The organism is Mycetocola reblochoni REB411 (assembly GCF_900163835.1).
In the GTDB taxonomy this organism is placed as follows: domain Bacteria; phylum Actinomycetota; class Actinomycetes; order Actinomycetales; family Microbacteriaceae; genus Mycetocola_B; species Mycetocola_B reblochoni.
Map to the genome: position 1 here is coordinate 1 of NZ_FUKR01000057.1, position 50,440 is coordinate 50,440.

43 protein-coding genes, 7 tRNA genes and 1 pseudogene are annotated in these 50,440 nt (G+C 66.6%); 23 read left to right on the forward strand and 28 right to left on the reverse strand.

Features of this window, described 5'->3' with window-relative positions; translation table 11 throughout:
• The 4 genes from FM119_RS10220 to FM119_RS10235 form a co-directional block, all read left to right on the forward strand.
• The coding region (locus tag FM119_RS10220) for an alpha/beta hydrolase family protein (protein WP_143822682.1) at positions 1 to 1,007 on the forward strand (1,007 nt) is incomplete at its 5' end.
• Between the two features lie 51 nt (positions 1,008 to 1,058).
• Positions 1,059 to 2,108 carry a cell division protein ZapE gene (gene zapE / locus FM119_RS10225; protein ID WP_087137791.1) on the forward strand — a complete coding sequence of 350 codons (1,050 nt, stop codon included), beginning with the start codon at positions 1,059 to 1,061 and terminating at the stop codon, positions 2,106 to 2,108.
• A 208-nt stretch (positions 2,109 to 2,316) separates the two neighbouring features.
• Positions 2,317 to 3,549 carry an ammonium transporter gene (locus FM119_RS10230; RefSeq protein ID WP_087137793.1) on the forward strand — a complete coding sequence of 411 codons (1,233 nt, stop codon included), beginning with the start codon at positions 2,317 to 2,319 and terminating at the stop codon, positions 3,547 to 3,549.
• Positions 3,550 to 3,770: 221 nt separating this feature from the next.
• A complete protein-coding gene (locus FM119_RS10235) occupies positions 3,771 to 4,535 on the forward strand; it encodes an SDR family NAD(P)-dependent oxidoreductase (RefSeq protein WP_087137795.1) in 765 nt (254 codons plus the stop codon).
• Positions 4,536 to 4,575: 40 nt separating this feature from the next.
• Here the strand turns inward: FM119_RS10235 and FM119_RS10240 are convergent, their stop codons facing one another.
• From FM119_RS10240 to FM119_RS10250, 3 genes are read right to left on the reverse strand one after another with little or no spacing between them, the layout of a single operon-like run.
• Positions 4,576 to 5,370 (reverse strand): GntR family transcriptional regulator, encoded by a 795-nt coding sequence (locus FM119_RS10240; protein WP_087137797.1) that lies wholly within the window; start codon positions 5,368 to 5,370, stop codon positions 4,576 to 4,578.
• Between the two features lie 11 nt (positions 5,371 to 5,381).
• The gene (locus tag FM119_RS10245) at positions 5,382 to 6,422 is read right to left on the reverse strand and encodes a phosphotransferase enzyme family protein (protein WP_087137799.1); all 1,041 of its coding nucleotides are present in this window, start codon (positions 6,420 to 6,422) and stop codon (positions 5,382 to 5,384) included.
• On the reverse strand, positions 6,419 to 7,687 hold the full coding sequence (locus tag FM119_RS10250; protein WP_087137801.1) for a class-III pyridoxal-phosphate-dependent aminotransferase: 1,269 nt from the start codon (positions 7,685 to 7,687) through the stop codon (positions 6,419 to 6,421). The genes FM119_RS10245 and FM119_RS10250 overlap by 4 nt, the downstream gene beginning before the upstream one ends.
• Before the next feature lie 299 nt (positions 7,688 to 7,986).
• Between FM119_RS10250 and FM119_RS10255 the strand changes: the two genes are divergently transcribed.
• Positions 7,987 to 9,465: an APC family permease gene (locus FM119_RS10255; RefSeq protein ID WP_087137804.1), complete on the forward strand. Its 1,479-nt coding sequence runs from the start codon at positions 7,987 to 7,989 to the stop codon at positions 9,463 to 9,465.
• A 335-nt stretch (positions 9,466 to 9,800) separates the two neighbouring features.
• Here the strand turns inward: FM119_RS10255 and FM119_RS10260 are convergent.
• Positions 9,801 to 9,873, reverse strand: a tRNA-Val gene (locus tag FM119_RS10260).
• Positions 9,874 to 10,119: 246 nt separating this feature from the next.
• Between FM119_RS10260 and FM119_RS10265 the strand changes: the two genes are divergently transcribed.
• From FM119_RS10265 to FM119_RS10295, 7 genes are all read left to right on the forward strand, one after another.
• A tRNA-Gly gene (locus FM119_RS10265) sits at positions 10,120 to 10,191 on the forward strand.
• Positions 10,192 to 10,244: 53 nt separating this feature from the next.
• A tRNA-Cys gene (locus tag FM119_RS10270) sits at positions 10,245 to 10,315 on the forward strand.
• A 37-nt stretch (positions 10,316 to 10,352) separates the two neighbouring features.
• A tRNA-Val gene (locus tag FM119_RS10275) sits at positions 10,353 to 10,424 on the forward strand.
• Between the two features lie 402 nt (positions 10,425 to 10,826).
• Positions 10,827 to 11,159 carry a hypothetical protein gene (locus FM119_RS10280; RefSeq protein ID WP_087137806.1) on the forward strand — a complete coding sequence of 111 codons (333 nt, stop codon included), beginning with the start codon at positions 10,827 to 10,829 and terminating at the stop codon, positions 11,157 to 11,159.
• A gap of 198 nt (positions 11,160 to 11,357) precedes the next feature.
• A tRNA-Gly gene (locus tag FM119_RS10285) sits at positions 11,358 to 11,429 on the forward strand.
• A 53-nt stretch (positions 11,430 to 11,482) separates the two neighbouring features.
• A tRNA-Cys gene (locus FM119_RS10290) sits at positions 11,483 to 11,553 on the forward strand.
• Positions 11,554 to 11,590: 37 nt separating this feature from the next.
• Positions 11,591 to 11,662 (forward strand) — tRNA-Val (locus FM119_RS10295).
• A 613-nt stretch (positions 11,663 to 12,275) separates the two neighbouring features.
• Here FM119_RS10295 and FM119_RS14260 read toward each other — a convergent pair.
• The 8 genes and pseudogenes from FM119_RS14260 to dprA form a co-directional block, all read right to left on the reverse strand.
• Positions 12,276 to 13,322: pseudogene (locus FM119_RS14260) on the reverse strand (recombinase family protein); the annotation flags it as partial.
• Positions 13,323 to 13,485: 163 nt separating this feature from the next.
• A complete protein-coding gene (locus FM119_RS13680; protein ID WP_133617383.1) occupies positions 13,486 to 13,677 on the reverse strand; it encodes a hypothetical protein in 192 nt (63 codons plus the stop codon).
• A complete protein-coding gene (locus tag FM119_RS10305; RefSeq protein WP_087137808.1) occupies positions 13,674 to 14,279 on the reverse strand; it encodes a hypothetical protein in 606 nt (201 codons plus the stop codon). Before FM119_RS10305 ends, FM119_RS13680 begins: the two co-directional genes overlap by 4 nt.
• A 9-nt stretch (positions 14,280 to 14,288) precedes the next feature.
• Positions 14,289 to 14,753 (reverse strand): single-stranded DNA-binding protein, encoded by a 465-nt coding sequence (locus tag FM119_RS10310; protein ID WP_087137810.1) that lies wholly within the window; start codon positions 14,751 to 14,753, stop codon positions 14,289 to 14,291.
• Between the two features lie 46 nt (positions 14,754 to 14,799).
• Positions 14,800 to 16,617 carry a type IV secretory system conjugative DNA transfer family protein gene (locus FM119_RS10315; RefSeq protein WP_087137812.1) on the reverse strand — a complete coding sequence of 606 codons (1,818 nt, stop codon included), beginning with the start codon at positions 16,615 to 16,617 and terminating at the stop codon, positions 14,800 to 14,802.
• Complete coding sequence (locus tag FM119_RS10320; protein ID WP_243736111.1) at positions 16,614 to 17,204, reverse strand: hypothetical protein; 591 nt, start codon at positions 17,202 to 17,204, stop codon at positions 16,614 to 16,616. The genes FM119_RS10315 and FM119_RS10320 overlap by 4 nt, the downstream gene beginning before the upstream one ends.
• 151 nt (positions 17,205 to 17,355) lie before the next feature.
• On the reverse strand, positions 17,356 to 20,292 hold the full coding sequence (locus tag FM119_RS10325; protein ID WP_087137816.1) for a hypothetical protein: 2,937 nt from the start codon (positions 20,290 to 20,292) through the stop codon (positions 17,356 to 17,358).
• Positions 20,293 to 20,448: 156 nt separating this feature from the next.
• The gene (dprA, locus tag FM119_RS10330; protein WP_087137818.1) at positions 20,449 to 21,462 is read right to left on the reverse strand and encodes a DNA-processing protein DprA; all 1,014 of its coding nucleotides are present in this window, start codon (positions 21,460 to 21,462) and stop codon (positions 20,449 to 20,451) included.
• Between the two features lie 295 nt (positions 21,463 to 21,757).
• On the opposite strand from dprA, the gene FM119_RS10335 reads away from it, so the two are divergent.
• The 3 genes from FM119_RS10335 to nhaA all read left to right on the forward strand — a co-directional run bounded on the left by FM119_RS10335 (position 21,758) and on the right by nhaA (position 24,922).
• Positions 21,758 to 22,996, forward strand: coding sequence for a glycosyltransferase (locus FM119_RS10335; RefSeq protein ID WP_166644344.1), 1,239 nt, complete (start codon positions 21,758 to 21,760; stop codon positions 22,994 to 22,996).
• Complete coding sequence (locus tag FM119_RS10340) at positions 22,993 to 23,475, forward strand: hypothetical protein (RefSeq protein WP_087137822.1); 483 nt, start codon at positions 22,993 to 22,995, stop codon at positions 23,473 to 23,475. Before FM119_RS10335 ends, FM119_RS10340 begins: the two co-directional genes overlap by 4 nt.
• A 109-nt stretch (positions 23,476 to 23,584) precedes the next feature.
• Positions 23,585 to 24,922, forward strand: a complete 1,338-nt coding sequence (gene nhaA / locus FM119_RS10345; RefSeq protein WP_087137824.1) for a Na+/H+ antiporter NhaA — start codon at positions 23,585 to 23,587, stop codon at positions 24,920 to 24,922.
• Between the two features lie 37 nt (positions 24,923 to 24,959).
• Here nhaA and FM119_RS10350 read toward each other — a convergent pair whose 3' ends face one another.
• From FM119_RS10350 to FM119_RS10380, 7 genes are read right to left on the reverse strand one after another with little or no spacing between them, the layout of a single operon-like run.
• Positions 24,960 to 25,355 carry a hypothetical protein gene (locus tag FM119_RS10350; RefSeq protein ID WP_087137827.1) on the reverse strand — a complete coding sequence of 132 codons (396 nt, stop codon included), beginning with the start codon at positions 25,353 to 25,355 and terminating at the stop codon, positions 24,960 to 24,962.
• A 28-nt stretch (positions 25,356 to 25,383) separates the two neighbouring features.
• Positions 25,384 to 26,076 (reverse strand): response regulator, encoded by a 693-nt coding sequence (locus FM119_RS10355; protein ID WP_087137830.1) that lies wholly within the window; start codon positions 26,074 to 26,076, stop codon positions 25,384 to 25,386.
• On the reverse strand, positions 26,073 to 28,568 hold the full coding sequence (locus FM119_RS10360) for an ATP-binding protein (RefSeq protein ID WP_087137832.1): 2,496 nt from the start codon (positions 28,566 to 28,568) through the stop codon (positions 26,073 to 26,075). The genes FM119_RS10355 and FM119_RS10360 overlap by 4 nt, the downstream gene beginning before the upstream one ends.
• Before the next feature lie 2 nt (positions 28,569 to 28,570).
• Positions 28,571 to 29,185 (reverse strand): potassium-transporting ATPase subunit KdpC, encoded by a 615-nt coding sequence (gene kdpC, locus FM119_RS10365; protein ID WP_087137835.1) that lies wholly within the window; start codon positions 29,183 to 29,185, stop codon positions 28,571 to 28,573.
• 23 nt (positions 29,186 to 29,208) lie between these two features.
• Positions 29,209 to 31,356, reverse strand: a complete 2,148-nt coding sequence (gene kdpB / locus FM119_RS10370) for a potassium-transporting ATPase subunit KdpB (RefSeq protein ID WP_087137837.1) — start codon at positions 31,354 to 31,356, stop codon at positions 29,209 to 29,211.
• 3 nt (positions 31,357 to 31,359) lie between these two features.
• Entirely contained in the window at positions 31,360 to 33,024 is a 1,665-nt protein-coding gene (gene kdpA, locus FM119_RS10375; RefSeq protein ID WP_420845588.1) for a potassium-transporting ATPase subunit KdpA, read from the reverse strand.
• Positions 33,025 to 33,032: 8 nt separating this feature from the next.
• On the reverse strand, positions 33,033 to 33,122 hold the full coding sequence (locus FM119_RS10380; RefSeq protein WP_087137842.1) for a potassium-transporting ATPase subunit F: 90 nt from the start codon (positions 33,120 to 33,122) through the stop codon (positions 33,033 to 33,035).
• A 379-nt stretch (positions 33,123 to 33,501) separates the two neighbouring features.
• Between FM119_RS10380 and FM119_RS10385 the strand changes: the two genes are divergently transcribed.
• Positions 33,502 to 34,062, forward strand: coding sequence for a hypothetical protein (locus tag FM119_RS10385; protein WP_087137845.1), 561 nt, complete (start codon positions 33,502 to 33,504; stop codon positions 34,060 to 34,062).
• A gap of 747 nt (positions 34,063 to 34,809) precedes the next feature.
• Here FM119_RS10385 and FM119_RS10390 read toward each other — a convergent pair.
• Positions 34,810 to 35,496: a cation diffusion facilitator family transporter gene (locus tag FM119_RS10390; RefSeq protein ID WP_087137847.1), complete on the reverse strand. Its 687-nt coding sequence runs from the start codon at positions 35,494 to 35,496 to the stop codon at positions 34,810 to 34,812.
• Positions 35,493 to 35,852: a Cd(II)/Pb(II)-sensing metalloregulatory transcriptional regulator CmtR gene (cmtR, locus tag FM119_RS10395; RefSeq protein WP_087137849.1), complete on the reverse strand. Its 360-nt coding sequence runs from the start codon at positions 35,850 to 35,852 to the stop codon at positions 35,493 to 35,495. Before cmtR (FM119_RS10395) ends, FM119_RS10390 begins: the two co-directional genes overlap by 4 nt.
• Before the next feature lie 52 nt (positions 35,853 to 35,904).
• On the opposite strand from cmtR (FM119_RS10395), the gene FM119_RS10400 reads away from it, so the two are divergent.
• The 6 genes from FM119_RS10400 to FM119_RS10425 all read left to right on the forward strand — a co-directional run bounded on the left by FM119_RS10400 (position 35,905) and on the right by FM119_RS10425 (position 42,561).
• Entirely contained in the window at positions 35,905 to 36,900 is a 996-nt protein-coding gene (locus FM119_RS10400) for an arsenic resistance protein (protein WP_087137851.1), read from the forward strand.
• Between the two features lie 198 nt (positions 36,901 to 37,098).
• A complete protein-coding gene (locus FM119_RS10405) occupies positions 37,099 to 38,181 on the forward strand; it encodes a tyrosine-type recombinase/integrase (protein WP_087137853.1) in 1,083 nt (360 codons plus the stop codon).
• Positions 38,182 to 38,185: 4 nt separating this feature from the next.
• The gene (locus tag FM119_RS10410) at positions 38,186 to 38,515 is read left to right on the forward strand and encodes a helix-turn-helix domain-containing protein (RefSeq protein ID WP_087137855.1); all 330 of its coding nucleotides are present in this window, start codon (positions 38,186 to 38,188) and stop codon (positions 38,513 to 38,515) included.
• Positions 38,512 to 40,308: a hypothetical protein gene (locus FM119_RS10415; RefSeq protein ID WP_143822683.1), complete on the forward strand. Its 1,797-nt coding sequence runs from the start codon at positions 38,512 to 38,514 to the stop codon at positions 40,306 to 40,308. The genes FM119_RS10410 and FM119_RS10415 overlap by 4 nt, the downstream gene beginning before the upstream one ends.
• Positions 40,309 to 40,315: 7 nt before the next feature.
• A complete protein-coding gene (gene cmtR / locus FM119_RS10420) occupies positions 40,316 to 40,669 on the forward strand; it encodes a Cd(II)/Pb(II)-sensing metalloregulatory transcriptional regulator CmtR (protein WP_087137859.1) in 354 nt (117 codons plus the stop codon).
• Positions 40,666 to 42,561: a heavy metal translocating P-type ATPase gene (locus tag FM119_RS10425; protein WP_087137874.1), complete on the forward strand. Its 1,896-nt coding sequence runs from the start codon at positions 40,666 to 40,668 to the stop codon at positions 42,559 to 42,561. The genes cmtR (FM119_RS10420) and FM119_RS10425 overlap by 4 nt, the downstream gene beginning before the upstream one ends.
• A gap of 129 nt (positions 42,562 to 42,690) precedes the next feature.
• Here the strand turns inward: FM119_RS10425 and FM119_RS10430 are convergent, their stop codons facing one another.
• From FM119_RS10430 to FM119_RS10450, 5 genes are read right to left on the reverse strand one after another with little or no spacing between them, the layout of a single operon-like run.
• Positions 42,691 to 44,199: an ATP-binding protein gene (locus FM119_RS10430; protein WP_087137861.1), complete on the reverse strand. Its 1,509-nt coding sequence runs from the start codon at positions 44,197 to 44,199 to the stop codon at positions 42,691 to 42,693.
• Positions 44,196 to 44,963 carry a hypothetical protein gene (locus tag FM119_RS10435; protein ID WP_087137863.1) on the reverse strand — a complete coding sequence of 256 codons (768 nt, stop codon included), beginning with the start codon at positions 44,961 to 44,963 and terminating at the stop codon, positions 44,196 to 44,198. Before FM119_RS10435 ends, FM119_RS10430 begins: the two co-directional genes overlap by 4 nt.
• Positions 44,964 to 44,974: 11 nt before the next feature.
• A complete protein-coding gene (locus tag FM119_RS10440) occupies positions 44,975 to 46,438 on the reverse strand; it encodes an SCO6880 family protein (RefSeq protein ID WP_087137865.1) in 1,464 nt (487 codons plus the stop codon).
• Positions 46,439 to 46,441: 3 nt separating this feature from the next.
• Entirely contained in the window at positions 46,442 to 47,860 is a 1,419-nt protein-coding gene (locus FM119_RS10445) for a TrbL/VirB6 family protein (protein WP_087137867.1), read from the reverse strand.
• A 28-nt stretch (positions 47,861 to 47,888) separates the two neighbouring features.
• Positions 47,889 to 48,158 (reverse strand): DUF6112 family protein, encoded by a 270-nt coding sequence (locus FM119_RS10450; protein ID WP_036278399.1) that lies wholly within the window; start codon positions 48,156 to 48,158, stop codon positions 47,889 to 47,891.
• A gap of 103 nt (positions 48,159 to 48,261) precedes the next feature.
• Here FM119_RS10450 and FM119_RS10455 point away from each other — a divergent pair, with 103 nt between their 5' ends.
• The gene (locus tag FM119_RS10455) at positions 48,262 to 49,620 is read left to right on the forward strand and encodes a hypothetical protein (RefSeq protein WP_087137869.1); all 1,359 of its coding nucleotides are present in this window, start codon (positions 48,262 to 48,264) and stop codon (positions 49,618 to 49,620) included.
• Positions 49,621 to 49,658: 38 nt separating this feature from the next.
• On the opposite strand, the gene FM119_RS10460 is transcribed toward FM119_RS10455, so the two are convergent.
• Together FM119_RS10460 and FM119_RS10465 are read right to left on the reverse strand one after the other, a co-directional pair.
• Positions 49,659 to 49,925, reverse strand: a complete 267-nt coding sequence (locus FM119_RS10460; RefSeq protein ID WP_087137871.1) for a DUF6112 family protein — start codon at positions 49,923 to 49,925, stop codon at positions 49,659 to 49,661.
• Positions 49,925 to 50,440 (reverse strand): M23 family metallopeptidase (locus tag FM119_RS10465; protein WP_143822684.1); only part of this gene is annotated, 516 nt, incomplete at its 5' end. The genes FM119_RS10465 and FM119_RS10460, both read right to left, overlap by 1 nt.

The window sequence follows — 50,440 nt, forward strand, 5'->3', positions numbered from 1 at the left end:
GGCAGGGGCCGGGGATGGGGACGGTGACGCTCTCCGGCGGTCCCGAGACGACGGCGCCCGGCCGCTACTCGCTCATCGCCGAGGACGGGACGCGCTACCTCGTCGGCGACCTCGTGCGCCGAGTGCCGGGGGGAGCCGTCCGGGCACTTCTCGGCACGCCGCCGCCGCCCGGTCCCGGCTACCGCCTGAGCGCGTACTACTACTCCCGGCCGGACGACGCCGGCGTCACCGGCAGCCTCGTCGACGTCCCCACACCGCTCGGACCGATGCCGGCCTGGCTCGTGCCCGCCGGCGACGGGCGCCGCTGGGCCGTGGTCGTCCACGGCAGGGGGGCGCTGCGCGAGGAGGGACTCCGCTCCGCGCCGATCTGGGCGGCCCACGGCATCACCGCCCTCTACGTGTCGTACCGCAACGATCCCGACGGCATCCCGAGCAGGGACGGACGCTACGGGCTCGGCAGCACCGAGTGGCGCGATGTCGACGCCGCCATCGGCTACGCCAGGACGCACGGCGCCACGGAGGTGATCCTGATGGGCTGGTCGATGGGGGGAGCGATCAGCTTCCAGACCCTGCTGCACGGGAGCAACCGCGAGCTGATCACCGGGATGGTGCTCGACTCTCCCGTCGTCGACTGGACGGACGTCATCCGATTCCAGGCCACCCTCAACCGGCTGCCGCGCGTCATCGGAGCGGCGGCGGCGCGCAGCCTCGGACGTCGTGCCGCCACACGGCAGGGCCCGGACATCGCGGCGATGGACATGCTCAGGCGTGCCGACGAGATCGACGTCCCCGTGCTGATCCTGCACAGCACGGACGACGGCTTCGTCCCGGCCGAGCCCTCGGCCCGGCTCGCCGAGCTCCGCCCCGAGCTGGTGACCACCCACCTGTTCGCCAACGCGACGCACACCCGCATCTGGAACGACCAGCCGGAACGCTGGCGTCGCATCATCGACGGCTGGCTGGACAGCACGGGGCTCGGCCGCCCCGGCCCGGCGGCCACCGACTAACCTGGAACGCGCCGGTTCGGAGCCGGCCCTCCGCCGACAGCAAGGACACCCGTGAGCCCGCAGCCCCTGGTCAGCACCGTCCGCCTCACCGACCGTACGCCTCAGCTCGGCGGCGATCAGCTGACCGCGAGGCTGGCACCCCCTCCGCAGTTCGCCTCCGCCTCCTTCGACAGCTACATCCCCGACCCCGACCACCCCTCCCAGGAGGAGGCGCGCGAGGCCCTGCGGGCGTTCGTCGGGGTCGCGCCGACGGTGAAGCGCGGCCTGTTCTCGCGCCGCAAGGCGCCGGAGGCGAAGCCGGGCCTGTACCTGGACGGCGGTTTCGGCGTCGGTAAGACACACCTGCTGGCCGCCGCGTGGCACGCGATGCAGGCGAGGCGCAAGTACTTCGGCACCTTCATCCAGTACACGGCGCTCGTCGGTGCGCTCGGCTACCGCGGCGCCGTCGACGCGCTGCGCGGCGCGTCCCTGATCTGCATCGACGAGTTCGAGCTCGACGACCCCGGTGACACGATGGTGATGACCCGTCTGCTCGGTGAGCTGGTCGCCTCGGGCACCCGTGTCGCCGCCACCTCGAACACGCCTCCGAACGCGCTCGGGGAGGGCCGGTTCGCGGCCGCGGACTTCCTCCGCGAGATCCAGGCGATGTCGGACAGCTTCCACACGATCCGGATCGACGGCGTCGACTACCGGCGCCGGAGCATCGAGGGCCACGCGCTGTCCACGCCGGACGCGGACTACCCGTCGGCGCTGCGACGCGCGGCGGGCGAGGGCGGCACCGCCTCCGACGACGACTTCGACGCCCTCATGGACCACCTGGCGCGGGTGCACCCCTCGGCGTTCGCTGACCTCGTCTCCGGGGTCTCCGCCGTCGGGATCCGCGGGGTCCACCCCCTGCACGACCAGACGCAGGCGCTCCGCCTCGTCGCACTGATCGACCGCATCTACGACGCGCAGCTGCCGATCGTCGCCACCGGTGACCCGCTCGACACCGTGTTCGGCGAGGACATGCTCGCCGGTGGGTACCGGAAGAAGTACCTCCGCTGCATCTCCCGCATGCTCGCGTCCACCTCCGTCGCCTCCGCCGCCGACGCGGACTGACCGGGTGTCAGGCGCGGCCGGAGGCCCGCGCTTGCCCACCGTCACCCCCGAACGGGGCCGGGGAAACAGCCCTGTTACACGACCCCGACAGCCGTAACACCCGGGAAACACGGGTACATCGTGCCGGAAACGTGCGAGCGGCATGCTTCCAGGAGCAGGCACTCCACGGAGGGCCGCACCACACAGCCCTCGACCCGAAGGAACCGATATGGATACCGGCAGCATTTCCTGGGGGATCGTCGCCACGGCACTCGTGCTCGTGATGACCCCCGGCGTGGCGTTCTTCTACGGAGGCCTCGTCAAGGCCAAGAGCGTCATCAGCATGATGATGATGAGCTTCGGAGCCCTCGGCCTGGTGTCGGTGCTCTGGATCCTCTACGGCTACAACATGACCAGCGTCGAGGGCGTGTGGTCATTCGCCGGGAACCCCTTCACCGACTTCGGCCTCTCCGGGATGTCCGGCGGCGAGACGGCCAACACCGACCTGCTCGGCGTCGCCTACGGCTCGACCTTCGCGATCATCACCATCGCGCTGATCTCCGGCGCGATCGCGGACAGGGCGAAGTTCGGCTCCTGGATGCTCTTCGTCGGGCTGTTCGCCACGCTCGCCTACTTCCCGATCGCCGCGTGGGTCTGGGGCGGCGGCTGGATCATGAACCTCGGCACGACCCTCTTCGGTGAGGATGCGGGCATCGAGGTCATCGACTACGCCGGTGGAACGGTCGTGCACCTGAACGCCGGTGCTGCGGCCCTCGCCCTCGCCCTCGTGCTGGGCAAGCGTGTCGGATTCCAGAAGGGCATCCTCAAGCCGCACAACGTCCCGCTGACCATGCTCGGCGCGTCCATCCTGTGGTTCGGCTGGTTCGGCTTCAACGCCGGCGCCGAATGGCTGAACGGCCTGGAGAACGTCGGCCTCATCGTCATCAACACCATCGGTGCCACCGCGGCCGCGATCATCGGCTGGCTCGTCGTCGAGAAGCTCAAGGACGGCAAGGCGACCTCGGTCGGTGCTGCCTCCGGTGCCGTGGCCGGTCTGGTCGCCATCACCCCGGCCTGTGCCAACCTCGCCCCCGGCTGGGCGCTCCTGCTCGGCATCATCACCGGTGCGCTCTGCGCCCTGGCAGTGGAGCTGAAGTTCAAGTTCGGCTTCGACGACTCGCTCGACGTGGTGGGCATCCACCTGGTCGGCGGTCTCATCGGAACCGTGTTCCTCGGCTTCTTCGCGACCGGCACCGGCCTCGTGCTCGGCGGCGGCGTGCAGCAGCTGATCGTCCAGGTCATCCCCGTGCTTGCCGTGATGATCTACTCCTTCGTGGTGGCCTGGGTCATCGGGACGCTCATCCAGAAGACGATCGGCTTCCGGATCACGAACGAGGACGAGCTCGCCGGCGTCGACACGACGGTCCACGGCGAGGAGGGCTACGCTCTCGACCGCGTCTGATCGATCGGACGACGCCGACGGGGCGGGATGCGATGGCATCCCGCCCCGTCGGCGTCGTCGTGCCGGCGCTTGGACTCGGCGGTTCCGCTCGACGGTCCCGCTCGCGTCGGAGAGTGTCGCGTGGGCACACTCCCGCGGCCGGCCGTAACCGGACCATTGCCGTCTCCGAACGGTCACGGTGACGCAACGCCGTCGTGACGGCGGTCGGCTGTACTCGGAGCATGACCGCACACGACGCAGCACCCACGGCCCCGACCGTCCCCTCCGTTCCGCGCCGCGTGCTGGTGACCGGCGGGTCGAGGGGGATCGGCGCCGGCATCGTCGGCGGTTTCCTCCGTGCAGGGGACCGGGTCGTGTACACCGCGACCAGCCCGCGACAGGCGGCGCCCCTCCCGAACGCCAGCTACCTGCCCTGCGACCTCCGCGACGACGCGGCCGCGTCCGAGCTCGTGCGCGCGGCGACCGGCCTCCTCGGCGGGCTCGACGTCATCGTCCACTGCGCAGGGGTGTACCCGGAGCGTCCGCTGACGCGCATGACGACCGAGGCGTGGGACGACGTCCTGGCCGTCAACCTGCGCAGCGCCATGACGCTCGTCCGCGAGTCCGTCCCGGCGCTGACCGCGTCGGGCCGCGGAAGGGTCGTGCTCGTCTCGTCGATCACCGGCCCCGTCACGGGGATCGCCGGCCTGACGCACTACGCGGCGTCCAAGGCGGGCCTGGAGGGCTTCATGCGCGCGGCGGCGCTCGAGCTGGCCCCACTGGGCATCACGGTCAACGCCATCGCCCCCGGGACGGTGATGACGGACGGCCTCGCCGCACTGTTCACGCCAGCCGAGATCGCGGCGCTCGGCCAGCGCATCCCCGCCGGCCGGCTCGGCACGCCCGAGGACATCGCCGCCCTCGCGGTCTTCCTCGCGGGTGAGGGCGCGTCGTTCATCACCGGGCAGTCCGTCGTCGTCGACGGAGGGCAGACGCGGGTGGAGTAGGACCGAGGGGAGGGCCCCGCGGGCTCGTCCGGCCGCGGGACTACTCCGGCCGCGTCGCGACCGCCGGCTCGACGATCAGCCGGGTCCTATCGCCCCGGAAGACGTCGACCGAGTACTCGATCGGCCTGGCGTCGGCGTCCCGCGCGACCCGGGTCAGCCGCAGCATCGGCTGGCCAAGCGAGGCCTCCAGGACGGCCGCGTACGGCTCCGCGGCGAGGACGATCTCGACGCGCTCGGTGATACGGCCGAAGCGGACGCCGTAGGCGGTCTCGAACAGCTCCCAGAGCGACCCGCCCACGCCGCGCTCGAGCAGGTCGGGGAACCGCTCCAGCGGCACGTACATCGTCTCCCACGACAGCGGGCGCGCGTCCGCGAGGCGCAGCCGCTCGACCAGGACAACGCCGGCCCCCTCGGCCAGCTCGAGTGCGGCCGCCACCTCGACGTCCGCCCGCTCGATCCGGGTCCTGAGCACGCGTGTGCCCGCCGTGAACCCCTGGTCGTGGAGCATCGCGGGCACCGCGAGCTTCTGACCCTGCCCCATGCGCCGCTCCAGAACCGGGCCGATGGGGTGCTCGAAAGCGTCGCCGGCGAGCGGCCAGTTCGCGTTGGGGTGCAGCGCGAAGGTTCCGCCGCCCCGCCCCGGTTCACGCCGGACCGTGCCCTCGCTCTCGAGCGCCGCGAGTGCGGCCCTCACCGTGCTCCGGCTCACGCCGAATCGGGTGGACAGCTCCCGCTCCGGAGGGAGCCGTCCACCGTGCATGACGTGGCCGCGCTCGATCATCGTCCGCAGCCGCGCGGCGACCGACGCGGCGTTCGGTCCGAGCCCCTGTGCCATGGTCGCCCCCCTCAGCGGCCCGCGTGGTCGACGACGTCGGTGAGGAAGCGGCCGTCGAGGTACGCCGAACCGATCCGGACCGTGTCGGGCACGTAGCTGCCCACCATCGCCGTGTGCTCGGGCGTGCCCTGACGCGACTCCATCCAGCCGACGAGAAGCAGCCGGCGCAGCATGACCAGCGCGGGGATCACCGCGAGGTCCTCGGCCCGCAACTCCCCGGCCGCGGCATACCCGCCGATCCACGCCTCGACCAGCTGTGGGACGGCCGGGTCCGACTCGATGAAGGACAGCGCGCACGCCAGGTCCCACATCAGCCAGGCCGTGCCCGCGTCGTCGAAGTCGATGACGGTCAGCCGGTCGCCGTGCAGCAGCAGATTCGTCACGGGCAGGTCGCCGTGCAGCAGCGCCGTGCGTCCGCCACGCGCCTCGTAGTCGGCGATGTCGGTTCGGACGCGCTGCTCGACCCGCTCCAGCAGCTCACGGGTGGCGTCGTCCACCTCGCGGTTGCTCCGCCACGACGCCCACGCCGAGGCCTCGCCAATGGCCGTGTCGAGGGTCCACTCCATCCGCTCGAAGCCCGCAGGGGCGTTCCACTCCATCGCATGCCGATGCAGCCGGGCGGTCAGTCCGCCCAGGCGGGCGAAGACCGCCGTCATCACGCTCGGGTCGCCGGAGTCGGGGCTCGTGCCCTCGACGAACTCGAAGACGACGGCGTGCTGCGTGTGGCCGTCGGCGTTGCGGAAGCTCGCGACGGGCGACCCCGTCGCGCTCGGCCGGATCGCCGGGGTGTCGACCACACCCGCGCTGCGCAGGGCGCTGATCCAGGCGAGTTCGCCCTCGATCTCCGCCAGACGGCGATACCCGGGGCGGTGGAGGCGCACGACGATGCGCTCGCCCCCGCTCAGCTCGACGATGTAGCTGGCGTTCTCGGACAGGCTCACCAGCCGGGAATCCACGGCCCGCTCGGTGAGACCGTAGGCGGCCAGCGCCGCGTCGATCCCGCTGACCCAGGCCTCAGCCGTGCCGGGGGAGCGGAGGGCCGGCGCACTCATGCGGGCACCGCCAGGGACTCCAGTGTTCCCGTCAACGCGGCGACGGCCTGGTCGACCGTGTCGTCGTCGACCAGCAGCCCCGGCTTGAACTGGAGCACGACGGGGTCGAGGGTCGAGAAGATCGCCCAGACACCTCGCTCGTAGAGTCCGCGCATGACCGGCTTCGCCCCTCCGATGGCGGGGGAGAACTCCAGGCCGATCACGAGTCCGTCCTGCCTGATCCCGACGAGTGCGCCGGGGAAGCGGATCATCAGCTCGGCGAAGGCGTCGGCCAGCCGGGCGCTCTGCCGACGCACGTTCGCCACCGTCTCCGGCGCGGTCACGATGTCGAGGACCTCCAGCGCCACGGCGGCGCCGACCTCCGAACCGCCGAAGGTGGCCATGTGGGCGAAGCCGTCCACCTCGAGCCAGCCGGCCGCACGGCCGTTCAGCAACGCGGCCGTCACGGGGTAGATGCCCCCGCCGAGGCCCTTGCCCGTGACGATGATGTCCGGCTGTGCGCCCGATTTGGTGATGGCCCACAGCGCCCCGGTGCGCATGAGGCCCGTCTGCACCTCGTCGGCGATGTACAGCGCCCCTGTGCGGTGGGCGAGCTCGGCGACGGCCGCCAGGTAGCCCGGGTCCGGCAGCGGGAAGCCGTAGGTCGCCGGGATGGTCTCGAGGATCACCGCGGCGACGTCGCCGGCGGCGAGGACCTCGGCCATCGCATCGAGGTCGTTGAAGGGGACCTGGACGAACTCGTCCGAGCGGTCGGCGTGGAACAGGCGGGAGAAGCGCTCATCGCCCGCCCCGATCGACAGTCCGGTGTGCCCGTGGTAGGCCTTGCGGATCGACACGATACGCCGGCGCCCCGTCGCCCACCGGGCGCTCTTGATCGCGAGATCGACGGACTCGCCGCCGCTCGAGCCGAACACCACCTTCTCGATGCCCTCGGGTGCGGTGCGGACGAGTTCCCTCGCCAGGGCCGTCCTCGCCACGGCGGGGAAGTGGTGGTTGCCGACGTCGGCGTGCTCGAGCGCGCGCGTCAGCGCGGCGATCGCCCGGGGGTTGCGGTGGCCGATGTTGTACGTGCCGCCGTTCAGGTGCATGTCGATGAGCCGGTGGCCGTCGAGGTCGGTCAGGACGTACCCCTCTCGCTCGCCGATCACCAGGGGGATTCCCTCGTCCTGCCAGAACGCCGTCTTGTCCGGGTTCCAGTACCGCTTGGCGTCGTCCAGGACCTCCTGCTTCGAGGAGTATCCGTAGTCGGAGAGGGGGAAGGCCATGATGTCCCTTTCGTCGGGGTGGTGTGCCCTCCCAGCTAAGGACCGGGGTGTTTCGCGACCGTTTCGGGACCGTTGTCGGACCGAGAAGAAATCGGTCCGCCATCGGTCCGGCTCCGGTCGCGAGGGCCTGTCGCGCCGGGCGGGCGGTCCGACCGGAAGCGGACCGAAGCTGTGACCGAGAGGTAATCGCCCGGGCACGGCGCCGGAAACGCGGGCTGGCGACAATCGACACACCCCGACGATCCGACACCGGTCGGGGACGCCACGCACCTCCGTCCGCTGCACCAGAGGAGACACCCATGACCACCTCCCGTTCGCACCGCCCCCCGACCGTCCCCGACAGCGCCCGATCAGAGGGCGGCGCGATCGACTCGGGCGACGCGGCCCTCAACAGGGGCCTCGGCGTCGGATCGATCGTCTTCATGGTCGTGGCCGCAGCCGCGCCGCTCGGCGTCGTCGCCGCCAACGTCCCGATCGTGATCTCCACCAGCGGGACGATGGCCGCACCGCTGTACTTCCTGCTCGCCACCGCCATCCTCGTGCTCTTCTCCGTCGGCTACACGACGATGACGCGCTTCGTCCCCAACGCCGGCGCGTTCTACTCCTACATCCAGGCGGGGATGGGCCGCCGTCTCGGGACCGGGTCGGCGATGCTCGCCCTGCTCTCGTACGGGCTGCTGTTCATCGGCGTCAACGCCTACGTCGGCGTGGCCACCGCGAACGCCCTGTCTGCATTCACCGGCTGGGAATCGCCCTGGTGGCTGTGGTCGCTCGTCTCGATCGCGGTCATCGGCCTGCTCGGCTACCGCGACATCGAGCTGTCGTCGAAGGTTCTGGGGGTTCTGCTGGTCGCCGAGACCCTCGCGGTCGTGATCATGGACGTCGTCGTCATCGCCCAGGGCGGTGCCGAGGGACTGTCCGCACGCTCCCTGTCCCCGGCCGAGCTGGCCGGCGGCACGCCCTCGCTCGGGCTCATGTTCGCCTTCTTCTGCTTCATCGGCTTCGAGGCGACGGCGGTGTTCCGCAGCGAGGCGAGGGACCCCGACCGCACCATTCCCCGCGCGACGTACATTGCCGTCGTGGGGATCGGCCTGTTCTACGCGGTCTCCTCGTGGGCCGTCGTCGTCGGCATCGGCTCGGAGCAGGCCGTCGCAGCATCGACGTCCGACCCGGAGAACGTCGTGTTCGCCGTCGTCACCACCTTCGTCGGCCCCATCCTCAGCGACGTCATGCAGGTCCTGCTGGCGACGAGCTTCTTCGCCTGCGTGCTGTCGTTCCACAACGTGATCACCCGCTATGTCTTCACCCTCTCCGGCAAGCGGGTGCTGCCGGCACGGCTCGGCGTCGTCGACCCGGTGCACCGTGCACCGTCGCGTGCGTCGTTGTGGGTCAGCATCGTGACCGGTGCCCTCAGCATCGCGGTCATGCTCGGCGGCCTCGACCCCGTCGCCCAGGTGTACACCTGGTTCTCCGGAGCCGCCACGCTCGGCCTCATCGTCCTCATGGCGTTGACGAGCCTCGCAGTGGTGGTGTTCTTCCGCCGCAACCGCGGGACGACTATCGGGTTCTGGCGGGGACTGCTCGCACCGGCGGTCGCCTTCGTGTCGCTCGGGCTCGTCGTCGCGGTCGTCGTCCAGAACCTGCCGTTGCTCGTCGGCAGCACACTGGCAGCCGTCATCGTGGCGGTGTGCGTGGTCGCGGCGTTCGCCGGGGGAGCGCTGGTCGCCACCCGGATGCGTGCGCGCGACCCGGAGCACTACGCGCAGCTGGCCCGCTAGTCGACCGGCCACGCGTTCGGTGCTCGTTGCGCCCGTCGGGCGGGACTCTGACAGGGATCAGAGGCCTGCCCGTCGGGCTGTCTCCGCTGCGGTGCTCCGGCGACACGGCTCCCGGCTGCCACCGGCGCGGCCGCCGGCTTAGCCGTGGCCGTGGCTTCGATCGCACACGTCGGTCCTCCGTGCACGGCTGCGGAGCGCGGGCAGGCGGGGAGCGCAGACGTGCCGGGAACGCAGACGTGAGCTGACTGACCCCGCCAACGGCAGCGCACAGGCCGACAAAAGCGACAGCCGCGGCGACGCGCGGTGTCACACGATGCCGCTGAGCTTCTCTGAGGTGGGCGATGCCGGACTCGAACCGACGACCTCTTCCGTGTGAAGGAAGCGCGCTACCAGCTGCGCCAATCGCCCAAAGTGCCCGACGGGCACAGGACGACACTACCCGAGTCTGCGGGCGAATGAGAAACCGGGCGGCTCCGTGCGTGCGTCGGGCGCGTCGGCGTCGCGAGCCACGCCCGGGAATTCCGCCACGTCCTGGAGGTCCAGCCCCGTGATCACCGCGGTTTCGACGGCCCGCCACGTCCCGTGGGTGCATCGATTTGTGCCCCGGATGACATCTGGGTTATTGTTTCTAAGCACTCGGGTGACCGAGTGAATGCGGATGTGGCGCAGTGGTAGCGCATCACCTTGCCAAGGTGAGGGTCGCGAGTTCGAATCTCGTCATCCGCTCGGATGCTGGGAACAGCCTCCTGGGCTGTCTCCGGTACGTGGGAAACCACACTGGTGGCGTGGCCGAGAGGCGAGGCAGCGGCCTGCAAAGCCGTCCACACGGGTTCGAATCCCGTCGCCACCTCAACATCCACCACCCACACGGGCTCACGCCCGCACCGGGGCGATTGGCGCAGCGGTAGCGCGCTTCCCTGACACGGAAGAGGTCACTGGTTCGATCCCAGTATCGCCCACACAAAATCGGCCTGAACCCACGCGAGAGCGCCGACCATTTGAGCATCGGCCCTCTGAGCATCGGCCCTCTACCGCACAGTCCACGACCACACCGGTCAACGCCACGGTCATTCGGGCAGAGCGTCGGCGGCATTCCTTGTGACGACGCTCGCTGTCTCCGGCCACGAGTGCCAGGCACTCTGAGCGGCTCGCCCGCCGTTCCTCCATACGCCGTCCAGGTGCATCGCCCCGCGTAGTGCCGCCCCGGCCCGACCACGGTTGAGGCCAATCGAGAATCGGTGACGGCCGGACGGCGACCACGCGACCGGGAGACCGCCACGCGTGTTCGATGCGTGCTCTCGACGATTCACCGTTCGGAATCGCCTCGCCCCGGCGTCGGCCGTGAATGCCAAGCTGACCGGATGCGCTACATCGTCATCGCCGACCACGCCGTCGCGCCCACCGCTCCGGCGCAGGCGCGGACTCAGGCAGCAAACACTCACGCTGAGAAGACCGGTGCGGACCGAGGAGGCGAGGGCGCACCCCGACTCATCGACGGGGGAGTGCTCGGTCACGCCGCGTCGGCTGCGCGGCGTCGGGGGCTGCTCGACGCGCACCGGGGCGACACGCTCCGTGCGACCAGGGGAGAAATCGTCGAGCTGATCCGTTCGGACTCCGGCCACGCGCGATCCTGGTGCCGCAACGCCCCAGGCGTGGAGGGCTGGATCGCCGACTCGGTTCTGCGTCGGCCCTGAGGACGAGCACCGGCACGTCGTCGCGGGCCGCTACCGTCAGAGGAATCGATGCCGTCGACTCCGCTTCGCGTGCGACGCGTGGCACGACGGCCGGCGCGGCCCGAGGCTCATTCGGCCGCGACGCGCCGATGTCGAGCCGGTGCATGACGCCCGCGGGATATCCGCTAGGGTTGGTGCGTACCGGGAAACCGGTCGAATGCGGATGTGGCGCAGTGGTAGCGCATCACCTTGCCAAGGTGAGGGTCGCGAGTTCGAATCTCGTCATCCGCTCGGATGCTGGGAACAGCCTCCTGGGCTGTCTCCGGTACGTGGGAAACCACACTGGTGGCGTGGCCGAGAGGCGAGGCAGCGGCCTGCAAAGCCGTCCACACGGGTTCGAATCCCGTCGCCACCTCAACATCCACCACCCACACGGGCTCACGCCCGCACCGGGGCGATTGGCGCAGCGGTAGCGCGCTTCCCTGACACGGAAGAGGTCACTGGTTCGATCCCAGTATCGCCCACCCAAGTGTCGATGTTCAAACTTGCGACGTCCGCAGGTTTGACATCATCCCCCGCGCGCACGCTGGCCTCATAGGCCAGCGCTGCCGCGTGGAGCTTTGGGTCGAGGAGCGCATCGAACGGTTCACCGGGCTCCGCCTCCACCCTGTCGGTGTTCTCGATTTCATAGACGTGGATGCGCTCGAAGAACGCTTGGTTGCAGATACGTCGGAGCGAATCATCGATGCTCATGTAGATCGCGTGCATGTCACCGGCCAGGGCGAGGCAGTCTTCGAGGTGCGTTCTGGCCTGGTCGTACTCGATCTGCCCTGCGTCGATCTGCGCGTCGAGGAACGCGAGTCGGCGTGCGATGCGGTCCTGTTCTTCTTTGAGGAGGTCCAGCGGGACGGCTCCGGCGTGGTGGGCGTGGAGCAGGCTACGGCGTTCGTCGCGGAGCCGGTCACGCTCGACAGCGTGGGTGTGCCGTTCTGCTTTGTTCGCGGCGTGGAGGTCATCGAACTGGCGCACGAGCATGTGCCGAAGCGCGGTGACGATGTGCTCGGGTATCTGCACACGCCGGTAGTAGTCCTCGACCTGTCGTTCGATGTGCTCGATCGGCATGGCCTGGCGGACACAGTTCGTGCGCTTGGAGTGCCGGCCGGCGCAGATGAAGTACGGGTAGACGATGCCCTTGCCATTCCTCGCGTGGGTGACCATCAGGCGGGAGCCGCAGTCGCCGCAGTACACGGAGCCTTTCAGGTAGTGCTCGTGGGTTTGGGTTTTCTCCCCGGACACCTGGTGCGCGGTGAGGACGTTCTGCACCCGATACCAGAGCTCCGCGCTCACCAGCGGTTCGTGGAGTCCGTCGTAGCGGGCGCCACGGAAGATCACGTCGCCCTTGTAGTACGGGTTGGAGAGCATCTGCTGGATCGTGGACAGCCCCGGAGCCTTCGCCGGACGTTTCGGGGTCGGCACGGTCGTGAGGCCGCGGTCGACAAGTTCGCTGTGCAGCATCGAGGTCGAGTAGTTCCCCGTCGCGTATGCCTCGAACGCCCACCGCACCAAAGCAGCGCGGTCGGGGTCGGGGATCACAGCGGGGATGTCGCGGCCGAGCTCGTCACGTTTGTGGACGTTGAGGTAGCCGATGGGGGCGCGACCGACGGTTCCGCCGGTGGCGGCTTTCTGGGTCATGCCCTTGGTGACCTCGTTGGCGAGGTTGCGGGAGTAGAACTCCGCGATCGTGGACATGATGCCGTGCAGCAGCATCCCTGATGGGGTCTCGTCTATGTTCTCCGTCGCGGACACGAGGATCACGCCGGCGTCTTTGAGCGCGAGGTGGATCGCTACGTCGTCGGCACGGTTGCGGGCGAGCCGATCGACTTTGTGGACGATGCAGTACGCGACCTGATGGGTCTTGACGTACTCGATCATTCGCATCAGCTCTGGCCTGTCGGCCTTGCGCGCGGACTCACCCGCGTCGATGAACTCCTCCACGACGATCGCGTTCAGATCGCGGGCCTTGCGGAGGTTCGCATCGCGTTGCGCGGGGATCGAGAATCCCTCGTCGCGTCCGCCGCGCTCTGCCTGCTCCTTGGTGGAGACGCGGAGGTAGGAGACGGCGAGCGTGGTGGTCTCGCCGAGCCGGTCGATGCTGGTGGGTGGCGCTGGGGGTGCCAGAGTCATGAGTCGTGTTTCCTCTCACCGGAAGAGTGGGAGCCAACGCGACGGCGAAGCGTCACGCGGTGCGACTCGTAAACGGGAAACACGTCCACCGGCACGAAACCGGGGTAAGCCACAAGGGCAAGGAGACTGCGCACCCGGCCTGGGAAGGCCGTGGCGTCGGGTTCTATTCTACCTTGTCGGGCTCAGAAGGCCCAGGATCGGCGGCATCCGGCGTGGTCTCGCCGTTCGTCTTCGATCTGCTGACCGCCATGCCGAGGAGCACCTGCGCGAGCTTGTGCAGGTCAGGTTGACTCCGCGGCACCGCCTGCACGGTGAAGCGCCGATCCTCGCCGCGCCGTCGCTCACCCCTGCTCACGGCACTTCCCCCGTGCTCAGGCCGAGACCTGCGATGAACTGGTCCTCGGCACGCCGCCGAGCTTCCACATCGGCGTGCATGTATTCCACGAAGTCTTCCTCGCGGTTCGGGATGATGATGTCTTCGATGGGGTCGGTGTCGGGTTCTCCGGGCCAGGCGATGCGGCGGGTGGGGCGGTCGGTGGTCAGGCGTGTGCCGCAGGATGCGGTCCAGTGCCGGAGGCGTTCTTGGGCTTCGGTGAAGTCGCGGTGCCAGACGAGCATGGCGCTGCCTTTCGCTTCGGGGTGGATCGCGCACAGCCAGTGGATGTGCAGCGCGGACAGCTCCCACACGAGCTCGGGGTGGCGGTGCCAGAAGGGTGGGATGACAGCAACGGGGAGGCCGTAGGTGTGTCGGAGCCAGTGCACCCATTCGTTGAGTGCGAGCCATTCTTCTTCTGCGGCGTCGGCGGTGAGGAGATTCCAGTTCACCGGCCCCGGAGGGCCCGCTGCGTCGTCGTCAGCGGCGGGAGCGTCGGAGTCCGGGTCGTAGCTCTCATCGAACTCGTCCTCCGCCGCCTCGCCCGGATCAACCTCGCCCGTGTCGGGCAGTTCATCGACCATGATCCGACCTCACCGCCCGACCGCGGGTGTGCTAGCGGGCGCGCGGCGTGGTGCGTCGGGTGACAGTGCAGTGTCCTCAAGCCCGGCATCCAGTGAGTCGGCTTCCGGTGTGCGTCGGGGGCGGTCGACGGTGTAGCGGGTGCGGGCGAGGTCGTGGCCCAGTTTCTTCGCGACGAACTCTTCGACCTTGACGGCCTGCCCGTTGTCGTCGGTACGGTCGTAGTGGTGGGTGTAGCCCTCGGCGATGAACTTGTCGCCTTTGGCGAAGCGCTGGTGGGCGCGTTCGGCGGTCTTCCGGAAGGCGACGAGGTCGTGGAATGTGGTCTCGGTCTGCGTGAACGAGCCGTCGTCTTCTCGGCGGTAGTGTTCCTGCCCGATCTTGACGAATAGCCGCGCATCACCTTTCTCGGTGAACGACAGGTGCGGTTCGGAAGCGATGAACCCGGACAGGGACTCTTGCGTATGGATAGCCATTGGACACTCCTCGTGATGACGACACCCCGCACTTCGGGGTGCTCTGTCACTCAGGTGCGCCCACCGGCCCCTCATCTCTCGTGGATGCTGGGGTGCCGGCTTGCAGCAGTTCCTCCACCACACGCCGCTGACCCTGCAGCTCGCTCGCGTCCTTGCGGCGGGTCCAGGGCCGGAGTTTCGCGACGATCGGCGGTGCGGCGCGCAGCAGGATCAGTCCGGTGCCGAATGCGAGGGTGCGGATCACGTCGGGCGGCATGATCGACACCCGACGAATGGAACGCTGCGCGGTGCGGGAGCCGTGGTCGCCGATGGTGGTGGAGTCGGTGATCTCGTCGCGTTCTCCGATGAGGGTGGTGAGGTCTTGGAGGTCGCGGCTGTTGGATGCGCCGCCGAGGATGATTTTCACAATGCTGGCGTCCCAGATCGCGCCGGCCGCGTTATCCGACCACTTCTCCCGCGCCTGCGCGAGAGACTGCAACACCGGCATCGTCGTGATCCCCGTACCCCCTCCTTCTGCCATCAACGTCGGGAGCGACGGGAGCGGGGCAAGGTTGCCGATCTCATCCAGCGCGAGCAGCAGGGGCGGGTCGAGGCGGGCTGCGGGTGAGCGTGCGGCGAGGCGGCGGGAGGCTTCGACGAGGTCTTCCACGAACGCCGACACCAGCGCGGCACTGTTATTCGCCCCCGCCCCCGTCGCGAGCAGATACACGGTGCCGCGCTTGCGTAGAAACTCCTCCGGATCGAACCGCTCCTCCGGGCCCGGACTGACCGCATCAAGAACACGAGGATCGGCGAGCGCGGCAAGGGACAGGGACACGCCTTGCCAGATGGAGTCGCGGGTTCGGGGGTCTGAGTCGATCATCGCCTGCAACGAATCCGCCCACCCCGTCGCCGCCCGAGGGTTCGCAGTGAGGATCGCGACCGCATCGGACGCTGCGGCAGGATCGAGGGTCCACCGGAACAGCTCGGCAGGCGCACGTTGATCGAGGGCGGCGGCGTGAAGGAGGGCTTGGAGTGCGGTGCGGGTTTTCCCTTCCCAGAAGTCCCCGCCCTCGACGCCACCGGCGGACAGGCCGGTGCCCGCAGCGAGGCCGGTGGCGCGGATCATCGCCGTCAACGGGTCCTCACATCCCCGGATCGGCGACCACCGGAGTCCTGCGGGGACGCCTTCGGCGAGGTGCTGCGGATCGAACACCGCCACCGGCCGACCCTCCGCGCCCCGCGCCTTCAACGTCGCGGTGAGGTTGTCGGGGCGGGTGGAGGTTGTGACGACTGCGCCGGGGGCATCGAGGATCGCGTTGATGACCACATGCAGACCCTTCCCAGAACGGGGCGGCCCGATCAGCAGGATCGAATCCTCCACACTCGCCCACACACCCACATTCCTCGATGCGCCGAGGAGGTAGCCGACATCGGTGACGGCAGGCTCCTCGATGGAGGGACGGAGTTGCCCGGCCCGTCGCAGCAGTGCCTTCTCTGAGGCTGCGGTGGTGACGTCGGTGCGGGTGGCGATCCCGACGATCCGGTACGGGTCGACCTTCGTCTGCCGTGCGTGCTCACGGAAGAACCGCCACACCCACCACCCCGCACCACCGACCGCGACGATGAGGACACCTGCGACGACCCAGTACGCCACCGGGTTCAGCCCGTTGGCACCGAGTGCGCTGCCGGGGTCGGTGGGGTGCAGGATGACGCCGAGGCCGGCTGCAATCCCGCCCGTAGGCTGCTTGATCCCGGTGACCCAGGCGGTGATGGTGCCCGCGACGCGGAGGATGACGGCGAGGACGGCGGCGGCGATGAGGGCGATGATGCCGAGGTTCGCCAGCTCATCCCCAAGCGCCCCACCCTGCCGCGGAGTACTCATTGGATTCTCACGATGCTGAGGGTGCCGGAGATGCGCCCGAGGAGGATCACTTCACCCGTCACCGCCAACGCTGCCTGCTCTGCGGTGAGGAGAGCGCGCGCGGTGCCGTTGCTGCTGGCGTCGGTGTGGGCGTGGATGATCGCAACGGCAACATCCTCACCTGGAACGAACCCCGCCCCTTCGACCTGATGCAGCACGGGCGGCACCGCGCGCACCGGCGCCGCCATGACGTCGTCCGGGGGTGGTACTTCCCACGGTCTCGGCGCGGGGCGTTCGCGGGGCGGGGTGATGATGTCGGTGAACGTCGACCCGTCCGCCTCGTGTACCTGCACCCGCAGCGGCGACCGATATCGGGCGGTGAGGGCGTCGAGGATCGTCGGGAACGCTTCGCGTCGCCACCCCGGAGCGAACGGCTCCGGCAGGTACGTCGCCCCGTCGACGGTGACTGTCATCGCACCGTCATCGGTGATGGTGAACTCCACCACCGGCACGACGACCGGTCCACCGGGCTCAGTCTTCGGTGGCTTCGGCGCTTTCGGGGGTTGGTGGTCGGGGTGGGTGCGGCGGTAGCGGGGCTTCGGCGTCACAGGGTTCCTCTCGGTGGAGTGCAGTGGTGTCGCCAGGCAGGTGCGCTCGTACCGCCCCGGGAACGCAGGTGGGAGGGCACGAACCTGGGGGTGGTTCGTGCCCTCCCGTGCCGGCCCGCCATGGGGGTGCCGGCGGGTCAGCAGCCTGGGGTTAGTCCTCCTTTGCTCCCTCGAACTGGGCCTTGAACTCCTCGAACGCTTCGTCTTCCTCGCGGACGTACCCGGCACGGTCGCGGGCGATCGCGAGGCGACGCCCGAACAGCAGCACCCCGCCGGTGACCGCGGCGATCAGCCCACCGGCAAGACCGAGCGGCCACCAGTCACCGCCGCCGGTGTGAGCGAGCTCACCCGGCGTGCCCGGTGTCCCTGGTTCGTCCGGAGTGTCGGTGACGGTGGTGGTCTCATCCGGTGCGCCGCAGACCCCACGGTGCAGGATCGTGCCGTCCTCATCGGTGACGGTCTCCACCCAGTAGTAGATGCCGACCGTCTCGAAGATCACCTCGTCAGAGCGATACTCACCCGGCCCATCCAGATCAATCGTGGTGGAGGTGAAAACGAGGTCTTCCGAGGTGCAAGTCGCGGTGTCACTGTCCTGCCGGTACGCCTCGAAGATCAGGCGTGCCCCGTCGGGGACGGTGCCGGTGACGGTCGAGACATCATGCGCCGGATCACCAAGCTGCACGGTCGCCACGGCGTTCGTTTTCACGATCAGCTCCTCTGGCTGCTCCTTCACCACCGTCGTCTCACCCGGCGCACCGCAGACGCCTTCGGCGATGATCTCGCCGTCGGCGTTGTAGAGGGATTCGACCCAGTACACATTCCCCGGCTCAGTGACGGTGGTGGTGCCAGAACGGTAGACACCCGCCTGAGTGATCGGGATCTCCTCGCTCTCATAGAACGGCGATTCACACACGGCTCCGGGGTCTGCCGGGTGGGGTCCGTAAGCGCGGAACACCAGATAGGAACCGTCGGGAATCTTCGTGCCCTGCACAAGCGCAGTATCCGAGAACGGTTCACCGACGAACGCTTCCGGTGTCGCCTGCGTCACCACCGACACCGGAACCTCCGTATTGGTGGGTGGGACGTAGAAGCGTTCCAGCACATCCGCCGGAGACGACGCATACGGCTGCACGCGGTCGTCGCCGGTGAAGGTGGTGACGAAGACGTAGAAGCCGGGCTCGGTCGGCACGATCTTGTCCTCATCCGTGTACCCGAGCTTGTACACCCCGTTCCTCGCCGGCGTCGTAAGCGCCGTCAGCACCGGAGCACCGGTGAGGTCGAGATCATCGGTGAGCTCCGCATCCGACGCGAACGGGCCGTAGACGGTGTGGTGGAGTTCGTCGACGTCGGCGCCCCAGTAGCCGTCGCCGGTGAAATCCCCATGGTTCGCAGGGAACCCGGTAACGGTAATCACGTCGAAGGCGCGTCCGCCGGGGTGCACGTTGTACTCCCGCACCAGCGACGTCACCGTGACCGGCCACCGCACCGACGTCGTCTCCACACTGATCCCGTACTCGTCGGTCCAGCCGGCGGCGAGGTAGTCACGCACCCACTCCGGCTGCGACGACTTCTTCACCTCCCACACCCAGGTCACAAACCCGCCCGTCGGCGCGATCACCGGCGGGGACGTGTAGATGCCGGGGCCGTCCGCGGTGATCGTCACGGTGCCGAGCGGCACCGCATTGCTGTCGATCGACGCGTTCTGTGCTGGAGGTAGGGTTCCGGGGACTTGGTAGGCCGTGCCCTCGAACACCACCGGAATGGGTGCGCCGGCCTTCTTCAACCAGACGCCGTTGCTGCTGGAGACGGTGATGTTGTCGATGAGCGCGTCGCCGGGGACAGCGAGACGCTGATCCGCCTCCGACACCGCGACCGGCTGGAACGGCACCACCGCAGTCTCTGCCACCTGCCCATACCGGTCGGTGAACGAGTCGGTCAGGTACTTCGCGTGCTCGCCGTGCGCGTCCTTGTCGATTGCCCAGACCCAGGTGTAGAAGCCCGATTCCGGGGCGGTGATCGTGCCGGGCGACGTATACGACCCAGCCCCTGTGAGCGTCACCGTCTCGGTGCCCACGACAGGGGCTCCGGCGGGTGGGGTGTCAGCTTCGGTGGGCTGCTCATCGAACGGCCCATACAGCGCGCCGGTCGCGGTCACTTCGATGGGTTTCCCGTCGAGGTGAATCCAGGTGCCCTTCGACACCGTGACTGTGAGCCAATCCACGAACGCGTCACCCTCGGTGACGTAGCGGGATGCGACCTGGGTGGTGATCTCTGGCTGGAAATCGAGGTCGATCATCGGCGACTCGACCGATGCTGACAAGCCCGTGGAGGAGCCAGCAACGGCGGCGATCAGGCGCTGCTGCCCGGGCGTCGCATACAGGTCGAGCGCGGCCCCGTATCCGGCGGCGGCGATGTTCATCGACGCACCGATCTTGTACGACGGCATTCCGTCGGCTGGGGTGCCGATGATCGGGTGCGTACCGACGGCGAGATTCCGCGTTGACGCCCCGTCCGTGAACACCGCATTCGTCAGCGACGCACTCCCGGTCAGAGAGGCCGGGTGCGCGGTGACGGTGAGCGTGCCGTTGTACTGATCCGTCATATCCAGTGCGAGCGACAGCGACGGGTCCGTGACCGCGTTCACCGCCGCTTCCTGTCGCATGGTCGAGAGGTTCGCGAGGATCGTGCCCCGTTCCGACGCTGGTGCGCGGGCGACGTAGTAGTCGTCACCGGACATGCCGTGAGAGTTGTACATGCCAGGACTCGCGACTGACCACACATACAAGGCCACCGCGGCCGTCACGTTCGCGTCACCGGACTGTCCCCACCGATCCAGCACATAGTTCATCTCAGCGAGTTGCTGACGAGACAGCGAATCCAGCGACGTGATCCGCTCCGGCCCCGCCGTGTTCCCATACGGAGGATCAGCGTGGAGATCCGCACAGTACGCTTGCCTGCCGTCGACACCGGTGTTATAGGCACCGAGGAACGCGCCGTCAGACCAGTAGCCGACGCCCTCACTCGCCGCGTGTGCCGGCTGCGTACTCAGCGCGAACGATCCGGTGAGCAGGAACAGGGCCAGCAGCACGGATAGCCATCTCCGGAGCTTGGTCGGTGGCGGCGCAGCCACCGGCTGCGGAATGTGGGTGAGTGATCCTGACACGAGATGCCTCCTGACGTTCTGGTGAGCAGCAACCCGACACGGGTCGCCTTCACAGCAGGTGCACCACCCAGACCCTCGACCTCACAACCCAAGACCCTGCGGGCTCCGCCCCTGGCTGGGCTTCTCTTGATCGAGTGGATTGTCCTCGAGTCCTGCCCGCTCCCGCACCGCACGGTGCGCACCGTCGCGCACGCTGTGGAGGAGTTCGCGGATGTCGTCGTATCCGGTGATGATTGACCCGAGCTCATCACGCAATAACCTGTGACACCCCGCAGACGCCGCACTCGTCAGCGGGCCAGGGATTGCACCGACCGGCCGGCCCAGCTCCATCGCACGGGCGGCCGTATACAAGGAACCTGAGCGGTAACCGGCCTCGGCGATGATGACGGTGCCGGAGAGGGCGGCGAGGAGCCTTCCGCGTTGCAGGAACCGCCACTTCGTCGGCGCGGCCCCCGGCGGCAACTCACTCACCAGCAACCCGTCGTCTGCGACCCGGCCCAGGAGTTCGGTGTGCCCAGCTGGGTACGGGCGGTCCAGGCCGCCCGCGAGCACGGCGATGGTGGAACCACCAAAAGTGAGAGCGGCACGGTGCGCGGCGCCATCAATCCCGTAGGCCCCACCGGAGAGCACTGTTCGCGCATCCGAGACTGCGGACTGCACCAAATCTGTGGTGATATGTTCCCCGTACCCGGTGGACGCCCGGGCCCCAGTGATGGTGAGGCGATCCCACACTGGGCCTGTGAGCAGGCTGGTGTCGCCCTTCGCCCAAAGCGCCACCGGGGCATGATCTCCGAGCGCGTTGACCGACAACGGCCAGTCCGCATCGCCGGGGATCAGTACCCGTATGCCATGACGTTCAGTCTCCGCGAGCACCCGCCGCATCTGGACAGCGTCGATGCGCGGGGCGAGACGCCGCTGCCAGGTGTCAGCGTCAGGTCCGACCGGCACCTCATCGGCAATGGCACGCGCGACAGTCTCGGTGGCACCGACGGTGCGGATCATCCGACCCGTCACAGCGTCACCTGGTTCGGAGACAGCCGCGAGGATGATCCTCGCGGTGCGCTCATTGGCAGCGAACTCGTTGATCTTGTCCATCGCTTCTGCTCCCTCGGTTGTGGTGAATCAATCGAGGGATAGGTGCGTAAGAAGCGACTCGCCGGCTTGGCTTGCCGACCCACGGGGAAGAAAACCATGACGGCGATCGAATCAACTAGGCTGATCTTGGCGCGTCGGGAAGTCTGGTCGACATGAACGCTGACCGTATCCGGTTGGCAATACGACCAGAGGAGTACCGTGAACAATGTAGCGAGCACTGGAATCTCGCTTATTTCAGAAGCGCAACCGCAGGCTTCCTCGCAGGCATGCGAGACAGGCCGCAGCGGAGATGTTCGTGTCTGAAGCTACGACCAAGCAATCGCGGCTGCTTCTTGCGACAGCAGGGAGCCGCGGCGATATCGAACCATTTCTGTCCCTGGCTGCTGCGCTCCATGGCTCCGGGTACGACGTTCAGGTAGTTGCAACTGACGATGCGAACTTCCCTGAGGAGATCGACGTCGTCAGCCTGGGGGTGAGTTTCTCGTCTCTCGACGGGCACGTCTCAGGGCCATTCAGTGGCGCACGAGCGTTCCGGCAGCAGGTTCAACCTGCGATGCGGACCATTCTGGGTGGTGTCGTCGATCAGGCAATGCAATGGCAGCCTGACGTCATCGTCGCCCATCCCAAGTTGTTGACTGTGCCTGTCGTGGCCGAGCACCTTGGAATTCCATATCTCACTGTTGAGCTTGCACCTGTGATGACGCCGTCACGTGAGTTCCCAGCTGCTGGAGTGCTGAATCGCTCGCTGGGAGGCGCGGTCAATCGGTCCAGCTATCGCGCGGTTTCCGCTGCTCGGTTGATGTTTGCGTCTGAGATTCGTGCAGCACGGCAGCGCCTCGGCCTCTCCGGTTCCAAGCATGTGCGAGAGGCGGCAGGTTCGCTTGTCGCGGTGAGTCCTACGTTGCTCACTCGCCCTTCGGACTGGCCTGCCACCACACACTTGACGGGAGACTGGCCTAGGACTTCAGCACGCCGCGAAGCGCTAAGCGCGGAGGTCACGGATTTCATCTCAGATGACGCCCCTTTCCTTTACGCAGGATTTGGTTCGATGCGTGGAACTGGTGCGGACGCACGAGCTGAGACCATCGTGGAAGGCGCTCGCCGGGCTGGACTCCGCGTGCTGCTCGCGACAGGCTGGGGCGCGTTGAATCCCCCCACGCGCTGCCTGGGCCGTGATGTGATGACAGTGTCGGCCGTCCCGCATGCGGCCGTGCTTCCGACCGCAGCAGTCGCGATGCATCACGGCGGCGCAGGAACCGTGCATGCAGCGACCAGATGCGGGACGCCATCGGTGCTGGTGCCATTCTTGGCAGACCAAGCGTTTTGGGCGCAACTTCTGCGTAACAAGGGGCTCGCCGGTGCTCCGCTGAACAAGGACCGGTTGTCAGCGGAGAGCATTCGAGCTGCGATCGCAGACGCGGCGGGTCGCCGTCCTGCTGTCCAACGTGCGGCGGAACACATGCGCCGAGAAAACGGACCCGCGAACGCGATCTCGATTATCGCCAAGACGTTGGCAGGTGCGGTCGAAGCATGACCGACGTGATCCTGTTCCTTGGGGACCAGTTTCTATTCCGCCCTGAATCCAGTTCCTTGGAACCAGGGCCAGTCAGAATGATCGTGTGGGCAAGCGACCTGTGTGCGCTCACCAACCGGCGCGAGGCGCGGAAGAAACTCAAAAAGGCTGCACTCGACTCCCTTGACGCATGCCGCCCCCACCCTGCCTGTCGGCACTTGTTGCTCGCTTATCGAACGGACTCGCCGGCCCAGCTCCACCTCGGGAGTATCGCCCAATCGTTGGCCCTCAAGATCCACACGGATGCTGAGTTGAGGCTCGGCCGTGATCTCGATGTTGTCCTGCTCGATGTTTCTGACGTCGACGACCCTCTGCTGCTGCTGAAACGAATGGGCGAACTCTCCACCCAAGCAGGCAGCTTGTCGGGTGCAGCGAGCCTTTCGTGGCCACAGATTCGGGACGAGAACATTCGACGGGCGGCGACGAGCCTGTATCTCTGATCCACCGGTGGCGCGGCGGCGAGAGCCCTCCTCCGGCTACAATGAATGTGGCGCGTCGGGAAGTCTGGTCGACACATTCTCTTGTTGTCGACCTCGAACGGATCTGCCTATGGCTCCTCGCCCTGCCCGCCGCGCAACGAAACGTGCACAGTTCCCGTCTCGGGGAACGTATTCAGAAGCCCTACGCATCGGCGTTCTGCTCCGCAAGGAAACGGTCGGCGGGATGCTGCTCGTACTGCTGGCAGCGATCGGCATTCTCTGGGCGAACTCTCCCTGGGCAGACAGCTACTTCGCGCTCCGCGACTTCGAGATCGGGTATGAGCCCTGGCATCTCCGTATGAGCCTCGGAGCATGGGCCGCAGACGGACTGCTTGCGATCTTCTTCTTCCTCGTCGGACTGGAACTCAAACGCGAGTTCGTCGCGGGAGATCTGCGCCGCTTCTCCACCGCGATCGTCCCAGTCGCAGCCGCAGTCGGCGGAGTAGCCGTTCCTGCACTGCTCTACGTTGCTGTTGTTGCCCCGGATGCTGAGCTGCTTCGCGGGTGGGCGATCCCCACTGCCACCGATATCGCGTTCGCTGTCGCGGTGCTGGCATTGATTGGCTCGCACCTACCCGGGCCGCTTCGTATCTTCCTGTTGACGCTTGCCGTCGTGGACGATCTCATCGCGATCACGATCATTGCGGTGTTCTACACCGACAGCATCCAGCTCATACCGCTGCTTGTCGGCTTGGGCGTCATCGGGGTGTACGCGGTCCTTGCTCAGAGGTATCGACAGTTCTTCCACCTCAAGCCTGCGGCAGCTTGGCTGATTCTGCTCCCTGTCGGCGTGACAGCTTGGGCGTTCGTGCACGCATCAGGCATCCACGCCACCATCGCCGGCGTACTGCTCGGGTTCACTATCCCCGTGCTTCACCGGCGTCGTGACCACGTCGCTGACACTGAGCCGGGCTTGGCAGAAGTGTTCGAGCATCGCTTTCGGCCGCTCTCTGCAGGGTTCGCAGTGCCCGTGTTCGCGTTCTTCTCCGCCGGTGTCGCGATCGGCGGAGCGGACGGGTTCGTCTCGGCGCTCACCGATCCGGTCACCATCGGGATCGTCGTAGCGCTCGTCATCGGGAAGCCGCTGGGCATCGTGACCACCACCTGGCTGACCACCAGGCTCCGTGGGATCAGCCTGGATCCGGCACTGAAATGGGTCGACCTCACCGGCGTCGGCCTGCTCGCAGGGATCGGCTTCACCGTCTCCCTGCTCGTCACGGAGCTCAGCTTCTCCGCGACAGATCCTCACCACGACCACGCGAAGGTCGCCATCCTCATGGCCTCCGTGCTTGCCGCGGTCATTGCCTCCGTGCTCTTGATCAGCCGCAATCGACGCTACCGACGTATCGCGCACAGCGACGCCGAAGACCAGGACGGCGACGGCATCCCCGACGTGTATCAGCAGTGATCAGAGACAACTCACCGCGACACATTTCGGAGATACCTCACCAGAACATCGGAGCCAGCGACGCGAGAAAGCCCGCAACGGCGACACTCAGCAAGGTTGCCGCGAGCGCGAGACACACGCGCTCACGATGAGAACGCTTGTATATGTCGAGGAGATGCGGATGCCGGACTCTGAAATACCCGGTGACCGAAGTTGAATGCGGGTCGGCGGGGCCATCTTCAACCGTGAGGGGACGTGAGTAAGTGCGCTCTTCCACAGCCCACTGCGCGACCTTGCGGTGGTCGAGGTCTTCGATAATGGTGACGTTCGTGGGGAGACGGGGCCCTTCGACCGCGTGGATCACGAGAGCCGCGATCAAGAACGGGACGCCTGCGAAGGCGCCTACCCAGGAGAGCAACTCACCGATGATGCCGATGGTGTCGACGACGCTCACAACGTCTTCCCGGGCGACGTGTGCCGGTTCATAGCGTCATGCCGTCGAGTCGGTATCCCATGCCGGGCTCGGTGAGCAGGTGCTGGGGGTTCGCGGGGTCGTCCTCGAGCTTCCTGCGGAGTTGGGACACGTAGAGACGAAGATATCCGGTGTCTTCTGCGTGTTCGGTGCCCCAAATGGTGGTGAGGATGGTCTGGCGGGTGACGAGTTTTCCTGCGTTGCGGATGAGGATCTCGATGAACTGCCACTCGGTCGGGGTTAGCCGAATTTGCTTGTGCCCCTCCGTGGTTTCCCTGGTGACACTGTGCGCGGCGAGGTCGATGGTGACAGGGCCGAGATGCACGACCGGAGCAGCCGTTTCTTGCGGGAGACGGCGGGTGAGGGCGCGAATACGGGCGAGGAGCTCTTCAACGGAGAAAGGTTTGGTGATGTAGTCGTCTGCGCCCGCGTCGAGCGCTTCGACCTTGTCTGCGGCACCGGCTCGGCCGGAGACGACGAGGATGGGTGCCTGCGACCAGCCACGGATCCCGTGAATGACCTCGATGCCGTCGAGCTGCGGCATACCGAGGTCGATGAGGAAGATGTCGGGGTGGTGGTCGATGGCGGCGGTAATCGCTTCCGCTCCGTCCGCGGCGGTGAAGATCTGGTATCCCTTGGCCGTGAGGGTGATGCGGAGCGCGCGGAGGATCTGGGGGTCGTCGTCGGCGATCAAGATTCTCATGGCTGCTCCTGGCTGGTGTGGGTCGTGGGAAGAGAGATGACCATGGTGAGCCCGCCACCCGGGGTGTCCTCGGGTGTGAGGGTGCCGTGCATCGCTTCGACGAAGCCGCGCGAGAGAGCGAGGCCGAGGCCGAGGCCGGTCGTGTTGTCGGTGTCGCCGAGGCGTTGGAACGGCAGGAAGATGTCATCCAGCTTCTCGGGCGGGATTCCAGGCCCTCGGTCGATGATGCGGATCTCAAGGCGGTCACCGAAGGTGCTGGTGCTGACATGGACCGGAACACCTGCGGGACTGTAGCGGTGCGCGTTGGTGAGGAGGTTCACGAGGACGCGTTGCAGGAGCACCGGGTCCGCGTGGGCGAGCGCGTCCCCGTGGGAGAGGGCGAGGGTGACATCGGTCGGCCCCAGATGAAGCTCATCGAGTGCGGGGGCGATCGTCTCAGCGGGGTCGGTGGGGATATCGGCGATCGTGAGCACTCCGGCCTGCAGCCGGCTGACATCGAGCAGGTCGGTGACGAGTGCGGCGAGAGCGGCAAGGCTCTCATCGGCGGTGTCGAGGAGTTCCTGCTTGTCTGAGCGTGCGAGGGTGGGGCCGGCAGCTTTGAGACCGCCGACCGCTGCCGCTGCCGCTGCGAGGGGGCGACGCAGGTCATGGCTGAGGGCTGTGAGGAGCGCCCCACGCACCCGGTCTGAAGCTGCGATGGGCTCGATCTGTTTCGCGGTCTGTTCGAGATCCTGGTGGTCGAGAGCCGCGGCGAGCTGTGCCGTGACAACGGCAAGCAGCCGCTGCTCGGAGGCCGCAAGATCCGGACCGCACAGTTCCAAGGTCGTGTCTTCGGTGATGCGGATACTCGTGTGCTGGTTATCAGGCAATGGCTCGCCAGATGTGGCGAGTACGTCCTCAGCCTTGACGAGCCGGACGCCGGGTAGCTGGAATGCCTCTCTGGTGCGATCGATCAATGCTTGGAGGGCGTTGTCGCCGCGTAGCACGCTGCCCGCGATGGTTTGAATGAGTTCGGATTCCGCGGCGGAACGACGGGCGGCACGGGTGGTGCGGGCGGCCCGGTCCACGATGAAGCTCACCAGGCTCGCGATCACGACGTACAGGACGAGTGAGAGGAGATGATGCGGTTGGTGGATATGGATCGTGTAGAGCGGCTCGATGAATAGGAAATCGAGCGTGATGCCCGATAGCACGGCGGCGAACAGAGCCGGCCAGATACCGCCGACGAGTGCGACGACCACGACGAGGAGCTGATAGCTGAGGACATCGGTGGTGATCGAGTCTTCGCTGCGGAATAGCGACAGCAGTGTGGTGAGTGCCGGACCCCCGAGAAAGGCGACGACGAAGCCGAGGATGCGGCGTTTGCGGGTGAGGGCGCCGGTGAGCGGAGGAAGTGTGAACCGGCTGCCTGCGGCGGCGTGGTTGACCATGTGTACGTCGATGTCGCCGGACTCGCGGACGACCGTGGCACCGATGCCGGGCCCGGTGAACGCTGCGGTGACGCGCCCGCGGCGGCTCGCGCCGAGGACGAGCTGGGTGGCGTTGACGGAGCGCGCGAACTCCACGAGCGCGGTGGGGACGTCATCCCCGATGACCTGATGGTAGGTGCCGTTGAGTTTTTCGACGAGTGCGCGCTGTTCGGCAAGGGTGGCGGGGTTTCCGGTGCGAAGTCCATCCTGGCTGGTGATGTGCACCGCGATCAGTTCGCCGCCTGCGGAGCGTGCGGCGATACGGGCACCGCGACGCAGGAGCGTTTCCCCCTCCGGGCCACCGGTGAGGGCGACGACGACGCGTTCGCGAGCCTCCCAGGTGCGGTCGATCCCGTGATCTTTGCGGTACCCCTTGAGTGCCTGGTCGACTTCATCGGCAAGCCAGATAAGTGCGAGTTCTCGCAGCGCGGTGAGGTTGCCGAGCCGGAAGTAGTTCGACAGTGCCGCGTCGATGCGTTCCGCAGGGTACACGAAGCCGCCACTGAGACGGTCGCGAAGCGCTTGCGGGGCGAGGTCGACAACCTCGATCTGTTCCGCACCGCGCAGGAAACTGTCTGGGACGGTTTCTCGCTGCGGAACCCCGGTGATCTGTTCGACCACATCGTTGAGGGACTCGATGTGTTGGATGTTCAGCGTGGACACCACGTCGATCCCCGCTGCCAGCAACTCCTCGACATCCTGCCAACGCTTCTCGTTCTTCGAGCCCGGAGCGTTGGTGTGGGCGAGTTCATCGACGAGCGCGATCTGAGGAGCACGACCCAGCACCGCGGCAAGATCCATCTCTTCTAGTGTGACGCCGCGATGTTCGACGAGCGTGCGCGGCACGGCAGGGATGCCTGCGGTCATCGCGGCTGTCGCGGCGCGACCGTGGGTCTCCACGATCCCGATGACGACATCTTTTTCTTCGCCGATGAGGCGCCTGCCCTCTTCCAGCATGGTGAAGGTTTTCCCGACGCCGGGGGCAGCGCCGAGCAGCACCCGAAGCTGCCCCCGTTTCGGCATGATCAGCCCTCCAACTCGTTCAACGCGATGTTCAGTTCAAGCACGTTCACTCTCGATTCTCCCAAATAGCCAAGATCTGGCCCCTGGGTATGCGCCTCAACGAGGTCACGGACCTCCGCTGCGGGGATCCCGCGCGCTTCGGCGACCCGATCGATCTGGATCGCCGCGTACGCGGCACTGATGTGCGGGTCGAGTCCCGAGGAGGATGCGGTGACCGCGTCAGCGGGCACCTCGCTTTCAGTGACGCCGTTGAACTCCGCCACCTGGGTCTTGCGGTCGGTGATCGCCGCGATCAGATCTTCGTTCTCCGGCCCGTAGTTCGATCCTGACGACGCTCCACCGTCGTTCCCGTCGCCAGCGGCGGAAGGCCGCGGCTGGAAGTACTCCGGCAGCGGGTTCCCCTCCTCGTCGCTGAACGACTGACCGATGAGGGCAGACCCGACCGGGTCGCCATCCTGGGTGGTGACGATCGAGCCATTGGCCTGCGCGGGCAGGACGAGTTGCCCGATGCCCGTGATGACGAGGGTGTATCCGATGCCGAGCGCTGCGGTGAGCAGTACCATGGCGCGGATCGCGACCCAGACGGTGCGCCCGACTCCGCGAGCTTGCGTGTTCATGATGGTGTTTCCTTCTCAGAGGGTCAGAAGCCGGGGATGAGGCGGACGATCAGGTCGATCAGCCAGATCGCGATGAAGGGGGTGATCACGCCGCCGAGCCCGTAGACGGCGAGGTTGCGTCCGAGGATGCTGGAGGCGTTGCCCGGACGGTACTTCACGCCGCGCAGGGCGAGCGGGATGAGGAACACGATCACGATCGCGTTGAAGATGATCGCCGACAGCACTGCCGAGGCTGGCGAGTGCAACCCCATGATGTTCAGTGCGGCAAGTTGAGGGAACACGCCCATGAACATGGCGGGGATGATCGCGAAGTACTTCGCGATGTCGTTCGCGATCGAGAACGTCGTCAACGCGCCTCGGGTGATCAGCAGTTGCTTGCCGATCCGCACGACGTCGATGAGCTTGGACGGGTCACTGTCGAGGTCGACCATGTTCCCGGCTTCTTTCGCTGCCGAGGTGCCGGAGTTCATCGCGACACCGACGTCGGCCTGCGCGAGCGCGGGCGCGTCGTTGGTGCCGTCGCCGGTCATCGCGACGAGGTTGCCGCCCTCCTGCTCCTTGCGGATGTAGGCGAGCTTGTCCTCGGGGGTGGCTTCGGCGAGGAAGTCGTCCACGCCGGCTTCCTTCGCGATCGCTGCCGCGGTGAGGGGGTTGTCGCCGGTGATCATGACCGTGCGGATGCCCATGGCACGCATCTCGGCGAACTTCGCCGGCAGCCCGTCCTTGACGACATCCTTCAGGTGCACAACACCGAGGAGGCGACCTGCGCCTGCGGGATCCTTGGTGGCGACCACGAGCGGGGTGCCGCCGGACTGGGAGATGCGTTCGACGTATTCGTCGAGCTCGGCCACCAACGTTGAGGCCGACCTTTCCCCTCCGTCCTCGATCCAGGCGAGGACCGCTGAGCCGGCACCCTTCCGAATCTGGGTCCCGTCGGGCAGGTCGAGCCCCGACATGCGGGTCTGCGCGGTGAATGGCACGATCTCACCGACCGTGTTCCGATCGAACTCCCCATGCTGTGCTTCGGCGAGTTCAACGATGGACACCCCTTCGGGAGTGGGGTCAGCGAGCGAGGAGAGCGCGGCAGCACGGATCAGATCCTGTTCGCGCACCCCGCCGAGGCGCACGAACTCGCTCGCGCGCCGATTGCCGTAGGTGATGGTGCCGGTCTTGTCGAGCAGGAGCGTGGTGACATCCCCCGCAGCTTCGACCGCACGCCCGGACATCGCCAGGACGTTGCGTTGCACGAGCCGGTCCATGCCCGCGATGCCGATCGCGCTGAGCAGCGCGCCGATCGTCGTCGGGATGAGGCACACCAGCAGCGCCACGAGCACGGTCACGCTGACCGGTGCGGCCGCGTAGGACGCAATCGGGTTCAGGGTGAGGGCGACGACGACGAAGATAATCGAGAGCGACGCGAGCAGGATGTTCAGCGCGATCTCATTCGGGGTCTTCTGCCGTGCGGCACCCTCAACGAGGGAGATCATCCGGTCCACGAACGTCTCACCCGGCTTGGAGGTGATGCGCACCACGATCCGATCCGACAGTACCCGGGTGCCGCCCGTGACCGCGGAACGGTCGCCCCCGCTCTCGCGCACGACCGGGGCGGACTCGCCCGTGATGGCGGACTCGTCGACAGAGGCGATGCCCCACACGATGTCTCCGTCGCCGGGAATTAGCTCGCCCGCGGTCACGACCACGACATCACCGAGAGTGAGGTCCGAGGACGAGACCTGCGTTGTCGCGGCCTGCTCCGCAGCGGCGTCCGTGTTCGGTTCGTAGGCGGTGACGCGGTTCGCCATGGTGCTGGTTCGGGTCTTGCGGAGGGTCTCGGCCTGCGCTTTCCCGCGGCCTTCTGCGACGGATTCGGCGAGGTTCGCGAACAGCACCGTCAGCCACAGCCAGATCGCGATCGCCCACGTGAACGACCACGGCACGACGGTGCCTCCAGAATCGGCGGGGCCGCCGATGAACGGTTCTACGACAGCGAGCATCGTAGTGAGTGCGGCGCCGACCCAGACGAGGAACATGACGGGATTGCGCCACTGTTCTTTGGGACTCAGTTTCCGGAACGCACCGGGCAGTGCCGCCCGGACTTGCTCCCAGGTGAACCCGCTCTTTCGGCCAGGGGTGCCCGCTGTGGTGGTGCGGGGCTCAGTGAGTGTGGACATGGGTTACATCAGCCCTTCAGCTAGGGGACCTAGCGCGAGAACGGGGAAGAAGGTCAGTGCCGTCACCAGGACGGTGACCGCAGTGAGGAGTCCGATAAACATCGGACGGTGGGTGGGGAGGGTGCCCGAAGTAGTGGGAACCTTGTCCTGCGCGGCGAGCGAGCCGGCCAGGGCGAGAACGAACACGATCGGCACGAACCGGCCCAGCAGCATCGCCACCCCTAGCGCGGTGTTCAGCCATGGCGTGTTCGCCGTCAGACCCGCGAACGCGGAACCGTTGTTATTCGCAGCCGACGTGAACGCGTACAGCACCTCGGACATGCCGTGGATGCCGGGGTTCCAGATCGAGGTGCTCTCCACCTTTTCCCGGACGCCGGGGAGCGCGAAGCTCAACGCCGTGCCGGCGAGTACGAGGGTGGGCATGACGAGGATGTAGAGGGCTGCGAGCTTGATCTCGCGCGGGCCGATCTTCTTGCCCAGGTATTCCGGTGTGCGGCCGATGAGCAGGCCTGAGATGAACACGGCGATCACTGCGAGAATGAGGATCGCGTACAAGCCTGAACCGACTCCGCCGGGGGTGACCTCGCCGAGCATCATGTTCAGCATGGGCATCATCCCGCCCATCGCGGTGTACGAGTCGTGCATCGAGTTCACCGCACCAGTGGAGGTGCCGGTGCTCGTGGTCGCGAACAGCGTCGAGCCGATGATCCCGAACCGCTGCTCCTTGCCCTCCATCGCGCCGCCGGCGAGACCCGGGGCGGTGCCCATTCCTGCGCTTTCCAGTGCAGTGAGGATGCTGAACGAGGCGATATAGAGCACCGCCATGACCGAGACGATCGCAACCCCCTGACGGTTGTCACCGACCATGCGGCCAAAGGTGCGGGGCAGGGAGAACGGGATGGCGAGCATCAGCAGGATCTCGAACATGCTGGTCCACGGTGTCGGGTTCTCGAACGGGTGAGAGGAGTTCGCGTTGAAGAATCCACCACCGTTGGTGCCCAAGAGCTTGATGACTTCCTGAGACGCCGTCGGCCCACCAGGGACCGTCTGTGTGCCACCGGTGAGAGTGGTCACGGTGGTGAAGCCGTTGAAGTTCTGGATCACCCCGCCGATCATGAGCACGATCGCGCCGAGAACCGCGATGGGCAGCAGGATACGCAGCGTGCCACGGATCAGATCCACCCAGAAGTTCCCGATCGTGCCCGACCGGCGATACGCGAACCCACGCACCAGAGCGATCGCGACCGCGATACCCACCGCGGCGGAGACGAAGTTCTGCACCGCAAGGCCCGCGAACTGCACCGTGTATCCGAGCGTGAGCTCCGGAGAATACGACTGCCAGTTCGTGTTCGTGACGAACGACACCGCAGTGTTGAACGAGAGCGATTCCGAGGGCGCCGGGAGCCCCAACGAGTACGGAAGCCACTGCTGAAAGCGCTGCAGGGTGTAGACGATCAGCACACCGACCGCGGAGAACGCGAGCACGCCGCGCAGATACGCCTGCCAGGTCTGCTCGGCCTTCGCGTCGACACCGATGACCTTGTAGATCCCGCGTTCGATCTTCCAATCCTTGCGAGACGTGTACACCCACGCCATGTAGTCGCCGAAGGGACGGTACAGAACGGCCAGGACGATCGCGACGGTCGCGAGCGCGAGAAGCGCATACATCAGAGTCATCAGAAGCGCTCCGGTTTCACGAGAGCGAACACGAGATACACGATCGCCGCAACTCCAAGACCGGCGGCGAGAAGTTCAAAGATGATCACAGCTTCTCCACCGCCTTCCCCAGCAGCCCGACGACCACGAACACGACGATCACGCCGAGCACGTAGACGAGGTCAAGCACAACAAGCTCCATTCGACTGGCAGCGGCAGCAGAACCGCTTACCGCACGACCCGAGATTCGGTCGCAACTCCCGATCAAACACCCGACAAGACCGGCGAAATAGGCGTCCTAACGGAACCCATACGCAAATCCGAAAGACCCTGACATCTCGCTCACACCGCGCCCTACCGATGTGTTTCCGCGGCTCCGGGAACAGCCGCAGCAGGCCTTCTCGACGTCGTCAGCGTTCGACGTCGAACCCGCATGAGTTCCGTGAGTAGCTCTTCAGCGAGACGGCTGTACGGCATAGAAGTGAAGGCATGACTCTCACCGAGATCCTGCCCACGCTCAGACACAGCATCCCCGACCCACTCAACTCTCGGCATCGGCCCGAACACACCATGCCCACCACCACGGATGTCATTGTGGGCGGGGTGTCCCTCACCAGGCTCGTCGAATTAAGCAGCACTCCGGCGCTCCTCACCGGCGACCTGCCCAGCCCCCAGACGTATCTGGCAGGCGCGCGAGATTCAGACTCAGACGTCACCGTGCTGATCTTCCGAATCACGCTCCGCATCGACACCGAAACCGGGAAACGCGTCGCTCTCACCGATTGCAGATTCGACCGCGTCAGACCCTGCTGGGAGGAATGCCGGCTCATCGGCCGCACCTCAACCGCGCGAAACTCCGACATCGCTCTCATCCCCGGCGAATCCGGTGCCGCACCATGGCCATACCCCAGCGTGAAACTCCCCGGTGACATTCACCAGGGTGACCTCCTCACCGTGCCCTGTGCCGGCGCTGTCGCCCTCCGCGACGTTCGCCCACAACCAAACGCGACCTTCGCTCGGACGAGGCCTGTACTCGAGGTGATCCGGTGAGCATCCTGCACACATTGATCTCATCCAGAGCGATGGCACTCAGCGCGCTCTATCAAGACACCCCTCTGTGGCCCGAGGGCACCACCTTCACTGATCCCGATATCTGGTGCGGCCCCCAATCGCTGACAGCCCTTGCCGCAGAACGAGGAACCCCCTGCGTGCTGATCGCACCCAGCGGCACCCGGGTGGAAGGAGACGAGCATCGCACTATCGTCATCGCAACGATCCGTGAATGCGTCCCACGTGCAGGCAGGGGGCTCCCTACAGAACTTCAGATCGACTGTGACCTCCAAGCGCTGGAAGCCCGTGTGCTTGACTCCCTCCTCCTTAAGAACCCGAACGCGCATCACCGGAGGACGTGCCTCCTGCGATCCGCTGGCGCACAAGCGACACTCAGGGCGCGACTTCCTCCGTCCGTACGGCCCGGAGACCTTCTCGCGCTTACCTGCACTGGCACAATCGCCCTCGCGCAAATACGACTCCACTGAGCGGGCAATGCCCGTCCCGGATCAGAGGAAGGCGAGAAGCTGACGCGCAGCGGATACCTCAGTGAGTGGAGGCGTCCGCCCGGCCTCGCATCTCCCGCAACACGCGCCCATCGCAGAATCAGAAGCATCTCGTTCATGGTCTCATGCGCCACAGCATGGGAGTCGTCGATCGCAGCTGGAGAGTTACGTATATCGGGCGGCGTGAAACTTTGCGTGCATCCCATATCCGTGCTGGATATCCGGCCGGCGAGCGAGATGCTCAGTGTGTCGCGCAGCATTCATCTGCGCAGTGCGCGGATTCCCGTTCTCCCGTCAGCGCAGCAACCGGCGTCGCACAGCATGCTTCGCCTCGCCAAGCCTCAATGCCCTCGCGGACGGCGAATCCGGCAATCACGAGCGCGGCGATGGAGTCCGCCCACGCCCATCCGAACAAGCTGTTGAGTACGAGGCCCACGAGGAGCGCCGCGGACAGGTAGGTGCAGATCAAGGTCTGCTTGGAATCCGCGACAGCGGAGGCGGAACCGAGTTCGCGTCCAGTGCGCCGCTCGAACCAGGAAAGGAACGGCATCACCAGGAGACTCAAAGCCGCGATCACGATACCGATGGTGGAATGCTCCGGCTCCCGCATACCGAACAGGGACAGCAGCGCGTCAACGGTGACGTAGGCGGCGAGCCCGAAGAACGACACCGCGATCACCCGGAGCGCCGTCTTCTCCCGATGCTCAGGGTTCGGGGCCGCGAACTGCCATGCCACGGCCGCTGCGGAGAGCACTTCCACGATCGAGTCGAGGCCGAAGCCGATCAGCGCCGCCGACGACGCGATCCCGCCCGCGATCAGCGCGACCACCGCTTCGATCACGTTCCAGGTAATCGTGATCGCGACCACAATCCTGATCCGCCGCCGCAACACGCTCGTGCGTTCGGCGGTCAAAACCGGCGCGGTCACTTTTCAGTCCCTGGAGCGCAGCAGCCCGGAATGGTGCAGGCGGGGTCGAGGCAGGGCGCGTTCTCATCGACCGCGAGCGTCACATCCACCAGCGCCATCAACGCGGCGGCGAGGTGCGGGTCCGCGATCTCGTAGCGGGTCTGTCGGCCCTCGGGTTCCGCGACGACGATCCCGCACCCGCGCAGGCACGCCAGGTGGTTCGACACGTTTGTGCGCGACAAGCCAAGGTCGCGGGCGAGCTTGGCTGGGTATCCCGGCGCGGTCAGGAGTGAGAGCAGGATGCGGGAGCGGGTCGGGTCGGCCATCGCCCGGCCCAGCCGGTTCATCACGTCCACCCGAGGAGCAATAGTCAGCATACAGTGACTATACATCAGATAATGACCTATTCGGGATGAAAGACTGAGAGCCATGCGTGCCGGGGTTGAATGGATGGAGCGGTTCCAGGTGCCGCTCTACCTGGCTGCGCTCGTCGTCGGCGTGCTCGCCGGGCTCCTGCTCCCGTCGGTCGCGCATCCGGCCGAGGTCGCGATCAATCCCGTGCTTGGTCTGCTGCTGTACGCCACCTTCCTCGGAGTGCCGTTTCGACAGATCGGGCAGGCGTTCCGAGACTGGCGGTTCCTCACCACGGTGCTCGTGATGAACTTCGTCCTCGTGCCCGTCGTGGTGTGGGGGCTCTCGCGGATCGTCGCACACGACCAGGTGATCCTTATCGGGGTGCTGTTCGTACTGCTGACGCCGTGCGTGGACTATGTGATCGTGTTCACCGGGATCGCGGGCGGAGCAAAAGGCCGACTCCTTGCTGCGGCTCCGCTACTGATGCTCGCCCAGATGTCGCCGCTCCCGTTCTACCTCTGGCTCTTCGTCGGAGCCGACTTCGTCGCTACGGTCGACCTCGCCCCGTTCCTCGAAGCGTTCTTACTACTCATCGCCCTGCCGCTCGCCGCAGCCGTCCTCACCCAGATCGCGGCCGCACGCACCCGCTGGGGCAGAGCGCTCGAAGCCTTGGCTCTCGGGACGATGGTGCCGCTGATGATGCTCACCCTCATCGTCGTGGTCTCATCCCAGATCGGCGGCGTGAGCGCGAGACTCGACGCACTGCTCCTAGCGATCCCCGTTTACATCTTCTTCGCCGCCATCATGGTGCCCATCGGCATCCTCGCTGGCAAGGCAGCAAGACTCGACGTGCCTGGAACTCGCGCGGTCGTGTTCAGCGGTGCGACGCGCAACTCGCTTGTCGTCCTCCCACTTGTGCTTGCTCTCCCCGCCGCCTATCACCTTGCCCCACTGGTCGTGGTGACCCAAACCTTGGTCGAACTCATCGTGATGGTGATCTTCGTCCGACTCATCCCACGCTTGCTTCCGCTCCCACGCCACACGCGCGGAAGTGCCGCCAGGATGGGATGAGAGGGGAAAATCCCCGAACTTCTAGACGTTTGTCTCTAGACCCGCATCTTCCAGACTGATCTTCATGCCGCTTAGGTGCGTCTCCCCAGCCTCCAAGCTGGCCTCGACCACGTTCAGGAATCCTGATGGATAATCATGATTCCTGAGGGTTCTGCGGTATTCTTGATGTATGGTCACGATTCGTGAAGCTGCGGGGCGATGAAGCTCGCCGTGGTGCGAAGTATCGGGACTGCCAGGGGCTGGCGGTCCGAGGAAGATGCTGCGGACTTCGAGCAGGAGATCATCGACCAGTACGCCCTCGCGATGGCCGCAGCGGGACTCAGCGACGGCTACATCGCGCAGTCCAGAACGGTCGTCTTCGAGTTCCGCCGCCATCTCGATGCTCCGCTCTGGCAGGCGAAGCCCTCCGACGCGGACGCTTTCCTGGCCGGGCTGCGCCGGGCAGGGCTTGCCGTCACGACCCGAGCGGGCAAAGCCGGAGCAATTGCGCTGTTCTACGACTTCGCCATCGCCCGCTACCAGGGCGACATCAACGCGCTGACCGAGTGGGTGATCGAGCAGCCCGTCGACGAGTACAACCGGCAGTCCGGCGCCTCGCTGGGCAAGGTGAGAGTGCCGCCATCGGATGCGGAGATCGATCGACTCTTCGGCGGGTGGGCCGCCTCTCTCCAAGACGAGCGGCGCTATCTGCCCGCCGCGAGGAACTACTTCGCCGCGTCGCTGTGGCGACGCATCGGGGTGCGCATCACCGAGAGCACGAAGCTCGACCTCCGAGATTGGCGACCTGATCTTGGGGCGCTGGGCAAAGTGCATGTCCGGTTCGGGAAAGGCTCTCGCGGACGCGGGTCGAAGCAACGGCTGGTGCCCGCGATCAACGGCGCGGACAAGCTCATCGACTGGTGGCTCGGCGATGTGCGACACCGCTTCGGCCCTGATTGGGACAACCCGGACGCCCCGATGATCCCGTCCGAACGGTTCGACCACGAGCTCGGCCGTTCCTGGCGTGCCAGCGACGACGTGCTCCGACGAGGTCTGCGGCAAGCGACCGAACGGTTCCTGCCGGCCTGGGCCGATGGTCGGATGACGCCGCATGTGCTCCGGCACTATTGCGCGTCGTCGCTGTATCTGGCGGGCATGGATTTGAAGGCCCTGCAGGAACTGCTGGGCCACCAGTGGCTGTCGACCACGACGCAGTACATCCACGTCTCCGGCGAGCACGTCGAGGATTCGTGGATGCAGGCGAACCAGCGGCTGGAACACCGATTCGAAAGGATGCAGTGACGCAATGAAATGGAATCTGCGAGTCCAGGCCGCCGAGCGCGGCATCTGGAAGTCGGCGGAGCTGCGGCGGATGCTCTCCGACGCCGGGCTGGAGATCAGCGTCGGCAAGATGTCCGGGCTGTGGACGGGGACCCCGACCACGATCCGCCTGGACGACCTCGACGTCATCTGCCATGTCCTCGACTGCTCACCGACCGATCTCCTCGTGCCTGAGCCCGAGAAAGTCCAAGCACGCAAACCCGGCGCCCGGCGGTCGGAAGAAGCCAACGGGAGCACGAATCTCATCGCGCCCCGGTTCGGTCCGAAGCACGACCGGCCCGCCCCGCCGTTATGAGCCCCGCACGCGGCCCGAACGGGCCTCTGGGTCCGCCGCTGCCCTGCACGGGCTGCGGGGTCAAGCCGGCCGCGTGGCTCACACCCCGCATCGACTTCTGCTACGACTGCATCCCCGGTGGCCCGTTCACCCCGCCGCCCTGCAGCAAGTGCGGTTCGAGCGAGTATTACACCCAGGGGCTCTGCGCCAACTGTCACCCGGGCAGCCCCGGCTACGTCGGCTCCTGCCGCGACTGCCTTGCCTGGGGCGTCTACCGTGGGCGCAACTGGCGCTGCTGGAAGTGCCGTTGGTGGTTTACGCACTACCCGCAGGGCGAATGCGTCTCCTGTCACCGGCAGGTCACCCTTGGCGAGCAAGGCTACTGCCGGTTGTGCCTGGAAACCGCCCGCTACCACCAGACGCCCGGACAGCCGCTCGACCTCGACGCGGCCCGCACCTACGGCCAGCAGCTCTTCCTCGCCTCAATGAACGACTCTCGTAGGCCCGCGGAACTCCACCTGCCGATGGCGATGAGAGTCAGCGAAGCGATCCGCGTCATCAACACGCCACCGCCAGTGGCGGCCAGCTACCAGCCGGTGCTGTTCCACATTGACCCTGACCCCGAGCTGCTCCGGCAGTGCTCCAACGAGATCCGGCTGCGCGACATCACCTCCCGCACTGATCACTTCCTCTACGCCCGAGCCGGCGAGTACGCATGGAGCAAGCGACAGACCAACCAGGTCCGGCGCACCCTGAAAGTCCTGCAGCTCGTGTTCCCCGGCGCGAATCTGCGCTTCCGCGCCTCCGACATCCTCGCGATGCGCTCCTACGACGACGATGGCAACATCCGCTCCACCATCGAAGTCCTCGAAGACGCAGGTCTCCTCATCGACGATAGGGTGCCGTCCTTCACCAAGCTCTTCGCACGCAAGACCCAGGCCCTTCCCGAGCCGATGCGATCGCAGCTTGAGCTCTGGCGCGACATCATGGTCGACGGCTCCAAGACCCCGCCGCGCCGCCAGCCCCGCGACACGATGACGGTCAAGGGTCAGATGTATGGCATCCTCCCCGCGATCACCCGCTGGGTCGAAGACGGGCGCACCAGCCTCGTCGGCATCAGCACCGAGGACATCCTCGCCATGCTCCCCGACGATCCCTCGCGCCGTCACACCATGATGCTCGGCTTCCGCACCCTGTTCACGATCCTGCGCGGCCGCAAACTGGTCTTCCTCGACCCGACGAAAGCGATCCCGCTGCGCGGCCCCAAGCGCAACATGCCGCTGCCGATGGAACCCACCGCGATCCGCGACGCCCTCACCAACCCCGACCCCGCGATCGCGCTGGCCGTCTCACTCATCGCCTTCCACGCCCTGACCACACAGCAGGTCCAGCACGTCCAGCTCACCGACATCATCGACGGGCGACTGCGGATGCCCGATGGCCGGTCCATCCCGCTCGCGAAGCCGGTCCGCGTCCGCCTCACTGCCTGGCTCGACCACCGAGCCAAACGCTGGCCGGAAACGAAGAATCCCTACCTGCTCGTCACCATCCAGACCGCGCCCCGTCTCTCACCGCCCAGCCGGAACTTCCCCTGGAGGAAAGCCGGTGTCACTGCCCAGGCGCTGCGCACCGACCGGATTCTCTACGAGGTCGAACAGACCGGCGGCGACGTCAGACGCGTCTGCGACCTCTTCGGCATCGGCATCGAGACCGCGCTGCGCTACTCGGCCACGATCCTCGAACCACCCACCCCAGGCGAACGCGCCCCGACACACACGGGAGAGATCGACAACGAGTCAGCATCCACTGTATAGTCAGTGCATGCTGACTATTACTTTGCGTCTCGACGTCATGAACCGGCTCGGCCGGGCGATGGCGGACCCGACGCGCTCCCGGATCCTGATGACCCTGCTGGACGGCCCGAGCTACCCGGCGGTGCTCTCACGCGGGCTGGAACTGACCCGCTCGAACGTCTCGAACCATCTGACGTGTCTGCGCGACTGCGGCATCGTGGTCGCCGAGCCCGAGGGCCGGCAGACGCGCTACGAGATCGCGGACCCGCACCTGACCGCGGCGCTGACAGCGCTCATCGACGTGACGTTGGCCGTCGATGAGAGCGCCCCGTGCCTGGACTCGGCCTGCACCGTGCCGGGATGCTTCGGGGCGGGCGCGTGAGCGCCGCGTGCGGCTGCGACGAGCCGACCACCACCCCGGAAACCGAGGAAGTAGAGCGCCCGTGGTGGCGAGACCGCGGGATCATGGTGCCCGTCTTCTCCGGCGTCGCGTTCGGCACCGGACTGGTCCTGGAGTGGGCCGGGGCAGAGATCGCGGCTGTGGTGGCGTTCTGGATCGGCCTGCTGCTGGGCGCATCGACGTTCACGCCCGGCGCGATCCGGAACCTCGTCACGAAGCGCAAGCTCGGCATCGGCCTGCTGATGACGATCAGCGCCGTCGGCGCGGTGATCCTCGGCTACGTCGAGGAGGCCGCCGCGCTGGCGTTCCTCTACTCGATCGCCGAGGCACTGGAGGACAAGGCGATGGACCGTGCCCGCGGCGGACTGCGGGCGCTACTCAAACTCGTCCCGGAGACCGCGACCGTCCGCAGCAACGGCGCCTCGGTCGAGATCCCGGCGAAAGACCTCACCGTCGGGCAACTCATGCTCGTCCGCCCCGGTGAACGGATCGCGACCGACGGGATCGTCCGGTCCGGGCGCTCCAGCCTGGACACCTCGGCGATCACCGGAGAGTCGATCCCGGTCGAAGTCGAGCCCGGCGACACGGTGTCGGCCGGGGCGATCAACGCCGCCGGAGCCTTGGAGATCGAGACGACCGCGGCAGGCACCGACAACTCTCTCACCACGATCGTCGAGCTCGTCGAGCAGGCGCAGGCAGAGAAAGGCGACCGCGCCCGTCTCGCGGACCGGATCGCCCGCCCGCTGGTGCCCGGCGTGCTCGTGCTCGCCGCCCTCGTCGCACTCATCGGCTCGCTGCTCGGCGATCCGGAACTGTGGATCACCCGCGCCCTCGTCGTGCTCGTCGCCGCGTCGCCATGCGCGCTGGCGATCTCCGTGCCGCTCACGGTCGTCGCCGCGATCGGCTCGGCCAGCCGGTTCGGCGTGATCATCAAATCCGGCGCCGTCTTCGAACGCTTCGGCACCATCCACCACATCGCCGTGGACAAGACCGGCACGCTCACCCGCAACGAACCGACAGTCACGGCCGTGCTCACAGCGGACGGCGTGACGGAAGCACAGGCACTTCACTGGGCGGCGGCCCTGGAACAGCACAGCACCCACCCGCTGGCCGCAGCGATCACCGCCGCAGCACCAGAAGCACCCGCGGCCGAGGACGTAACCGAGCAGGCCGGGCACGGCATCGAAGGCCATCTCAACGGCACGAAGATCACCGTCGGCAGCCCTCGCTGGCTCGACCCCGGGACGCTCCGCGACCAGGTCTCGGACCTGGAGGAGCAAGGCATGACGGTCGTTGTCGTGTACCGCGACGGCGTGCCGGTCGCCGCGATCGGGGTTCGCGACGAGCTGCGCCCCGAGGTCCCCGAGGTCGTGCGCACCCTCACAGCTCAGGGCGTCGGGGTGACCATGCTCACCGGCGACAACACCCGCACCGCCCACGCGCTGGCCGCGCAGGCCGGGATCGAGGACGTGCGCGCCGAGCTGCGCCCCGAGGACAAATCCGCCGCGATCTCCGAACTCGGCAGGACCGGCTCGGTCGCGATGATCGGCGACGGCATCAACGACGCCCCGGCCCTGGCCGCCGCGGACATCGGGATCGCCATGGGAGCGACCGGCTCGGACGTCGCGATCGAATCCGCCGACGTCGCCTTCACCGGCCACGACTTGCGGTTGCTCCCACGCGCGTTCGCCCACGCCCGCCGCGGCAGGCGCATCATCAACCAGAACATCATCCTCTCGCTGCTGATCATCACCGCACTGCTCCCGCTCGCCCTCTTCGGCATCCTCGGACTCGCCGCCGTGGTCCTCGTGCACGAGATCGCCGAGGTCCTGGTGATCCTCAACGGGCTCCGCACCGCACGCGGGAAACGCTAGACACAGAGCCGACCACCGCGCTCCACCACCACATCCGAGCACCGGCAGAACAGGGTGAGGTCGCATCTTCCGTGAAGATGCGACCTCACCACCCCGCACAGAGCCCCTCGACCCGCATCTTCCGGCGAATCAGGCTTCAGGATTCTTGAACTTGCGGGGAATGCCCTTCATCCGTGCCGTCGTGTCGAACGCGGCGAGTTCTGCTGGGTGGAGCTGGTGTTGCACGACGAAGGAGCGTTCCTTGATCCGCCAGAGTCCTTGTCCGGTGCCGAGGCCGGGGAGGAGCTTTTGTTCGGTGCCGGTGAGGCCGAGGGCTGCGGCGGTGGCTCCGAGTTGGTCGGGTTCTTGCCGGTAGATGATCCGCGTCTCCGCATTCGCCAACAGTGAGTTGGCGAGGGCTCGCATGGCGGAGCCTTGGTCGCCGACGTTGTCGAGGTCGGTGAGCTTGTGGAAGATCAGCATGTTCGCGATCCCGTAATGCCTCGCCAACCGCCACTGCGCATCCATCCGACGGAGCAACGCCGGGTAGGCCATGAGTCGCCAGGCTTCGTCGTAGATTACCCACCGGTGCCCACCATTCGGGTCCATCAGCGCCGACTCCATCCACGCCGACGAGCACGTCATCAGCACCGAGATCAGCGTGCTGTTCTCCGCCACCCGCGACAGGTCCAGGCTGACCATCGGTAGCGACGGGTCGAACCGCACCGTCGACGGCCCATCAAACAGCCCTGCGAGGTCGCCAGCGACGAGGCGACGGAGAGCGTGTCCGACGAGACGCCCGTCTTCTGCGAGCCGTCCGTCGGTGTCGGTTGTGGGGTCGGGTGTGAGGATGCGGTCGACGACCATCGGCAGGATCGGTACCTCGCTGGATCGGACAGCGTCTTGGAGGGCGAGGTCGATCGCGGTGTGCTCTAGCGGGGAGAGCACCCGATCCAGCACTGTCTCCGCCAACGCACCAATCAACTCACGGCGGCGTGAAGCAACCTGCGCCGCCCATTCCGCATCTGAGAGGCCGCCAGGGCGGTGTCCTTCATCGAGCGGGTTGAGACGATTCCGCAGCCCATGCCCGAGAACGATCGCCCGCCCTCCGACGGCTTCCGCAACCGCAGTGTGCTCGCCCTTCGGGTCACCGGGCACGTAAACGCGGCGACCGAATGGGATCGAGCGGGTGTAGAGGGATTTAGCGAGGGAGGATTTGCCGGAGCCGACGATGCCTGCGATGACGATGTTTGGGGCGGTGATGACACCGCGAGCGTAGAGCGTCCAGGGGTCGTAGACGAAGGAGCCACCGGAGTAGAGGTCTTGCCCGATGAACACCCCGTCAGCGCCGAGACCACCTTCCGCGAGAAACGGGTACGCGCCCGCGAGGGTCGCGGAGGTGTCCTGGTGGCGGGGTAGGCGAAACCTGCCCGGAGTCCGCAAAGCCGCCGGTCCGGGTTCGCCTGCTGCGGGAAGGTAGCTGGTGTTGCGGCGTTCGGCACGCTCCGCCGCCACCCGCGCACGCTCGACCGCTCGCTCGCGCTGGCGAGCGTCGGTTTCAATCTTCGTCGCGGCGTGTTTGCGTGCTTTCCGGTGCTTGCGGCGTTCCCCGGCGGGTTCCACCAGCGCCGCGGTGTGGAGCTTCTGCCGGTCACTCATAGTGCTCGCCCCCGCGACGGTGACGACGACCGGGCAGGCACGAACGGGTCCTCCTCATTCTCGATCACTCGGGACTGCCTGCGTACTGGCGCTCGCTTGACTATCGGAGCCTCAGCAGCGCTCTTCCGTGGTTCGGGGTGGGCCCGCAGCAGGGAAACGTGTCCGTGGTCGTGGTTGTACGTCAACGTGTACTCGCCGCTGCTGGTGGTGCGGTCGAGGGGGCCGGCAGGGATGGTGTCGTAGACGTATCCGTTGACGAGCGCAGCCTGCGTGGTCTCTTCACCCATGTCGAACCCGGCCAGATGCTCGATCGCCGCATCCGTGCCGTCGCGGTCGATGATCGCCAGCACCTCGTCAGCGTCCTGCCCTTGCAGGAACACGATCCCCACCCACCGAGCGGGCACCGAATCTGAGGGTGCGGGGTGCCAAGCGATCCGTCCCGATGCATTCAGGGCAGCATCAACCTGCTCGTGAAGTCCATCCAGCAGTGTCGCTGCCTGTCGGAGCGCTGCGGCTGCGGTGAGAGCGTGGCTTGCGCCGGCGCCTTGGTTTCCGGCGTCATCGTATGCACGCGCCTGGTTCTGGGTGTGGGCGGTAGCGAGTTGGTCGAACACCTGGCGGAGGGATCGCAGCCCGGCGATGAGATCACCGAGCACCGCGTACGTGTCGGCCGGGTCCTCGAACACGCGAGTAGCGTGCGCGAGTACCCGGAGGGCTTCGGAGGGTTCCGCCGCATCCGTGGTCGGGTTCTGAAAGGTCGGCATCGGTGTGCTCCTTAGACGGTGCGGCACAGCGGGAGCGCTGCGACAGTGAAGGCTTGGGCTTGCTGCCCGACAAGACGCCGGGTCTCACAGGAGGCTTGGATCGCGGCCTGTTCGATTGCCGCGACCGCGGTGTCGAGCTCTTCCGGCGTCGGTGCGCTGACGCTGATGAGGCCGGTGTAGCGGAGGACGCCGTGCCCGGCGGTGAGGTCGGCTTCTTGTTGGAGGACATCGCCGTATTCGGCGGTTTGGGAGGCGTCCTCGATCTGCCCCATCTTGGAGCGTTGCGCCGCATCCGAAATCAACTCAGTCTTCTTCTTCCGAATGTCCCTCGCGGCCTGATCCGAACGGATCGGCGTACACACCAGCGAAAACGAGCGTTGAATCCCTGACGACAGCAGCACCGGGGCGAGGAACCCCGGATACACCTGAGACCTCGGCCACTCGCTGACCCACAGCACCGCATGGTGCGCGGAGTCCGACCGCAACCGATCCCACGATTCCGCCACCGCGACTGGCCCCGCAGTCGCAAGACTCCTACCGATGTCGCCGTGACGTTCAAGAAGCGCCGCGGCGGCAGGATCGTACGCGGAGCGGAGGATCACGGCGACCTCACCTGGCGTGACCCAAGCACCGACGGTGAGTTCCGCGGCACGCAGCGCGGTCACGAGCGTCGTCATCTCCTGCCGCAGCACCGACGCAGCCCCCTTGATCCCGCCACCGTTCGTCCGCACCTGACGGGCTGCCGCGCGGAGATCGAGGGCGAGACTGATCGTCGTCGCGTGTCGTTCTCCGGCGGGGCCTGCACGGTCGATGAGTTCTCGGTAGACGTTCGAGGCCCATGACCCGTCGTCGGTGCCGTGGCTGCGCCACCACTCCACGAGGCCGGAGCCTCCGTCGGGGAGGGTGCGTTCGCACACCTGGAGGCGGGCGATCCTGCCTGAGCGGCAGGTGGTGGCGAGTACCCGCCCCCAGGTGGCGACGCGGCGTTGTTGTTCGCCGGGGTCGAGGAGCACGAACGCGGGATGCGAGACCGCGATGATCGCCGTGAGTGTCTGCGCGTGGGGGTCGTGAATCATCGCCGCCCCCGTCTCCGGGTCTTCCCACTCACGGAGCGCTGCCGCATCGCCTGGGAGGGCGAGGGTGCCTGCAGGGCGGGGTTTCACGATCCTGCGCCGGAACACGGTCTGACGTGCCTGTGTGCGGGCGACCCATCGGAAGGTGACGGGCACCCACTCGATGAGCTTCCTGCCTCCGACCGGTGTCCATGCGAGTGCTGCGCTGAGGAGCCAGATGGGTGCGGTCCAGGCGAGGAGGATGCCGCCGCCGGCGTAGAGGGCACCGACGATGGAGAGCACTCCGATGGCGAGGACGATGAGTTGTGGGAGGGAGAGGCCGAGGAGGATGCCGCGGCGGGTGAGGCGGGAGAACTGCACCGCCCGCAACCCAAACTCCACCGTGCTCTGCTGATTCGACATCAGCTACTCCTTCCCAGGCGTCGGCTTCGGAGCCGGTGGCGTCTGCTTGGCCGGAGGCACCGGAGGCACCGGAGGTGCTGCGGGTGGAGCGGTGGGTGTGTGGTTCGGTGCTGGCGGCGGCGGCGGTGACGGTTGCGCCGTCTCTCCGGCACCGGCAGCGTGACCTTCCGCCGCCCCACCGACAGCGCCACCGAGCTTCGGGCCCGCTGTCGCGGCGGCTTTCGCGACTTGCGCGCCGATCACGACCGCAGCCGCAGGCCCCGCCGCCGCGGCACCCGCACCGGCCCCGGCGCCGGCCGCGCCAGCACCACCGCCTGCGGTTCCCGCACCAGCACCACTGGTCGCGACAGCCCCGCCGCCCGCCGCAGCCCCGCCGCTACCGGTGGACGCGGTTGATGCTGCGGGCGGCGTGCCGCCGCTGGAAGGTGCCGCGCCGCCGCCTTTGTCACCGGCTCCGTCGAGCACCTTCTTCGCACCGTTGGTCTTCGGTGCGGACGGCACGGGGACGGGGCGGTTGAGGGCGGACTTGGCTTCTTGTTCCGCGCTCATCGAGTGGTACATATCGAAGCCGATGAACGTGACGAACTTGTACGTCATGTACGGGGCGAACGCGGCGATGAACATCAACACGACCCCGGCGATCGGGTCGCTGATCGACGCCAGATCAAGCTCAATCGGAGCAGAGACCTGGGTGATCGCCACGAGGAAGATCACCACCAACACGAGCTTCGACAAGATCAAAGCGATCACGAACGTCGCCCACTTCCCGAACCAGCCCTTGGTCGCATCCCACGAGAACCCCGCGAGAGCGATGGGTGCGAACACGATCGCGACCAGCAGCAGCGCTTTGCGGATCAGGAGCGAGAACCACACGATCGCAGCCGCGCTGATGGCGAGGCCGGCGAGAAAGATCGTGACGATCGCCCCGACACCGGGCGCGGCGATGTTGATCCCCGCGAACCCCGCAGCGAGCAGGGTAATGCGGTCGCCGATGGATTCCATCGTGTTCCCCGTGGCCTGCACGATCCCGACCGCGAGCTGATCCGTGATCTCCAAGAGCAGGCCGGTAAGACCGATGGCGACGAAGGAACCGAGGATGCTTTTCGCGGCCCCGAGTGCGGCACGGGCGAGAGCGGTCGGGTCGCGGTGGATAAGTCCGGTGATCAGTTGCAGGCAGAAGAAGATCAGCACCACGAACACCGCCACCCCGAACAGGATGTTGTACACCCCGACATATCCGGGGTCTGACACGTCGACGAGGGTGGTGGTGTCGAATACTGCCCAGACCGCCTCGAACAGCCAGGCTGCAGCGCCGCCCATTGCTTGGGCGAGCCAGTCGAACGGGGCCGCGATCAACGTCGCGGCGCCCTGCCCGACGGTGTCGCACACGGCCGAGATCACTGGCACATCACACACACTCACAGCAGAGCTCCCTTCTCCGTGATTGGGGTTAGACGGCTTGGCCGACGCCCCAGAAGAAGTTGATGAGCGTCACCGCTGCACCGCAGATGATCGCCGCCCCGCAGGACACGAGCACGCCGACCTTCCCGCGCGACGCGAGGTGCGGGTTGCTGCTGTTCGCGCCGAAGCCCCACACGATCGCTGAGATGATCAGGGCGAGGACGGAGAGGATCAGGCCGACGGTCATGACCGCGCCGACGATGATGCGCAACTGCTCGATACCGGGAAGCCCGGTACCGTTCGGATCGATATCAATCACAGGGATGCTCCTTCTGCTCACAAGCGCCGGGGAATGGCGGACTTGTCAGCCAGGTGCACCCGCGCGCCCATGGCACATCTGGGAGCTCATCTAAAATGAGGAGATGACCGGAAGCACCGAGACGATGCCGCCTTTGGTGATGTACGTCGTCCACGCGAAGGGCGCGAACCGGATCAGCTATCTGAGCGTCGAGAAGATCAGCGAAGCGTTCGACAAAGATTCCACTCCGACCGTCGGTTCCCTCTGCGCCATCGTCCGCGAAGGAGATGAAGAACTCGGCACCGGGAACTATCTGATCGGTTTGGCAGTCACGCGCGGCGTCGCCGGCATCGCGAGCGGAACGCTACGCGCGACCTTGTCGCCGGTCCTTCGTCTGCTCGCACCTCTCGAGCTTGGAGAGCTGAGAGAACAGGCGGTCTCGATGTCGCCAATACCGCAGCACTTCTACGCACATCGACTCGACAGTCCTACAGCCAGAGCCCTCCTCGACTATCTCAGACAGACTGACCCGACGGTCGGGCCGTGGCTGGACTCAGTGTTCAGATCGCCGCGCACGTTCGATGATGAAGTGCAGCAGTCGAGGATCGAAGCACGTGATGCGGTCCTGCTGGCTTCGCAGATTGCGGATGTTCCGTTGCCCGCGGATGCTTTCAGCGAGCCGCCCAGTGCCTCGGAAAACGAGACACTTCTCGATACCGTGCTGAACGCTGGCTACGAGCGAGATATGGAAGAGGAACTACTGCCGCTCGATCTTCAACGTTTCGATGGCAAGCTCATCGCCGATCAGCGGGCGGCTAGCCTCGCCGTGTTCGAGGACCACAACGGCCAACGGAAGCTCCTCGTCATGTCCGTAAACAAGAAACCCATAGAGGAAGAGCTCGGCATCGACCTCCTCTATTGGGACCAGGTTCACGACGCTTTCACCTTCGTTCAATACAAGAGACTGGAACGAGCTGACAGCGGCGACGAGAACGGCAGCTACGAATGGGTCTATCGACGTAAGAACGAGATCGAGAAACAACTCAACCTCATGCCCAAAGGTCGCGAAGTCCCGAAGAAAGCCGCCGATTGGCGAGCTTTTGATACCCCATTCTGGTTCAAGTTCGTGCGCGGAGACGCCGGTCGAAAACTCGACGGGAAGACACTCAAAGGCATGTACGTCTCGGCCGACTGGATGCGGCTCGCCATGACAGATTCGACGTTCAAAGTCGGGCCGCGAGGTGGCTTCCGAGTCACCTACAAGAACACCAAGTACCTTCTGCGGGGTGTCTTTGCCCAGCTCATCTCACGCGGATTCATCGGAACAGCAAGTACCCGCTCTCAGGCGTTCAGGAAAGCGATGCAGAACCTAGGCGCCGACCGTGAACTCATCATCGCGATCAAGACGGAGTGGCAGGAAGACACTGAACGCGAGCCAGCACCGGTATCTTCCGATGCGCCCTCGCCCGCCCTGCCGTTCTAGGAAGACTGCAATCTCGCGACCTCCCGCGGCCAGTACGTCTACAAGCGTTCACCGACTCCGAGAAGGAAGTTGACCCAGGCGACGCCCGCTCCGGCGAGGGCGGCGGTGCCGAGCGCAACCCAGGCGCCGAGCCGCGCTTTGGTGGCGGTGTGCGGGTTGCCGGTCGAGGATGAGATCGCCCAGACGATCGCGGAGACGATCAGCATGAGCACGGCGATGATGAGCACGAACATCAGCAGCGCACCGATCACCGCACGGAGGTCGCTTGCGGCGCCGACGCCGCCGAAGTCGGGGAACACGTCCATCAGCGCCCACCCCCGCCCAGGGTGCAGGACGCGCGGGAAGCGTTGCCGCCGGCGATGCCTTCGGCGCCCTGGTCGGTGAGCCACTGGTCGGAGTCGATCGCGGGCTGACCTTGACCGCCGGGCCGGATTTCGAGATGGAGGTGGGGTCCGGTGGATTTCCCGGAGGAGCCGACATCACCGATGTGCTGTCCGGCAGTGACGGTCATGCCTTCAGTGACGTGGATACCGTACTCCCACATATGCGCGTAGTACGACGCGACCCGTTCTCCGCTGACGGTGTGCTCCAGGATGATGAGCCCGCCCCAGTTGCCGGTGTATCCGGCGTGGGTGACGATCCCGTCGGCGACAGCGTAGATCGGGGTACCGTCTGCGGCGGCGAAGTCGCTGCCGGAGTGGAACGCGGTCTCGAAGGTGATCGGGTCGGTGCGCCACCCGAACGGGCTGGTCCGCACCCACGAGCCCTCCGGCAGGGGGAACACGACCCTGGTGGTCTCCGGCACCACCACCTCCCCGCC

What these genes read in the sequence shown, in the direction of transcription:
- FM119_RS10230 (WP_087137793.1), top strand. Translation starts at nt 2,317, where the DNA reads ATGGATACCGGCAGCATTTCCTGGGGGATCGTCGCCACGGCACTCGTG.
- FM119_RS10235 (WP_087137795.1), top strand. Translation starts at nt 3,771, where the DNA reads ATGACCGCACACGACGCAGCACCCACGGCCCCGACCGTCCCCTCCGTT.
- FM119_RS10240 (WP_087137797.1), bottom strand. Translation starts at nt 5,370, where the DNA reads ATGGCACAGGGGCTCGGACCGAACGCCGCGTCGGTCGCCGCGCGGCTG.
- FM119_RS10245 (WP_087137799.1), bottom strand. Translation starts at nt 6,422, where the DNA reads ATGAGTGCGCCGGCCCTCCGCTCCCCCGGCACGGCTGAGGCCTGGGTC.
- FM119_RS10250 (WP_087137801.1), bottom strand. Translation starts at nt 7,687, where the DNA reads ATGGCCTTCCCCCTCTCCGACTACGGATACTCCTCGAAGCAGGAGGTC.
- FM119_RS10255 (WP_087137804.1), top strand. Translation starts at nt 7,987, where the DNA reads ATGACCACCTCCCGTTCGCACCGCCCCCCGACCGTCCCCGACAGCGCC.
- FM119_RS10280 (WP_087137806.1), top strand. Translation starts at nt 10,827, where the DNA reads ATGCGCTACATCGTCATCGCCGACCACGCCGTCGCGCCCACCGCTCCG.
- FM119_RS10305 (WP_087137808.1), bottom strand. Translation starts at nt 14,279, where the DNA reads ATGGTCGATGAACTGCCCGACACGGGCGAGGTTGATCCGGGCGAGGCG.
- FM119_RS10310 (WP_087137810.1), bottom strand. Translation starts at nt 14,753, where the DNA reads ATGGCTATCCATACGCAAGAGTCCCTGTCCGGGTTCATCGCTTCCGAA.
- FM119_RS10315 (WP_087137812.1), bottom strand. Translation starts at nt 16,617, where the DNA reads ATGAGTACTCCGCGGCAGGGTGGGGCGCTTGGGGATGAGCTGGCGAAC.
- dprA (WP_087137818.1), bottom strand. Translation starts at nt 21,462, where the DNA reads ATGGACAAGATCAACGAGTTCGCTGCCAATGAGCGCACCGCGAGGATC.
- FM119_RS10340 (WP_087137822.1), top strand. Translation starts at nt 22,993, where the DNA reads ATGACCGACGTGATCCTGTTCCTTGGGGACCAGTTTCTATTCCGCCCT.
- nhaA (WP_087137824.1), top strand. Translation starts at nt 23,585, where the DNA reads ATGGCTCCTCGCCCTGCCCGCCGCGCAACGAAACGTGCACAGTTCCCG.
- FM119_RS10355 (WP_087137830.1), bottom strand. Translation starts at nt 26,076, where the DNA reads ATGAGAATCTTGATCGCCGACGACGACCCCCAGATCCTCCGCGCGCTC.
- FM119_RS10360 (WP_087137832.1), bottom strand. Translation starts at nt 28,568, where the DNA reads ATGCCGAAACGGGGGCAGCTTCGGGTGCTGCTCGGCGCTGCCCCCGGC.
- kdpC (WP_087137835.1), bottom strand. Translation starts at nt 29,185, where the DNA reads ATGAACACGCAAGCTCGCGGAGTCGGGCGCACCGTCTGGGTCGCGATC.
- kdpB (WP_087137837.1), bottom strand. Translation starts at nt 31,356, where the DNA reads ATGTCCACACTCACTGAGCCCCGCACCACCACAGCGGGCACCCCTGGC.
- kdpA (WP_420845588.1), bottom strand. Translation starts at nt 33,024, where the DNA reads ATGTATGCGCTTCTCGCGCTCGCGACCGTCGCGATCGTCCTGGCCGTT.
- FM119_RS10385 (WP_087137845.1), top strand. Translation starts at nt 33,502, where the DNA reads ATGACTCTCACCGAGATCCTGCCCACGCTCAGACACAGCATCCCCGAC.
- cmtR (WP_087137849.1), bottom strand. Translation starts at nt 35,852, where the DNA reads ATGCTGACTATTGCTCCTCGGGTGGACGTGATGAACCGGCTGGGCCGG.
- FM119_RS10400 (WP_087137851.1), top strand. Translation starts at nt 35,905, where the DNA reads ATGCGTGCCGGGGTTGAATGGATGGAGCGGTTCCAGGTGCCGCTCTAC.
- FM119_RS10405 (WP_087137853.1), top strand. Translation starts at nt 37,099, where the DNA reads ATGAAGCTCGCCGTGGTGCGAAGTATCGGGACTGCCAGGGGCTGGCGG.
- FM119_RS10410 (WP_087137855.1), top strand. Translation starts at nt 38,186, where the DNA reads ATGAAATGGAATCTGCGAGTCCAGGCCGCCGAGCGCGGCATCTGGAAG.
- FM119_RS10415 (WP_143822683.1), top strand. Translation starts at nt 38,512, where the DNA reads ATGAGCCCCGCACGCGGCCCGAACGGGCCTCTGGGTCCGCCGCTGCCC.
- cmtR (WP_087137859.1), top strand. Translation starts at nt 40,316, where the DNA reads ATGCTGACTATTACTTTGCGTCTCGACGTCATGAACCGGCTCGGCCGG.
- FM119_RS10430 (WP_087137861.1), bottom strand. Translation starts at nt 44,199, where the DNA reads ATGAGTGACCGGCAGAAGCTCCACACCGCGGCGCTGGTGGAACCCGCC.
- FM119_RS10435 (WP_087137863.1), bottom strand. Translation starts at nt 44,963, where the DNA reads ATGCCGACCTTTCAGAACCCGACCACGGATGCGGCGGAACCCTCCGAA.
- FM119_RS10440 (WP_087137865.1), bottom strand. Translation starts at nt 46,438, where the DNA reads ATGTCGAATCAGCAGAGCACGGTGGAGTTTGGGTTGCGGGCGGTGCAG.
- FM119_RS10455 (WP_087137869.1), top strand. Translation starts at nt 48,262, where the DNA reads ATGACCGGAAGCACCGAGACGATGCCGCCTTTGGTGATGTACGTCGTC.
- FM119_RS10460 (WP_087137871.1), bottom strand. Translation starts at nt 49,925, where the DNA reads ATGGACGTGTTCCCCGACTTCGGCGGCGTCGGCGCCGCAAGCGACCTC.